Genomic DNA, 56,176 nt, shown 5'->3' with positions numbered 1-56,176 from the left:
TCTATACTAATAACGAAAGCCATCATCCCTAAAAAGATGAACATATAAGGCATAATTTCTCTATTACTAGTAAAGAAACTATAGATTGCTATACATAAAGCAATAAGTGATAAAGTAATCCGTACTCCTTTTAGCATGCATGTACCTCCTTTTATTTTATATAGCTAATGATGAGAACAATCCAAATGAAAGCACCGGAAATAATACAAATAAGCCCAGTTGCTGCCTCCTTTTTCTTTATTTGTTCAAATGCGATGAGAAACATTAAAGCCCCTAATAGAAATTGTGAAAGAGGTAGAAAATTATTTTGACCTGTATATAATCCAATTGCCGACATAACGAACACAGTGAGTGCGATTGTGATGCGGAGTATACGAAGCATATTAGGAATTTTCCTTATTCTTTTTTGTATAAGGATTATCTTCTAGTTTATCGACGGAATGTTTATAAGCATAGCCTTTATTAATTGTCATGATGGAGAGTACGAGGATGATTAGGACGATGATAATACCGATAATTAATATTTTGAACATAAAACCCCTCCTTTTCTTTATTTTACATAATTTTGTAATTGATGAAAACAATAGAAAATAAAAGGATGAAAGAAGGGTGTTACATGGAAACGAAAAAAACATATTATATATCAATAGGAAATGGTCAAATTTCACAAGTGAAGACGGCGGATACGTATAATTTTGAAATTTATGCAAATGATGAGGAAATTACGGAATTAAGAGAGCACTTCGATCAAGCATATGTAGAAGATTTAGGTTCATTTGTACGCTCCCACGTTCCATTTGTTGAGTATCATCACGATTCAAATAATGACCGATATGATGAACAACTACAAAAAGCATATAGAATGATTTACGATTTAGGAAATCATGAGACGAAAGAATTAGTCGCGCAAATGGGAATAATCAATGGATTGTAATTGGATAATATTATGCAGAAAAGCGAGAATATGCTACAATTTGTGGTAGGAAAAACTTGTAACCATCAATAGGGGAGTAATGGCATGTACAAATTTAAAGATTATTACCACAACACTGTACAATTATCGTTTGAACGTTATCCATTTTCTCCTGAGCCAAAGCATGTTTGGGTTGTATGCCGGTACGGGGATCAATGGTTATTAACGCATCATTTACGTCGCGGTCTTGAATTTCCAGGTGGTAAAGTAGAACTAGGGGAAACACCGGAAGAAGCGGCAGTTCGAGAGGTTCATGAAGAAACCGGCGGCATAGTTTCTGATTTAACTTACTTAGGACAATACAAAGTATCTGGAAAAGACAAAATAATCATTAAAAACATTTATTTTGCAACAATTAGTGCGGTAGAAGAACATACGCATTACGAAGAAACGAAAGGGTCTGTTTTATTAAAAGACATTCCTGACAACATTAAAACGAATAGAAAATTTAGCTTTATAATGCGCGATGACGTATTAGCGCGTACGATGAAACATATAGAAGAAATCGGCTGTTTTACGAAGTAAAGTAGCCGGTTTCTTTTTTTGTATGTAAGAATAAATGTAAATATATCTTTACATTTTAGGAGGGGGAAGATGGATAAAAGAAAAGAAACGACTGTTACTGTTTCGATGGTTAAATTAAACTTTTCTTTATTTTTTATAATAATTGCTTTGGCGTTTGGAATTGGTTATTTACATATATTTCTTTCAGGTGGGGTTCAAGTTGAAGTTACATTATTAACGATGTTTCTTTTTATTATCGCAATAATTGTTCTCGTTTGTATTCATGAAGCGATACATTTAATTGGCTTTCGCTATATCGGAGGTGTTCCGTGGAGTGAACTAAAATGGGGCGTTAATTGGAAATTAGGTGTTGCATATGCTCATTCTAAACAGGCGGTTACAGTAAAGCAAATGAAGAAAGTGTTAATGCTTCCATTTTTACCAACTGGAATTTTGCCAATTGTATTGGGATTAGTTATGAATCTGGAGCTACTCTCATTTTTAGGAATTCTACTAACAGCAGGTTGTATCGGTGACATTGCCTTATATCAAAAAGTTTCAAAGTTTCCAGATGATGCGCTAGTAAAAGATCATCCGAGTAAACCACAGTTTACAGTGTATGAATAATAATAGAAGGCGTTTTTGAACAACACCTCCTATTATTATTTTTATTTTTTTTCAGTAAATCGATATGTTGTGAAAATCATTGATATAATTTAATTACTATTATTGTGTTTTTATCCCGTTATTTGTCCGTAAAAGCCCGATTGGTGAGGGCTGATTAAAGTTTCACTTTATCTCCACTTCTAAAAACGAAAGCACCTCCAACAAATCATCTACGATACGTGAATGCTTAAAATCACCCCAAAACGAATCTTTTTTCCAAACACCAAGAATCCCTACTTGTTCAGAACCAAGCACATCGTTTTCTGGATGATCTCCAACATAAAGACATTCTTCTGCCTTAACATCTAGTCTTTGCAAAGCACGTTCGAAAATTTCAGGATGAGGTTTTTTAATTCCTTCAGCTTCTGAAACGAGAATGGTGTTTGCATACGTATGTATATGTAGTGCTCGAAGGTTGCTCATCTGAAAATCAGTAAAACCGTTTGTAATAATACCAATTTTAATGTCTCGCTGTTTTAACTGTTGAAGTAGTTCATGCGTGTTTTTGAAAGGAATACAATGATGTTGGAAGTTTGTAATGTAGTCGTGCAGCAGTTGCTCGTGCGTTAAAGTAGTAATGTTATATTCGGAAAGGAGAGTAGCATATACTTTATCTTTCCACGTATAGCCATTATTATCGAGTTCGAGAAATCTAGAACAATACTTTGATTTCTCTATACTCATCAAATGTGAGGAGAAGCGATTATATTGCTCACAAATAAATTGTTCTAAAGATTGGCGCCGATCTAATAGTGTTCCATCTAAGTCGAATAAGATTGCACGAATCATGAGAAGCCTCCTTGCAGTTTTTATAATTAATTATCGCATATTCGCAAAAAAATGATTATGATATTTTGTAGAATGGAGTAATGGGGGATTGTATGAAGGAACTATATGGCAAGTTAGTATGTTGTATTATAGCAAGCAGTTTAGTTGCAGGATGCGATAGTGCTCTCGAGGTTACGAAAGAAAAAGAAATTTGTAAAACAGAAGAAGAGTGCACGCAAATAGGAGATAAAACATTACAAAAAGTGTATAAAAAGATAGAGGGACTTTCAGAACTTGAAAAAGTAGAGGATTATGACATAGAAGAGTATGAAAGTATGAATATGAAAGAGGCGGAACAGAAAAAAGAAGAGGATGATAATTACTTTTTTTTAGCTTCTTATTATATCGATGATGATGAAATTGTAGATCCTTATTTTGAGAAATTAGATCGTAAAAGATTGAATAAAGCTTTTGCAGATGACGAAGAAGCAAAAGATGATTTGTTAAGCCAGCGGCAAGATAGAGAGTATCATGAAACTTTATGGGACATGTATCGCACTCTCATTCCAGTGAAATATCGTGAGAATATAACAGGGTTTGATCTAATAACGGATGGTTATGACGGCGTTGTTGCTCATGTCATGCCAAGTATGGATGACCCGAGAGATTGGGTGCTTAGTTTAGACGTGCTTGATTCTGGGGTGAATATAGATGAAGTGATGAAAACATTAATTCATGAAACGGCTCACGTATTAACGATTGGAAATAAACAAGTACCAGTGGATAGAAAGTATTTAGAGGCGTTTGATGAAGAGAAAGACATTTCATCATATCGAAATAAATGTAAAACGCTGTTCGTGAAAAATGGATGTGTGAGAAAAAGTTCGTATATTAACCAATTTTATAATGAATTTTGGAAACCAATTGAGCAAGAGTGGACAGAAAAGAAAGTAGAAGAAAGTGAAGAGGCACAAGTTGAATTTTATAAAGAAAAGCATGATGATTTTGTATCGCTGTATGGAACAACAAATGTAACGGAAGATATCGCAGATACATTTACAGCGTTCATTTTACAAGATTCAAAAAAGGTGAAAGAAGGTACAGAGTTAAAATATAAGAAAATTGCTTTCTTCTATCAGTTTCCTGAACTTGTAAAAATGAGAGCGGAAGTGCTGTCAGGATTAGATGATGTTTCGAAAACGATAGAACAACAAAGTGCAGATTAATGTGAGTTATGTGTTCGATATAGTTTCGTTAAAGCAAAACGCAAAGAATTAAAAATTCTTTGCGTTTTTTCTTATGTTGATAAAATTGAAAATTATGTATTTTTATTTAAAAGAAGAAGGAACTGGCGGTATAAAATAGAATTAGTATAAAAATGTCACAATTTAGACACAATTATAATGCGCGTGTTGTAGGGACTATAAGTTTACTCTCGAGGAGGTAATGAAACGTATGAAAACGATTCTTGCTGTTGCTGGTCTCATTTGGGTAATGTCTCACGGTTTTCCGATTTTTGAAGGGGAGCAAATTCGTAGTGCTTTGAATGAAAAGTTTAATGATTATCATGTGATAGATCGAAAAGATAATGTCGTTACAGTACGTGTGAAAGACTGTTTTCATACAGTTACGGTTGCGGATGGAAACATTACAAATGAAACGAAAATGTGTGATAAAAGGTAAAAGAAAGAAGCTGACTATAGCGCACTGTTTTGAGTCAGCTTCTTTTTCTTGTTCCAATTAGAATTTTTTCAAATGCCTCGACAAATACATACATAAGAGTTGCGAGAACACATGTGAGTAGTACGCTAAGTAAAACGAGTGTGAAGTTAAAGACTTGGAATCCGTAGCTAATTAAGTAGCCAAGTCCTTGTTTGGAAACGAGAAGTTCACCGAAAATAACACCGACCCAGGATAGACCAACATTTACTTTTAACGTTGAGATAATTGCTGGAAAGGAGGCAGGGAGGACGACTTGCTTATAACATTGCCATTTATTTGCGCCAAATGTGTTCATTACTTTTATATAGTTAGAATCGACTTCTTGAAATGCACTGTAAATAACGAGAATGGTAATGATGATGGAAATGATTACTCCCATTGCGATAGAAGATGAAATGTTTGGACCGAAAATAACGATGATGATTGGACCGAGTGCAACTTTTGGCATTGCATTTAGGACGACGAGGTAAGGATCAAGTACGCGGGCTAGAAGTGGCATCCACCAAAGAAACGTGGCAATAATAGCACCGAGTACCGTTCCAAGAATGAAGCCTAATCCTGTTTCCAGCAATGTCGTCCATATGTGGACCCAAAGTGAACCGTCGATCCATTTCGTTAAGAAGAGATCCCAAATACTCGAAGGAGAGCTAAAGAGTAAAGGATCGATCCATTCTTTTTTGCTAGCTATTTCCCATAGTGCAAAGAAAAGAATAAGTAGTAAAAGCTGTAGTGAGCGAGCAATCCAAGCACGCCTGCGTTCTTTCTTTCGAAATTTTTCATGTAGTTGTTTTATATTATCCAAGTCGTTCCAGCTCCTTCCATATATCTTGAAAGAGGGCTGGGAAATCGTAGTGATGGCGTGCTTCTAATGGTGATAAAGAACGAATACTTTCCGGGACGATAAAGGTTTTCGCGATTTTTCCAGGATTCGCTTGCAGTAAATAAATACGATCACTCATCGCAATCGCTTCTTCAATATCGTGAGTAACAAGTAATGATGTTTTCTTATATTTATTTAGTAAATTGAAAACGAGTTCTTCTAGTTTTAACTTCGTTTGATAATCGAGTGCGGAGAATGGTTCATCTAGTAATAAAATTTTCGGATTAGTCGCTAACGTTCGAACGAGAGCGGCACGTTGACGCATACCGCCGGATAATTCACGAGGATATTGTCCTTCTACCCCATGTAGACCGACTTGTTTTAAAAGATTTAAAGTATGTTTTTTCATCTGTTCATCATAAATCTTTCGAATATGAAGTCCAAGCATAATATTTTCTTCAATAGTTTTCCACGGGAATAAGTAATCTTGCTGCAACATATATCCCATAGATGAAGTTTTCGTTGTAATCGGTTCACCATCTAAAAAGACGATACCGTCAATTGGATCAAGTAGTCCAGCAATGATTGAGAGGAGCGTTGTTTTACCGCAACCACTTGGGCCGAGTATAGAAATAAATTCGCCTTCTTCCACTTGTAAGCTCATATCTTCGAGAATAAGTTTGGCATTCTCTTTTGCAAAAAAGCAGTGAGAAACGTTACGTATTTGTAAAAAACTCATACAATTCGCCTCTATTTCTTAATAACGCTTTCGGCAATTTTTGTATTGACGAGCGCTTCATGTGGGACTTCTTTTTGTAATTCACCAGCGTCTTTCATAATCGTTTGGAGCTGTTTCCATTCTTCCGCATCTAATAGTGGATTTGTCGCATAAGAATGTTGCTTTTTATATCGTTCAATTACTTTTACTGTAATGTCTTTTGAAGTGTCTTTAAATAGCGGGGAAACAACATTAGCAATCTCTTCTGGGCTATGTGTATCAACCCATTGCTGTGCTTTATAGAGCGCACGTGTGAACTTTTCAGCAGCAGCTTTATCTTTCTTTAAGAAACTTTCTTTCGCCATGAACGTTGTATAAGGAACAGTACCAGATTCATTTCCGAATGAAGCGACGATATAACCTTTACCTTCTTTCTCAAGTATACTTGCAGTCGGTTCAAAGAGCTGTACAAACTCTCCAGTACCAGATGCAAAGGCATTTGCAATATTAGCAAATTCGATGTTTTGAATTAAGTTTGTGTCTTTGTGAGGATCAATGCCATTTTTCTTTAAAACGTATTCTCCAACCATTTGTGGCATGCCGCCTTTACGCTGTCCTAAAAACGTAACACCTTTTACGTCATTCCAATTAAAAGAGTCTAATTTTTTACGCGAAACTAAAAATGTTCCATCTGTTTGTGTAAGTTGTGCGAAGTTAATAATCGGGTCTTTTGCGCCTTGTTGATGAACGTAAATAGATGTTTCAGAACCGACGAGAGCAATATCAATCCCGCCAGATAATAGGGCCGTCATCGTTTTATCTCCGCCCGCTGTTGTTTGGAGGTCAACATTTAATCCTTCATCTTTAAAAAATCCTTTTTCAATCCCGACATATAACGGGGCATAGAAGAGAGAGTGGGTAACTTCGCCGACTCGAACATTTTGAGTTTGTTCTTTTGTACCTTCTTTTTTACTACTGCAAGCAGTAAATGTGAAAACAGCTAGTAACGTGATACAAAAAACAGCTATTAATTTTTTCACTATATAACACCTCCTAGAAGTCACTCTACAAGCATGATATGTAGGTAAGTGCCCATATGTGAGTGTAGACAGAAGGAATTTTTCTGGTGATAAAGAAGTACAAATATAAGGGGTGATAAAATGGAGTACGAATATGAGGATAGCGTACATTTACATCTTGATTATTTCGGAACAGAATGTGATATGGAATCGATTGCTTATAAGAGGAAGAATGAAGACGTATGGGATGTGTATTTTAATTTTGGAGTATACGGTATTCAGAAAGACGATGTAGAGTTAGGTAGGTTTATGGATGAATATGCTGGTCATTACGTTTTTTCTGTACATGCTCACGATCTTAGCTGGGAATTTGGAAGTGCCCAGTTTGAAGAGTGGGTTTTGAAAAATCGGATAGTAGAAAAAACGCTACAAAAATAGGAAGAATTTTGTGATTGGATTTCTCATCGTATTATTTATTTTTGTAGCCGGATTTTTTATCATGCAAATACTTATTTACCGATTTGCAAAGAAAAACATTCATAAATATACAAAAATAAAATGGTTTCATATGTGTTTACATATGAATATGAAAAAAGGTCCAAGATTAGATTTTTTTGATTTTGTAATTATAGTACTCGTATGTATCGTATGGAAAATATGGCTGCTTCCTTTTATATAATATACATGCTAATCATTTTCTCTTTTCGTTATAGTAATAGTTATCAAAAACTTGCATTTATAAGTAAAACAGTATCTGGTGTTGTGAAAGAGATTTTGACAAATACAGAAACACATACATACGGAATTAAAGTACGATTACAGAATGTACAAATTGGCCGTGTGCAAAGTGTTGGATAATAAGAAAGAGGTCGGCCATCTGTGGCCGACCTCTTTCTTATTATGCTTGGTTAGTGCGGAAGAATGGAAGCTTCTGCACAATGTGAATTAATCCGTATGCAAGAATTAAGCACATAAGAGGATTAATGAAAAATCCGTAGCGGTTAATTGCTAAGAATAAGTTTGAGAAGATAATGTAAATAATAGAACTTGCTACTAGCATCATAACGCGTTTATGTTTAAATGAATTTAGCATGAGGCAGAAGCTGCTCAAGAATGTACCGATGATAAACACTCTATGACATAGTTGCATAAAGTTATGAATACGGTATTGGTCTACAGCAGGAGCTGTTTTGAATAACTCAATTGTTTTACCGACAGTGAACCAAGAGAACCAATAAGTGAAGTCCGTCTTAAATCCATTCTTGATTAATTCTTTAGCGTATGCACCTTTGTCATCTAAGCCTTTAGCTCTCATTTCATTTACTATATTTTCATAGCCAATTTTATTAAATGGATCTGCACCGGCAATCAGTGGATCTGCACCTTGGGTTGAGAATAAAATAAATTGGTTGAGCGCTAAATAGTTACGAACAACCCATGCGCCAATAATCAAGAACGGTCCGATAAACCATAACAATCCGATTCGAATGGAGTCTTTAAATCCATATGTAAATAACACAACAAGAACAGGAATGAGCATCATTGGAGCTGGATTTGGACGGAACATAAGTAAAATTGAAACGACAATTCCAAACCATATATGGAATTTCGTTTTATTGTATTTCCATGCGAGAACAAATACATATACACATAACGCCAATAAGAATATGGATGGAACTTCTGTTAGTAATGTACGGAAGTATGTATAGTTACTTGGATAAATAGCATATAAAATACTTGCAACAATTCCATAAATGTTTTTTTCGAACAATTCTTTTCCTATTAAGAATACTAATAGTACTGTACAAAGGTTCATGATCATGTTAATAACAGTTGCTACGTAATAGTAAGGAATGGATGTAATATCAGAAATAATCATAGCGCCAGCTAATAGTAATGGCTGACCTGGTGTGATATATGCATTTTTCCCTGGAACCTCACTAGGTTCTAAATACACATAACCAAATACACCATGTTTTAATAGTTGTTCAGCTGTTAACGAATAGTTAAATGCATCATTTGCACCATATGTTACTTTGACTAACTCTCCATCTAGTCCTGGCTGTTTTACTAAACAAAAAACGTGCAACAGGAAAGAAAGCGCCAAAATTGCATATACCGCTTTAGGCAAACTCTTAAACTTAGTAAGCAAAAATGAGCAACTCCTTTTTTATTAATTCTTTCGTATTTTCATGTGAAATCTTTAATAGTATTAAGGATTTCCAAAACATAGTTATTATATCATAAAGTAGAATATTGAAATTAGGTTTTTCAATAATGAGTAATTTGTATGCCAAAATTTAACTATTTATTAAGGGAATATTAAGAAAATACATCCATGATAGAAGCAAGTATGCAGACGAAATATGTAATATATGTTATTTTAATAGAAATAGTTTTTTCGATGCGGGGTGAAATTAATACATAGAAACGAGGGAATGAATTGAAGTATGGTTCTACACTTTTTCATCTTCCAAAAAGAAATATATTAATTTCTAGCATTATAAGTAGTATGGTGACTTTATTAGTAATAACTATGCTGTTTATAATTTTAAAGGTTTTTAATTTAGACATGATGAAAGATCATTTAAATCAAAAGCTTGTTTTAAGTGTTATGATGATTTTCATATGGGGCATAACGTTTTATATTACGCATTTCAATAAAAAAGAGATGTCTATACTTAGAGCATCCCTGCGAGTGCATTTTATATTATTTTTGCTAGCTCATACAGTAGCGTTATTTTATATTGTCATGCAAGTTAATATGAGTTTCATAGAGGCAATGAATTGGATTTACTTTTATAATATGCAGTTTATATTAAGTTTTGTAGTAATTTATGTAATATATATTCTTGTATATAATTTAATAGGTAAGGTTTTTCTAAGTATGGTTTTAACGAGCTGTACGTTAGTCATTTTATGTATTGTGAATTATTTGAAGCTTATTTTCAGAGGTGATCCGTTATATCCTTCTGATTTCACACAAATTACGCATATGCAATCAGTTATACCGATGGTGATGGACTATTTTAGCTGGAGTTATATGTTTATCATTATCGTAAGTGTCGTAGTTTGTATTGTAGCAGGGATATATATGAGAAGGTATATTCAAAATGTAAAGATTCATCTAGGAATAAGAGCCTTATTAGTAGTAGGATCTATTTTTGTTCTATATGCGTATGGTAATTTTACGAATACATTTATGAATAAAGTATTTCAAAAATCAGGTGTAGATTTTGTTTTGTGGAATCAAAATGAAAACTATGCTTCAAATGGTTTTGTACTTGGGTTTATTAGCAATTTAGATACAACAGTTATGGAAAAACCAAAAAATTATTCTAATGAAAATATGCTTCAAATAGCAAACGATATAAAAAAACAATATAGTGGAAATATAGGGAATCAAAAGAAAAAAGAGAAACCGAATATTATTTTTGTAATGAGTGAATCGTTTTGGGATCCCACGAAAATAACCAACCTTTCTTTTAGTGAAGATCCTGTACCAAATTTACATCATTATATAGAAAACTTTCCTGGTGGACAAACTATTTCTCCTACATTTGGGGGAAATACGGCGAACGTTGAATTTGAGGCATTAACAAGTTATTCAATGAGTTTGTTAAAGCCAGGTTCTATACCATATCAGCAAGTTATTACAAATAAGAAAGAAATTCCATCAATCCCTACGGCGTTGAAAAAAGAAGGTTATTACACAAGTGCAATTCATTCATTTGGTCGCACATTCTTTAAACGTGATGATGTATATAAGGTGTTAGGATTTGATAAGTTCAATGCAGAGGATACGATGGAAAATGTGGATATTGATGGAGATTATATTAGTGATTTAGCGATGAGTAAAGAGATAATTGCTGAGTTAGAGAAACAAAAACAACCTACATTTATTCATGCTGTTACGATGCAAAATCATTTTCCGTTTACAGAAGGCCGATTTGGTGAAAACCTAATAGAAATTAGCGGCCTAGAAAATGAAGAATCAAAGGGAGAATTAGAGACGTATACAGAAGGATTAAGACGTTCAGATGAGGCACTTCAATATTTAATTGAGCAACTAGATAATTTAGATAGACCTACATTATTAGTATTCTTTGGAGATCATCTTCCATCATTAGGAACCAATAAATCTTTTTATAAAGAAAATGGGTATATAACGAATGAAAAAACACCAAGTGAACGTTTAGCGATGGCGCAAACGCCGCTATTAATGTATGCAAACTTTGATATGCCAAATGATAATTTAGGTTTAGTAAGTCCAATTCATTTTTCTAATCTTATTTTTGATTATGCAGGATTAAATAAATCCTCATTTTATCAATTTTTATCGGAACTTTACAAGGAAATACCAGTGCTTAGAGATGAATTAAAAGTTGATAAAAATGGAGAAGTAATCAATGATTTAACAAAGAAACAAAAAGAAATGTTAGAGCAATATAAAATGCTCCAATATGATTTACTCGTCGGAAATCAATATAGTAAAGATATCCTCTTTAAATAAAAGAAACAAAAAGAACTTGTATAACGATACAAGTTCTTTTTTCATAGTATTTAACGGGGTAACCAGACAAGCTGGGTTTAGGGAGTATTACTTGTACATTTAGTATATATGAAAATGTAATCGTTTTATTTGTATATTTGTGAGAAATTTGTGAATTTTATGTTTTGTAAAAAATCGATCATATTAACTTTCATTCTTGTATTGCAGTTGTTATGCATGTAAAAATTTTATCAGTTCTTTATTTAATTCATTCGCTTGATCGATTGGTGAACCATGACCACTATTTGTAAGAGCATGTAACTGAGAATTTTTAATTCGTTGTTGCGTAAGCTCAGCGCTTTTGTAAGGAATTAGTTGGTCGTGAACGCCGTGGAAGATTTTTGTTGGAACGTTAATTTTATTTAAATCTTTCGTTACATCTTCATTTGCAGCTGCTTGTAAAATTTTGATAAGGGCATAAGAAGCGGACTGCATACCGAGATAAGAAAACCATTCAAGGGTTGCGGCTCCTAAGTTTCTATTGAAAAAGGACAAAGATACATCATTTAAAAATTTTGGTAAATTAGCATACATTTGATTAATAAGGGCATCTGCTTGTTCTTTCGGTACACCGTAAGGGGACTCTTGATTTTTAACGAAAGAGGGGGAGACAGCGTCAATTAATGCGAGCTTAGAAATGCGGCGCCCATTATAGCGAGACATATAGCGAATAGAAAGAGCACCACCAACTGAGAAACCGACTAACGTAGCGTTCTCTACTTGGAGTGCTTCTAGAACAATTGCGATATCATCGGCTAATCGATCATACGTGTAACCAGTCCATGGCTTATCAGATTGCCCATTTCCTCGTATATCCATGGCGATACAGCGAAAGCCATGCTCTGGTAAAACATTGAGTTGATATTGATACATTTGATGATTTAAAGGCCATCCGTGAACGAAGAAAACAGTCTTACTACCTGGACCAGGATTAACGTCTTGCACAAAAATATGCACATCTTTCTCGACCGTAACAAACATAAAACTCCCCCTGTTCTATCAATAGGTTCCATTCTAAAAGCTTTGTTTTACTTTTTGGGCCGTCTATATAAAACATCCTCCATAATATACGTATTAATGATCATAGATTTTATGCTCTGTATATAGTCTAAATATATTGCGTTTTTGGTACGATTTTCCTCAAATGTTCGATTTATCTTTGTTTGTCTGTGAAAATCATTTATTATAATAAATGGTATTCTTTGAGATGTTATTTTGAAGGGGTGTTGAAGTGAAAGAAAGTTTTCTATCATATAAAGAAGAAGAAAGGAATGCAAAAATCCTTTTATGGGTGTTATATGTCATTGTTATTGCATATCAAATTTTTTATGCAATCGTATTAGAAGATAAATCAATAATGGATAAGGGATACAACATAATATGGCAAGTTATTTGCGGAGTAGCAATACTGTGCGTGAATATATATTTACTAAAAAAAGAAAAGGCAAACCTTGTTAAATATGCATGGATATTTGCATACATAGGGATAGAAATCGCTAATATAATTTCGTATATTTTTTATAATAAGGCGGCGTTTGATGCGACGAATATAATAGAGATTATTCTCATTTTCTTTGTACCCATATTTTTAAATAAAAAATTTTATGTGTTTTTGCTTTCCTCTATTGTAGGAAAATATTTAATTTATTTATTTGTATTAGAGGAAATAAAAGCATTTATGTTCCTTATTATGTATACCCTTATGTTAATAGTTGCATATATCATTTTAAACCGATTTTTACAATATCTTTCAGCTGTAAAGGAAAGTATTGCGATTGCTAGTGAATCACAAAAATTAGCAGTAATCGGAAAAATGGCAGCGACGGTTGGACATGAAATTAAAAATCCACTCGCTTCATTAAAAGGATTTACGCAATTACAAAGAGAGAAGCATGAAGAGGATCCTGTTTATAAACGTATGATTTTTGAAATAGAAAATATGAATAATATGATAAGCGAGTTGATGGAAGTTGCTACATGCAAGCCTTCTATTTATAAGAAACATGATCTAGGAAAGATTGTATTACAAGCAACAACAACTCTTCGCGAAAAAATGAATGAATTAAATGTGCAGCTTATTTCTAATGTGGAAGAAAAAACAATAGAAGTTGAATGCGATGAACGAAAAATAAGAGGAGTCTTTTTATATACAATAAAAAACGCTTTAGAAGCAATGGAGCAAGGTGGCATATTACATTTACGATTAGAGAATAAAGGAAAAGAGTATGTAATGATCAGCTTAATTGATAATGGTCATGGTATTAAGCAAGAAAACTTAGCCCGTGTTACAGAGGCCTTTTATACAACGAAACAAGATAAAATTGGTCTGGGTCTTACAGTAGCGAATCGAATTGTCACCGAGCACCTTGGTGAGCTACATATTTCAAGTGAAAGAAATACTGGAACGAGAATAGACATTATTTTGCCAAGGAAGTGTGGAAATACTGAAATCCAAGTGGAAGAAAAGCTAGGAGTTACCATATGAATAAAGGCTATATATTTAAAAATGAAGAAATAAAGGCGTTGAAAGTATTTTTAAGTTTATTTTTTATTATATTTTTTGTGTATGATCTTGCCTATGAATTTATCGTACCTTTAATCGCGGGAGAGCAAGAAGGCGTAGGAAAGTTTGAAGATGGTTTAGGTTTATGGCTTTACTTTTTGATGGTAGTATTGTTTTGCATTGGGATATACTTTATGAAATGGAAGAATGTTTTTCCGGTAAAGTATATTATTCTAATTGGCTATAATGTATTAGATTGTATCCATAACATTATGATTTATTATGGTAGCGATGCGGAATTTGACGGTGGAAATATAGTAGAAGTATTTTTTATTTTGTTCGCACCAATCTTTGTGAATAAAAGATATTTCTGGTTAGTTCCAGCGATACTTGTTGGGAAGTACGCTCTTACAGGAATCATTATTCAATCTTCTCTCGTTTTAATCCCAATGGCATTATATAGTGTATTTACTATCATATGTTGGATTATATTTTTGAGGGTTCAGTCTTACGTTCGAACGCTTGAAATGATGGACAAAGAAATAAAACAGACAGAAAAACTAGCAGCTGTTGGAAAGATGGCAACGGTTATTGGTTATAAGATTAGAAGACCTTTAGCAAACTTAAAAAAACTTGTGAATAAACAAGCAGACAAGCATCCGGAAGATAAAATTTATAGTGATATTATGAAACAAGAAGTAGATCGGATCCATATAATTGCTACAGAACTTAGTGGATTTGAGAAATCTAAATCACTAGAATCAGAAACTCATAACATACAAGAAATTATCTCTTATGTTATTCGAGTTATGGAAAAGCCTGCTTTAAAACAAGGAGTTCACATACAAGGTATTTACAGTAAAGACTTACCGTCAATTACATGTGATGAAAAACGATTAAAACAAGTCTTTTTTAATTTAATCAAAAATGCAATTGAAGCAATGTCAGTTGGCGGAACAATTACGATTAAAGTTACTGTAAAAGATGGAATCATCATTCAAGTGAAAGATGAGGGATGTGGTATTCCGAAAGATAAAATTCCAAAGTTAAATGAAGCCTTTTATACAACGAAAGAAACAGGAACTGGTCTAGGTTTAGTAGTTACAGAAAAAATTATTAAAGATCACAATGGTAAAATGAGTTTTGAAAGTGAAGTTGGGGTTGGAACGACGGTTGAGGTTATGTTACCACTGCATTAACTACAAAAAACATCACTTATTTGGAAGTGATGTTTTTTGTGTTCTTCTTAGGTAGACGTTCTAAAAAAGAGGACGATAACGAAAAATAATATATTGATAGTGAAAAAAGAAAATAATGGATGTTTTACTATGAAAAATATATAATGGCTTTGTCTGTTATTTGTTGTAGTTCATTTATATTTCTATTTGTTGACCCGAATCTCGGGTCTTTTTTTATGAAATGAATTGCTATATATCAGTAATTAGAAAAATAGAACATACAGCACTTGCGGCATGAATATAAAGAGAGGTTGTATTCTCCCTCAAAAATAGGTTTCCAGCTATAATACTGGTAGGTTCGTTTTCTGGCACAACGAAAGCATTTACGTTGGTACATGTGCGTTCTCATTTATTCAGCTATTTGCCGGGCAGTCCGATTGGTGAGGGATGATAATCAGTGGGGGATGAAGACCCCCCACTGATTAAGGTTTCACTTTATCTATTTTTCTGTGGTCGATTGTATTGTGTATATAAATTAAAAAAATGATAGTGTTAGAGCCACCATTTTTCCTGTGGAAGCAAAATAACATCCACATCAAAATTCTCTTTAAACCAATCATACATCAATGTCTCTTTCACTAAATATTCAGAGGCAGAGTGTGACACACCAATTAGAGACATATTCGTTTCTTTTACATAATCCATAATGAGTGAGTATTTATATCGGCCGTAATCATTGTCGATATGGCAATGGATTTCTCCTGTAATATATGCTTCAGCACCTTTTTCTTCTGCTTCCTTCATTAAAGATACAACATCGCCACATCCAGCGATAATTGCGATTTTTTTGATGGAATCATGTCGTTTACCTTCGAAGTCTGTGTAAGGAATCTGGAAGAGTTTTTTTAGATGTTTTTGGAGTGCTTCTGTTGATGTTTCATCTATTTCACAAATAAGGCCAACTGGTTCTTGTTCTGGACCTCCATATGCAAAGTCGTCCACTACAGTAGCGTTTAATGCTTTTGCAATTGAAATACTCGTTCCATGCGTTTGATGAAAATCCATTGGTACGTGACATGTATATATAGAAAGTTGTTTTTCTTTTATTTCTTGCAAATATTTTTCAGGAATTGGTATGAAACCTCGACCGGATCTTCCAATTGGATCACCGCACTCCATTACAAGGGGATGGTGCATAAAGAGTAAATCACCGGGTGTGGATTGTGAAATGAATGTTTCAAGAACGTCATCTGTAGGGAATACAGCTAAAAATACTTTGGTTACATGTTCAGATCCGTGCATCATAAGGCCGTTAAATAAATCTACAAAATTTGCTTCAAAAAATTGTTGCCAAGGAAATTTGATAGGATCATATACGGCTGGTATAAATCGACTAAAGGCACTATCTTTTCCGTATTTTTCAATTTGAAATAAGTGATCGAGTGATTGCTCTATTTTTTTTAAGGCTGGCATGTTTAATAATCCTCCTTAAGATGATTCTTGCTTTATGAGTTGTTTATATTCTTCGTAGCAAAATAAGAAGCGGATAGGAAACAAATAAAACCTAGAATCCAGCTAATAGAAGGAGAATAGGGAAGTACATGCTGTAATAGCCTTCCGCTAGAAATGAAGAAAATACTAAATAGACCTAATAACATAGGATAGCGTTGTAGTTTGAAAACAGATAGTAAACATCCTTTCTCCTGCATGAACTACTCATAAAAGCTCGATTGCTGAAACTTTATCACATACATTGTATATTAGTCTTAATTTTCTGTATATAACTTTTAAGAAAAATGGTGATACAATATATGAATGATAAGAGAAGAGAGGATGAAGATTAACATATGTACGTTACTGTAACAGAAGCAGCATATAAAAAGATTATGGATACGATTCCAAGTGAAGCGAAATATATAAAGTTATTTTACGATAATGAGGGTTGCGGTTGTGTCATGAGCGGAATCATCGATTTAGTAGCTGTAGCAGAGAAAGATGAGCGCGATGTGGATATTGAATCAAGCACAATGAATTTTATCGCTGATCGTACAAAGCTTGTATTTATGGACGATAAGTTAACGGTTGATTGGCATGAAGGTGGAGGAACTTTTCAGCTGAAGAGTCCGAGCCAATTTTATAATCCGAATATGAAGTTACATGTTCGAGTGTAGTAAAGGAAAGGTGGTCCAAAATGTATGTTGGAACCACCTTTTTTTATTGTATAAGTTGCTATTATTGTCGTTTTTTGTTGATAAGTCGATATATTTAAAAAATCGCTGATATAATTCGAGTTGCGCCGATATATTCGAAAAATCGCCGATATAAATTCATACACCAAATAACGTACACCTCTCCTGACAATACGAAGATTTTTTCACATAATGAAATGTACATGTGATTGAATTTTCTGTATAATCTTCTTTGCGGAGGGGATACGCATGAGAAGATGGGGAATTGAGTTATTAATTTTAAGTGTTGTTATTATTTGGGGGATTAACTATACAATTGCGAAGTATGGACTTTTAGAATTTACAGCAATTGAGTTTACTGCACTTCGTATGATGGCGGCGGCACCGCTTCTGTTACTCCTTACCTTTTTTATTGAAAAGTCGGTTTATATGGAGCGAAAGGATATACCTAGATTAATCATCGTTAGCGTTGTAGGTATTGTACTGTATCAAACGCTATTTATGGAAACTGTCAAATATACATCCGCTACAAATGCCTCTTTACTCATTTCTATATCACCTATTTTTACAACTGTATTTGCGATTTTTCTGAAACAAGAAAATTTTTCTTCTCGAAAGTTAATCGGTTCTATGATTGCTTTTGTTGGTGCAGAATTAGTTTTAGTAGCAGGGCATTCACTTACTAGTTCTTTTTATGGCAATGGAATTGGACTTATTACATCAATATGCTGGGGGCTTTATCCTGTTTTAGCAGGACCATTAATTAAAAAATATTCAGCATTACGTGTTACAGCATGGTCTGCGCTAGTGGGTGCGATTCCGCTATTATTGTTAAGTGGTCCGCATGTGTTTGTCATGCCATTTCACATTATTCACGGAATGACACTATTTGCTTTACTATATTCTATTTTCTTTGTAACAGTATTTGGTCTAGTAATGTGGTATGTTGGTGTTCAAAAAATTGGAGCGTCACATACGATGGTATATATGTATATAACGCCGCTTGTAGCTGTTTTATTTGCAGCTGTCTGGGCAAATGAATATGTATCGTTTCAACAGATCATCGGTGGAATTATCATTTTTGTCGGTCTATGGTTTGTGAAATCCCAGAAAGGAAAAGTTCATTCTATTGCAGGGGAACCTATATCAAAATAGGAAAACAGATCACCTATGATCTGCTTTCCTATTTTTTTATTTTTGGTAAGAAGATGAGAAATAAGATAGCAGTAATAAGTGGAATTAAGTTTAAAAATGGAATACGGAAGAGTGTAATAAGAATAATACCTGGAAGAAGAACACCGAGGACAGCGTAAAAAATGCTATGATTTTTCGTGTACCAATACAATGAAAGTCCAATAAGTGCAGGGATAATGAGGTGAATGAGAGCCATTAAAAAATAAATCATTAGACGCCCCCTTTATTTGTGTGCTTATTACATCATATCCGTATGTTCATAGATTGATATCATTTTTTTCATAAATGGACGAAAAAAGTTTGAAAAACCGTCACAAAATATGAGAATATGATGTTTGAAATCTTGTATAATATTATTTTCTAAAAACATTTAAACAACATAAACATACTGTTTATGTTGTTTTTAATTTAAATGAAATGGATTTAAGGAATATGAATTTGAAAGAAATTTTTTGTTGGATAGATAAGAACGAATGAAGAGAGGTACAGCATGATTAGTATGTCACTAAGATCATTTAAAATCCAATCGTATTATATACTAGGTATTTTGTTACTAGGATGGATGTTAACACCGTTTTCAGCACACTTTTTAGGCGCTGGAATTGGGCTTATTGTAAGTATGTATTGCGTTTGGCTTTTAGGGAGAAGAATTGAGAAGCTTGGAGATAGTATTGTAAAGAAGACGAAAGCACCGACACTCGGTATGTTTAACCGTTTTGCAGCTGCCATTTTGGGTGCTATTATTATGTACGAAATTGAGCACCACATGGTTATGTGGGCGTTTGCAGTAGGGATTATGGGTGGTTATTTCTTAATCGTTGTGAATTTAGGTTACTATAGCATGAAAGATGAGAAAGAACTAACAAAGAGCTAAAAAAGATAAAAAGATAAAAGAATTCTTTTTAGATGGAATAGATGATCCAGCCACGGATAGAAGCGGTCAGGGCCTTTTTTAGCCCCATGTGATGTGAAACCCGAGAGATGTAGTGAGTAGGGATATTATTTATATGTTCGAAGCCATGACTTGTCTCTGTTGAAATGGGTTTACTCTGGGATAAGTGATTCAGTGATGGATAGTACAGCAGGAAGCATAACTTTACATAAAATACAGGTTTCTGCTTCCAATAAGTTAACATGAAATTACGTATTAGTATGACTCTTAGCTTCTTTAAAAAAGTTGGATATAAGACAGCAAACTATTCCGGTAATTAGAATAATATATTTTATCGTTTCACTTGTATGCTCAAATAAATTAACGTTAAGCATTACAAGTCCCCAAAAAACTTGAATCGCTCCATAACTGAATAAAATTTTTCCTGTACGAGAAAAATTTTTCATAGGTCTCACCCTTTCCTGTATATGTAAATTGTATCATAAAAAAACTAAAAACGAATAAATATAAAGTGAATTTTCTGTAAAATTATAGATGTTGGCATGCCATTTTATGATTTAAGTCACAGATCAAGAGATTAACGTTTCACTTTATATAAGATATAGAAAGAAGCTTACGTTTTCACGTAAGCTTCTTTTTTATGTAAGTGTGTGTAACCGTTAAGCCGCATTGGGTTTTGTCGGTGAGTACGCGAAACTTTACGTTTACACGACACTTATTCATATGAGTAAAGGGTTATTCCAACAGAAATTTTTAATTTAAGCGATTGGGCCGCCTAAGTTAATAATATCTTCAGAAACGCTTTCGAACTTTTTGAAGTTCTCTTTGAATTCATTTGCAAGCTCGATTGCTTTTGATTTGTAAGCAGCTTTATCAGCCCAAGTTTGTTCAGGCATTAACACTTCGTCAGGTACACCTGGTACGTGAAGTGGAACTTCAAGACCGAAGATGTCATGTTTAGCTGTTTCAGTTTTTGCAAGTTCGCCGCTTAATGCTGCTTGAATCATTGCACGAGTGTAACCTAAGTTCATACGTTTACCAACGCCGTATTCGCCACCAGTCCAGCCAGTGTTTACTAAGAATACTTTCGCATCGTGTTTCTCGATTTTTTCACCAAGCATTTCAGCGTAGCGAGATGCATCAAGTGGTAAGAATGGTGAACCGAAGCAAGTTGAGAATGTAGCTTGCGGAGATGTAACACCGCGCTCTGTTCCTGCTAGTTTACTAGTGTAACCACTTAAGAAATGATACATAGCTTGTTCTTTTGATAACTTACTGATTGGAGGCAATACGCCAGATGCATCAGCAGTTAAGAAAATGATGGTATTTGGGTGTCCAGCAACACTTGGCAGTACGATATTGTCGATCGCATGCATAGGGTATGCAGCACGAGTATTTTCTGTTAAAGTAGTATCGTTGTAGTCTGCGATACGCGTTTGGTCATTAATGATAACGTTTTCTAAAACAGATCCAAATTTGATTGCATCGAAAATTTGTGGTTCTTTCTCGTGAGAAAGGTTTACACATTTTGCGTAGCAACCGCCTTCAATATTGAATACACCGTTATCAGACCAACCGTGCTCATCATCACCAATTAATTTACGGTTTGGATCAGCAGATAAAGTTGTTTTACCTGTTCCAGATAAACCGAAAAATAGTGCTACGTCACCTTCTTCACCTACGTTTGCAGAGCAATGCATAGAAAGAATATCTTGTTCAGGTAGTAAGAAATTCATAATAGAGAAGATTGATTTTTTCATTTCTCCAGCGTATTCTGTACCACCAATTAGTACAATACGTTTTTCGAATGAAACCATAATGAATGCTTCAGAGTTTGTACCGTCAACAGCTGGATCAGCTTTGAAGTTCGGTGCAGAAACAATTGTGAACCCTGACTCATGAGTTGTTAATTCTTCTTCAGTTGGACGAATGAATAATTGATGTACAAATAAATTGTGCCATGCATATTCATTAATAACTTGAATTGGTAGGCGGTAATTGCGGTCAGCGCCTGCAAATCCTTTGAAGACGAATAACTCTTCTTTTTCTTTTAAGTATTCTAAAACTTTAGTATATAATTTATTAAAATGTTCTTCAGAAATCGGTTGGTTTACAGCTCCCCAAGCAATTTTGTCAGCAACCGATGCTTCTTTCACAATAAATTTATCTTTAGGAGAACGTCCTGTATATTTTCCTGTTGAAGCAGAAACGGCACCAGTAGAAGTTAATTTCCCTTCATTTCGCATTAATACTTTTTCCACTAATTGCGGAACACTTAGTTGAATCTGTGCATTGCTTCCGTTCAATAATTCATGTAAACCAATTTGGACATTCACAGTACTCATATTTATATACCATCCTTTTCATTTAATGAAATATTTCTCGTAATCCCCAACAATAGTATAACACAATTATATAAATAATGTATACTATTTATTTCTTTTTGTTTGTGTGAATACATTATTTCCTTATTAATATTTCATTTTAGGCGCATTGAGAAAAACTTTCACGAAAATGTGAATATTAATTGACAAATGAATATCATTTCTTTAGTATAGGTTGGGACGGATACTCTCTTATCCCGAGCTGGCGGAGGGACAGGCCCGATGAAGCCCAGCAACCTCACTTGTATTGATAAATGCAGGTGAATAGGTGCTAAAACCTGTGCGAGGCTACAGGTCTCGAACGATAAGAGCGAAGGGCAAAAAGCAGTATGCAAGTAGCAAATTAAACCTTTCCTCTATATAAAGTAGGAAAGGTTTTTCTGTATGCTTGTGTGGGAGAATAAATGTATGTCGCAATCTGTGGCAAATTAAGGATGAGTTCCGTACAATATATACAATTACTGTAGGGAGGTTTACCACATGACAAAAAAACGTCATCTGTTCACATCTGAGTCTGTAACTGAAGGACATCCAGATAAAATTTGTGACCAAATTTCTGATTCAATTTTAGATGCGATCTTATCAAAAGACGCAAATGCACGTGTAGCTTGTGAAACAACTGTAACAACTGGTTTAGTATTGGTAGCGGGGGAAATTACGACTTCTACTTACGTAGATATTCCAAAAATCGTTCGTGAAACAATTCAAGGCATTGGTTACACACGCGCAAAATACGGATTCGATGCAGAAACTTGTGCAGTTTTAACATCTATCGATGAGCAATCTGCTGACATCGCTATGGGTGTTGACCAAGCGCTAGAAGCACGCGAAGGTCAAATGACTGACGCTGAGATTGAGGCAATTGGTGCAGGAGACCAAGGTTTAATGTTTGGTTTCGCATGTAATGAAACACAAGAGTTAATGCCACTTCCAATCTCGCTTGCTCACAAATTAGCTCGCCGTTTAACTGAAGTACGTAAAGATGATACGTTATCATACCTACGTCCGGATGGAAAAACGCAAGTTACAGTTGAGTATGATGAAAATGGTAAACCAGTACGTGTTGATACTATCGTAATTTCTACACAACATCACCCAGATGTTACATGGGAAGAAATCGATCGCGACTTAAAAGAGCACGTAATTAAAGCTGTAGTACCAGCAGAATTAATCGATGGAGAAACGAAATTCTTCATTAACCCAACTGGCCGCTTCGTAATTGGTGGACCACAAGGTGATGCTGGTTTAACAGGACGTAAAATCATCGTTGATACTTACGGTGGATACGCTCGTCACGGTGGCGGTGCATTCTCTGGTAAAGATGCAACGAAAGTTGACCGTTCTGCAGCATATGCAGCTCGTTATGTTGCGAAAAACATCGTAGCAGCTGGTCTTGCTGAAAAAGCAGAAGTACAACTTGCATACGCAATTGGTGTAGCACAACCAGTATCAATTTCAGTTGATACATTCGGCACTGGTAAAGTATCTGAAGACGTATTAGTAGAACTAGTTCGTAACAACTTCGATCTTCGCCCAGCTGGTATTATTAAAATGCTAGACTTACGTCGCCCAATTTACAAACAAACAGCAGCTTACGGCCACTTCGGACGTACTGATGTAGATCTATCATGGGAACGTACAGACAAAGCTGCAGCTTTAAAAGAGCAAGCTGGTCTATAATATATGAAAAAAAGCTTTGCGCAGTGAGCGCAAAGCTTTTTTTATTTATAATTACGTTGAAATAAAGCGAAGAGTTCAATGTCATGCCAAGTGCCGTTGCGGAATATAGCTTCTTTACAAGTTCCTTCATGTTGAAAACCGAGTGATTTATATAATTTAATTGCTCTCTCGTTGAAAGAAAATACTCGTAAAGAAAGGCGATGTAAATTTAATTCTAAAAATGCATAATTCAATAATAAAGTGAAAGCTTCCTTCCCATAACCTTGCCCCCAGTAATCCTTTTTACCAATATCAATAATGCATTCAGCGTTTCGATTATACGAATCAATATGAATTAAAGAAGTAATACCAATTGGAAGATGCGTAGCTTTTTCTTCAATGATATAGCTTTTAGAGTTTGAAGAATGAATAAATTGCTGGCAAAGTTTTTCTGTATCTTGTAAGGAATATTTATCAAGGTTAAGGGTAGTTGAACTCATAACGTCTATATCATTATGCCATTTATAATACGTTAGAATATCATCTTCGGAAAACTTTCGTAACTGGATACGGTTTGATTCAAACAATATAAGCCCACCTTTTGTATTTACTAGTTTTTGTTCATTATTTCAATACACGAGCTACAATAAATGTGTCCTTCTAGTTCAATATACTTTCTTATATTAGTCATACCATTTGCCGGAAATGGCATATGAATCCACGCTTTTTCATACGTTTGTATTTCTTTTTCACATGATTTACAAAGGATTGGTTTCTTCTTGAACATATGTAATCAACCTTTCATTTGACGTGCTTTACTTGCGCAAAAGGCACTACTTAGTAAAAATAGTGTCGCGAATATAATGCTTACTAATGTAGCGTATGGAATTGCGCCTTTTAAGGAAAAGCCGACAGTGATGGAAGCGACGAATAAGAGGATGAATGTTGTTGTTAATTTTTTATAAAGTTCCATACTATGTAGACCTCCAATCTATTTTTTAGTACAAGTTTTAAAATTGAATTCTATTATGTAGAAAATATAAAGAGTAGCTAAAGATGTGTAGTCTAGGAGTATAAGAAATTGCACTTTCCTTTTTGTGGGTTAGTATACTTATATTGTATCATGGCGCATGATTGGCTTCATACATAATTGTGTAAAGGTATGTATGATAAAATGAAGAAAAGTCTTTAAGAAAGGAAAGATAAAAAATGAGTGTAACTGAACATAAAAAACAAGCTCCAAAAGAAGTGCGTTGCAAGATTGTTACGATTTCCGATACACGTACGGAAGAAACAGATAAGAGCGGACAACTATTACATGAATTGTTAAAAGAAGCGGGACATAAAGTAACTTCTTATGAAATTGTAAAAGATGATAAAGAAAGTATTCAGCAAGCAGTGTTAGCTGGTTATCATAAGGAAGATGTAGATGTTGTATTAACAAATGGCGGTACTGGTATTACGAAACGCGATGTCACAATTGAAGCAGTATCAGCGTTATTAGATAAAGAAATTGTTGGATTTGGTGAGCTGTTCCGTATGATTAGTTATTTAGAAGATATCGGAAGCAGCGCAATGTTAAGTAGAGCGATTGGTGGTACAATTGGGCGCAAAGTAGTTTTCTCGATGCCGGGGTCTAGCGGAGCGGTTCGACTTGCGATGAATAAATTAATTTTACCGGAATTAGGCCATATTACATTTGAGCTGCATCGCCAATGAGTAAGTGTGCTGGAATTGTATTAGCGGGCGGTATGTCGAGTAGATTTGGTGAGCCGAAAGCGTTAGCAATTTGGAAGGGAACTACTTTTGTTGAGCATATTGTGAAAGTGATGGGAAATACTTTGCAAGACATTGTAGTAATTAGCCATACTGATATAAAAGAGCGAGTAGAGCAATTCGTACAAGTTCCTGTTATAGAAGATATCCCGCATTATAAAGGGAATGGACCGCTGGCCGGCATTGTATCAGGTATGGAATACATAGAAGCAGATTGGTACGCTATTATGCCTTGCGATGCGCCAAATGTTTCGCATGAGTGGTTTACCATTTTATTAGAGCAAACGAGCAATGAATATGATGCGGTTGTACCTATTATTAATGGAAGGAAACAACCGTTACTTGCAGCGTATCATAATCGAGTGAAAGAAAAGATTTATGCTTTGCTTCAGGAAGAAAAAAGAAGTATGGGCCAGCTTTTATCACAATGTAATGTGAAGTATATTGTTGGTGAAGATGTACAAGCGAATGCGGATTGGTTTATAAATGTGAATACGAAAGAAGAATATGTGCAGGCTCAAAAAAACCTTTCAAATGAATGAAAGGTTTTTTTGTATACAGAAATTGGGGAACAATTACTGTATAAAGGTATGTGAGTAAGTTGATTTTAAGGGGAATTTCTTAAAATCACTATACAGTTAAAATAGTGTATAACTATATATTAATTTTTATGGGTTTTTATTACAAGTCTGTTTAGTTATGTTTATTTTTGATATAATGAATATAGAAATAAAACAATGTTTAACCTTATGTATCATTTATGAAACTAAAATTTATAACTGTGTAATAAACTCCCTTCGTCTAGTTGAAGGGAGTTCTTCTGTTTAAGCGAGTAATTCTGATGCGGTGTGCTGAAGGACTTCTTCATATTGGTCAAGTAACCCACGGAAAATCTCATCCCAGCTTTTTGTTTTAGCATAAGACGAAGCAGCTATGCCCATTTGTATAAGCTGCTCTTCATTTCGCAATAAAGAATGGATGGATGATAGAAATGAATCCGCATGTTTGGGCGGGCAAAGAATTCCTGTTTTTCCATCTGCAATAATATTTTTAACCCCACCACTATTTGCACCGATGACAGGTGTACCGCATGCAAGTGATTCGAGTACGACATTTCCGAACGTTTCAGTAGCAGATGGAAATATCATGATGTTAGAACAAGCATATACTTCAGCTAAATCTTTACCTTGTAAATATCCAGTAAAAGTGACATTTGCTTTCGGAACAGCTTCACGTAAATTTGTTGCTAGAGGACCGTCTCCTGCGATGAGCCAATGAATGTCATTTCGAGTATGGGCTGTTTTGACGATAAGGTGTTGCAACGTATCAATATCTTTTTCAGGGGCAATCCGTCCAACGTAGGAAAGGACATACTTCGCTGTAATATTATATTTTTTTCGGAATAGGTCTGTATTGTAAGATGGATGAAAGAGTGTGCAATCTACACCACGTCCCCAAATGGATAGGGCCTGAAAGCCTTTATTTTTTAGTTGGTGTAACGTTTCAAAAGAAGGAACGAAATTTTTTTGCATATGGCTATGAAACCATTTTAAATAGTTCCAAAGCATATTAGAGAGAAATTCGATTTTGTAATAGCGTAAATAAGCATCGAAATCAGTATGATAAGAACCGACAACTGGGATGTTTAACTTTTTTGCATAATATAATCCACAAAGTCCCATGTTGAAAGGTGTAGCAATGTGAATAATGTCAGGCTTAAAGGAAAGAAGTTCTCGTTTAATGCGCGGAGTAGGAAAAGAAAAGCGACATTCTGGATATAATATTGTTAACGGGATACTTCTCATCTTGTTCACATTGGCCACGAAATTATCTTCAGCTGTATGCTGAGGGGCGAAAACAGAATAGGCGATCTGTTCTTTCTGAAAATATTGTGTTATTCGCTCTAACGTTTTCGCAACCCCGTTAACTTGTGGCGTAAAAGTATCGGTAAAAATGGCGACTCTCATCATATCACTCCTTTATGTGAAAAGTGGGATGAATTGATAAAAAGAGATGATGCCAGAGCAAGTGCCAAGGCACATACCGACGAATACATCTGACGGATAGTGAAGTCCTAAATAAATGCGAGAAATACCGACGCATAATGCTAACGGTAATAAAAAAACAAATAAACTTGGATTATAACAAATAAATGGAATAAGGACAGAGAAAACGGCTGTTGTATGACCAGACGGGAAAGAGTGGTCTTTTAATGGGTGGACTGGATATTTCGCATCCTGAATTGTTAAATAAGGACGTTTTCGTGGATAACATCTTTTTAATATTTGTACAGGAATATGGCTAATTGTTAAAGAAATAGCAGATGCGATTGCAGTTTGATGCAAAGTCCCTTTTGCAAAAAATAAAAAGAACAGTGTGAGTGCGATTGAGAAAGTAGCACCACCTATATGAGTAATATTGCTGAAAAAGATATTTAATGTTTTTTGATCAAAGTATCGGTTAATTCCTTTGAAAATGTAACATTCTATTTTATACAGTCCACTGGCCTTCATGAAAATTCTCCTCCCTTGCTTACATATATATGGAGATATTAGCTTTTATTTTAATAAGATTTTATTGAGGGAGTAATAATGTTTTGTAAAGAAAAAGTTAGTTTTTATAAAAAAAGCTGCCACTTTAATGGCAGCTGGAAAAGTTACTTCTGTAATGATTTATAATACTGACCTTTTTCAACATATTGTGTGCGAATTCGCTCCATGTCTTTACGGTCTTCCTCCGTTAACTCACGAATGACTTTCGCTGGGCGACCGAAAGCTAACGTGTTTGGCGGGATTTTCTTTCCTTGTGAAACGAGGCTTCCAGCACCGATGAAGGCTCCTTCGCCAATTTCAGCACCATCTAATATAATAGATCCCATTCCAATTAAAGCATCTTGTTTAATATGACAGCTATGTAAAATAACTTGATGCCCAACGGTAACATCGTCTTCTAAAATAAGAGGATACTGCGGGCTTTGGTGAAGTGTACATTGGTCTTGTACATTTACTCGGTCTCCAATGATTGTTGGTGACACATCACCGCGTATGACTGTATTAAACCAGATACTTGATTCTTCACCAATGGAAACATCGCCTGTAATGGTAACATAATCAGCGATAAAAGCACTACTCGCAATTTTCGGATTTTTTTCTTTGTAAGGATATATCATGTAAAGCCTTCCTTTCCTAGAGACTAGTTTCAGTGTATCAAATTATGAAAAAGAGTGAAATGGAGGAGGTCCGTATGTGGAATTATGAAGCGGAGGAAGCAAAGGCTGTAATCATTATTGTGCACGGCGCGATGGAATATCACGGACGTTACGAGGCTGTTGCAGAAATGTGGAATCATATCGGCTACCACGTCGTGATGGGGGACCTTCCGTCACATGGAACGACTTCAAGAAATAGAGGACATATTGATTCGTTTGATGAATACATAGAGGAAGTTAAATTGTGGGTGAAAGAGGCAAGAAAGTATCGGTTACCTATTTTTCTATTCGGTCATAGTATGGGCGGTCTTATCGTCATTCGTATGATGCAAGAAACGAAGAGAGAAGATGTAGACGGCATTATTTTAAGTTCGCCATGTTTAGGGGTAGTGACTGGACCTTCAGCACCGCTTCAAGCTGCCTCAAAAATATTAAATATTATCGCTCCAAAATTGCAATTTGCAACGAATCTTACAGTGGAAATGTCAACTCGTAATCATGAAGTGAGAGACGCGATGGAGAATGATTCATTGTTCTTGCGCAAAGTATCAGTACGTTGGTATAGTGAATTGATTAAGTCTATCGAAATTGCTCATAAAAAAATAGATGATTTTCCAGATGTTCCGCTCTTGCTAATGCAAGCTTGTGAGGATAAACTTGTAGATAAAACACGTGTCCGCACTTGGTTTGATAATGTTAAAATAAGTGATAAGGCTTTTAAAGAATGGCCGAATTGTTATCACGAGCTATTAAATGAGTATGAGCGTGATGAAATTTTGAGTTATATTCAGTCATTTACTGAAATGCATGTCAATAATATAGTAAAAACAAACAAATAAATCATTATTTGTACATTTAATAGAGGAGATGAAGGAAGAAGTGAACGTACCGAGTAATCCCATAACGCTCATGGCGAAAGTATACCGTGATGTGTTTCCGGTTGTACACCATGAGCTAGCGATGTGGAAAGAGCGTGCCTACCATATTCCGAATGATGAGCTTCATAGTCAGGCAATCGCAAGTATTGAGCATAAAACGTTTCATTGTGAGGGCGGTGGCATTTTAGCTCTGCTAGCAAATGAACACCGAGAAGAATGTATTCGTTTTATCGTAGCGTATCAAACGATCAGCGACTATTTAGATAATTTATGTGATCGCAGTACATCACTTGATCCAAATGATTTTGCCGCACTGCATGAATCGATGTTAATGGCATTATCACCTGAAGTAGAAGGCGGCGGTAATTATTATCGTTATCGTGATGATCAAGATGATGGTGGTTATTTAGATGAACTTGTTGAAACATGCCAAGATGTTTTAAAGAAAACGAAGCACTATGACAAAATTGCTTCTGTTCTTCATGAACTTGCTTGTTATTATTGTGATTTGCAAATTCATAAACACGTGAAATTAGAAGAAAGAGAGCCGCGCCTGAAAAACTGGTTTGAAGCACATAAAGAAAACTTACCTGAGATGAGTTGGTTTGAATTTTCAGCATGTGCCGGTTCTACACTTGGAATTTTCTGTCTTGTCGCATATGCATTTCATGATGAATTACATGATGAAGATATTGCGAAAATTAGACAAGGATACTTCCCTTACGTACAAGGACTTCATATTTTGCTTGATTATTTCATTGATCAAGAAGAAGACCGTATAGGCGGAGATTTAAATTTCTGTAGTTATTACGAAAACGAGCAAGTGATATTAGATCGTATGAAACATTTTGTAGAAGAAGCAGAGAAGAGCATTGGTGATTTGCCTCATGCGAAGTTTCATCGTCTCATAAGCCGAGGATTACTTGGTATTTATTTATCAGACCAAAAAGTATCAGCACAAAAGAATATGCACAAAATGGCACGGCGCATTGTAAAATACGGAGGTCTCACTTCACGATTCTTCTATTGGAACGGGAAGATGTACCGAAAGAAAACGGCGCAGTGATGAAGAAAACCACTCATGTAGAGTGGTTTTCTTTGTTATAATATGGTAAAGGTGGTGGCGGAAATGAAGAGATTGTTTCAAAAGCTATATGACCATATTGAGGTTACATTACTCGTGCTACTTTCCATTTCATTTGTAACTGGAATATATATGATGATGAATAGGCCAAGTGGTCCTACTATGATGGATTATGTGCCCCAGGTAATAATTGGCGTAATTATTATAGTAGATATCGTCTTTTTAATAAGTGGTAGAAAAAAAGAAAATAGTAAATAAAAAAGCATTTGTACAAGGGAGTACAAATGCTTTTTTACTATGAGCGTATTTTTGAAAATACATATATAAGAAGTTCAATCGCAAAAATAACTAAAACAGATAGTCCGAATAAAGGCATGACAGCGCCTAGTATAACCATCATGATAAAGAAAACGAATATGCTTTTCTTATCTCTTTGCTTTGGCGGTGCTGCTAATTTTCCTTTCGGCTTTCTTGCTAACCACATTTTTACTCCGTAATAAATGAGAAGTAATAAAGATAATGTCGTTAGTAAGCATAATATTTTATTTGGCCATCCGAATAAATGTCCTTCGTGAAGCGGGATACCGTAAGTGAACCATTGTGCAAGTAATCCATAATCACGATAGTCTGTTTTCGAAATGAGTTCCCCGCTATATTGATTAAAGTAAGCTGTTATTTCTTCATTTGGTGCAACATGCATACCTGTAATACCAGAACCGCTTGATTTCGAAACTGTGAATACGCCTTTCGGATCAGCTGGTAGTGAGATAACGTATGGCTTCTTTATTTCAATTCCTTTTTGTAATTCATCGACAGAAATAGCTTTCGGTTCATTTGAATCCGATTCAGGAGGGGCTGCTTTTCTTGTTGCCCATGGCAATTCTTTTACCTTTGATTCAGGCGGCGCCATATACAATTTCGGATATCCGAGCGATTCATTCGACGATGCGATTTTATAAATTTGGTTACCCATAAATCCTGACCATGGCAATCCAGATGCGACTAGCAGAACGAGTGGAATTGTAAATATAATACCGATAATAGAATGACGTCGTTTTGCTTTTTCTCGCTTATTGGATACCGGTGTATTTTTGAATTGGCGTATACTCATGTACAACCCAGTCACAATTAAGAATATTGTCCAGCATGCCGCAAGTTCTACAGTATAGTTGATGACAGTGCCACCAACTAAAAGAGAACTATGTAATTCCCGCATTATATTGGCAAACGTTTCACTTGCGTTTTGATCTCCGACAATTTGATTATTGCTATCTAAATACACATATTTTTGTTGTCCCGTATACTCATTTGCAATCGTAAGTCTCGTATTATAATCCCCATTAAACTCGCTAATTTTTGCCACGCTATAATGTGGATATTTTTTCTCTGTTAAGGAAATAGAATCAGCCATCGAAATAGATTCTGTTTGGGCGCTCTTCCCAAAATATAAATCTTTATAGATTAAATCTTCAACCTCTTCCCGAAATAAATACCCAATGCCACTCAGTGACAACGTAATAAGAAGCGGCGTAATAAAAAGCCCAGCATAAAAATGCCAACGCCAAAAAATGTAGTGAAGCGAACGATTTACTTTCATACTTTCAGTTCCCCTAACCTTCCCTATATGAATAAATTCCTCATTTTAATATAGCGAGATTAAGTGTGATTACTTTGAAAGAATTGTGAAGAAAGTTAAAAGTTTGTGGGATTTTTATTAAACATAAAACACATTTTAGAAGGAGTGTTTTCTATGTTTATGAAGATCTCTTTATATTTGATAAGTACATCCTAACAACCGCTTTCGCAAGACATTGAGAAGAATCAACAAAATCCTCACTAGCCACAACATTCAAATCAGTACATGCGATAATTGCGGTAGCTACTTCATCCTTCAACTGCACAACGAGTGCGCTCCATAATTTGCGAGCTTCTTCAACTTCTCCGCTTTTAATATACGTAATAATTTGATTAATCATCGTTTGCCATTTTTCATAATAAATGTACTCTATATTACGTTTTGCAATCCCGTCTTGATAAATACCAGCCTGGATTGTCGCTTCTGTTGCGAGAAGAGCGACTCTTTTTGTATTTTTAGGAATTGCTTGTAATGTCTCATCGACTATATTTAAAATTGGAATGGACAGAGAATGCTGTAATTCCTCGAAATAAAGATGCGCCGTATTGCACGGCATAGCGATAAAGCTTGCGCCAGTACTTTCAAGCTTTTGTGCTCCTTCAATAATTGCTTTTTTCATCGCTTCGTGATCAATAGGGCGATCCATGTAAAACGGTGTTGGACATGAATAAATCATCATATGAGGAAAGTCCATATCATGCTTTGCTCCGTATATTGTTTGGCAATTTGCTACAACTGTATCGACGAATGGCCCAGTCGATTTTGGTCCCATTCCTGCTAGTATTCCAATCATTGTTTCGTCTCCTTTAAGAATTTTTATATCCATTATATAGGAAAATAATAAAAAGACGTGCAGTGAATGCACGTCTTTTTTGTTACGTTTTGTCGAACAATCGATATATCCGAGAAATCGTTGATATATTGTAAGTTATGATAGATATATATCGAAAAAATCGTTGATATATTACCCCGCATTAACGGGCAGTAAAACTCCCACCTTAAAATTCGGCTGGAGCAAAGAAATTAGTTGGGAGATAAACTGCCCATAAATGCCCGATTGGTTCAACTAATAATCAGTGGGGGATTCCCCCCACTGATTAAAGTTTCACTTTATCGTTTCTCAATCGCCACAATAAATGGTGGGTTATTTTGCTGGTTAATGAAGCCATATCGCAGTACGTGAGCTTGTTTTTGGTCTAGTTCTTCGGCGAATTTGAGAACAGCGTCGCGTTCTACTTGTCCTTCTGGATGTCCGTGGTAAATGACAAGGACGATGATACCTTGAGGCGTCATTACTTCTAGTAATTGTTCAATTGCTGAAATTGTTGAGTTCGGTTTTGTGACGATATGTTTGTCTCCGCCAGGAAGGTAACCTAAGTTGAAAATTGCGCCTGTTACTTTTCCTTTTGCACCTTCTGGTAATACGGATAGGAGTGTATCGTGACTATCATGAACTAAAACAGTACGTTCGAAAAGTTCTTTTTCTTTTAGACGAGTTGTTGAGCTTTCAATCGCCTCTTTTTGAATATCAAATCCAAATACTTTTCCGTTATCGCCAACGATTTCAGCTAGGAAGCAAGTGTCATGGCCGTTTCCTAAAGTTGCATCTACAGCGTAATCGCCTTCTTTTACTGCCGTTTGCAAGAGAGTGCGAGCAAACGGTAATACACGTTCTAATTTCATTTTTGTTTCTCCTCATTTGCATATTTTCCTTGCCAGCTTCCGCGGCGTACAAATTCTGCATCGATGGAATTTAATACTTCCCATTTATTTAAGCTCCACATTGGACCAATCATTAAATCAGGTGGACCGTCACCTGTGATACGGTGCACAATTACGTCTTCTGGAATAATTTCAAGTTGGTCAACAACGAGATTTACGTAATCCTCAAGAGAAAGGAATTCTAGTTGTCCTTTTTCATATTGTTTCACCATTGGTGTTCCTTTTAATAAGTGAAGTAAGTGGATTTTAATTCCTTGTACATCAAGCTTCGCAACTTCACGAGCTGTTTCCATCATCATGTCGTAATCTTCAAGTGGAAGGCCGTTAATAATATGAGAGCAAACTCGAATACCATGCTTGCGTAATTTATTTACACCTTCCACATAAGACGGATAATCGTGAGCGCGGTTAATAAGGTTTGCAGTTCGTTCATGAACAGTTTGTAGTCCGAGTTCAACCCAAAGGTATGTGCGTTTATTTAAGTCCGCTAAATATGCAACAACATCGTCTGGTAAACAATCTGGACGAGTTGCGATAGAAAGACCGACAACGTCTTTTTCTGCTAGAAGCGGTTCGAATTTTTCTTTTAACACTTCAAGTGGTGCATGTGTATTTGTGTACGCCTGGAAATAAGCGATACATTTTCCGTCTTTCCACTTTGAGCGCATTTTTTCTTTCATTTCATGATATTGCGTTATAACATCATCGCGGCGATTGCCAGCGAAGTCACCAGATCCAGCAGCACTGCAAAATGTACAACCGCCATAAGCAACTGTACCATCACGGTTCGGGCAATCGAAGCCAGCATCTAATGAAACTTTAAAGATTTTTTCACCAAATTCATTTCGTAAATGGTAATTCCATGTATGATAACGTTTATTGTCGTTTGTATATGGAAAAGGGTTTTGAACCTTCATTATTTTCCCTCCTAAGCCGAGTCAAAATGAAACAAAATACATTATAACATACTCATAAGGTTTAGATGGAAGGGACACACTAAAGGGGAATTGAAGCAAGGAGGGACAATTATGGCAGAGCGTCAATCACTTGAATCGTATATTACACAAGCGGAACAAGCGGTGGAATATGCGAAAGAACAATTAGACCAAGGCATGAGACAAGAGCATTACAATACGATGGAGTATTCGGATGCGCAGTTACAATTAGAACAAGCATATAACGATTTACAAACGATGCAACAACATGCGAATGATGAGCAACGTGAGCAGTTAAATAGAGCACGTATGGCAATTCGCCAATTGCAACATCAAATGATTATTACACCCCACTAATAAGGAGTGAATGTAATGGCGAAACGTTCAGATCAAAATAACCCAGAGCAAAAAACGCAAAATGGACATAACGCAGAGTTTTCAAATGAACTTGATCCGATTGTTCAAGTAAAACAGCGTAACAGTAAAAAAGGACAACCGCAAAAATCGAAACAATCAGAGTAAACCAGGTCGAAATATGACCTGGTTTTATTTTGTTATATGACAATAATGTAAGATTGCTGTAAGGTTTGCCGATAGTTGTAAAATCACATTTCCAGTAGAGTAAGGGAGGATTACATTTTAGACAAGGAGTTGCTTTATGGGGAACAATATTACAAATAAACGAATTGATGAGTTAGATTACATTCGTGGCTTCGCACTACTGGGGATTATTTTAGTAAATATTCTTGCACTACTTAACATTAAAATTCCAGATCCTAATACAGTAGATGCCAGCTATCAAAGGTTTCTATACTTATTTGTAGAAGGTCGTTTCTTCTCAATTTTCTCATTCTTATTTGGAGTAGGATTCTATATCTTTATCTCTAGAGCAATTGCGAAGGGGAAGAATGGATACATTCTATTTCTACGCCGCTTAGTGGCACTATTTATTTTCGGTTTGATTCATTACATGTTTCAGCCTGGAGAAGCATTAACGTTATATGCAATTTGCGGGTTAATCGTTTTGCCATTTTATAAAGCGAAAAAACAAGTGAACTTAGTTATTGGTCTTATTTTAACAATTGTTTTTAGTGTAATGGGTGTTAAAGAACTATTACCACTTGGCTTAATTTTATTAGGACTTGCTGCAGGACAATATCGTGTATTTGAAAATCTCACGCAGAACATAAAGAAAGTAGCTATTTTTACAGGTGTTATGTTTGTTTTAAGTGTCGTAGCTGTATGGTATCAATACGGGCACGTGCCTGCTGATCCATTTGTAAATATGATACTAATGAATGAAGATGGAACAATGGACGCTGCAAGCCAATTTTTAAAAATTGGTGTTACAGTGGGACCAATCATTTCAGCTTTCTATGTTGGAGCGTTAATTTTATTACTTCAATTAAAACCAGTTCAAAGATTGTTAGCACCACTGAAATATTATGGACGTATGGCGTTAACAAATTATATTGGACAAACTGCAATGATTTTAATTGCCGGTAGTGTATTTAACTTTGCAGGAAACTTAACATACATGCAGACGTTATATGTGTGTATCGCAATTTATGCAATTCAAATTGTATTTAGTATGATTTGGATGAAAATCTTTAAGATGGGTCCACTAGAATGGATTTGGCGTGTTATTACGTATTGGACGGTAACACCTTTAAAGAAATAAAGTGAAACTTTAATCAGTGGGGGTCTTACTGCCCATTAAAGAGGGATAAAGAAAGAAGTGGGCTGTTCCTTTTGCGGAACAGCCTATTTGTATTGTCAGTTTTTGTCGGTAAGTCGATATATTTTGAAAATCGCTGATAAAAGTGAGGGAATCGCCGATATAATTTCATTTATCGATTTACTGTGTCAAAAAACGAACTAGTAGTAAAAGCCAAGCTTACAAGCACACCTTTTTTATATTACAAAAGTGTAAGGTAAATGTAATGTTAACAAATAGCAGTTCATCGCCAAAAGGCGCAAAATAGGTAATGGAAAAACAAGCGTAGGAGGATATATATGACGAAACCAGTTGTAGACGTGAAAAACGTTCAAAAAGTGTACGGTAAAAAAGGTGAGAATCAATCACACGCGTTAAAAGGTGTTTCATTCTCAATTCAAGAGGGTGAGTTTGTAGGGGTTATGGGACCATCTGGTTCTGGTAAAACGACATTATTAAATGTAATTTCAACGCTGGATAAAGCAACGGGCGGCGTTGTTGAAATTGCAGGTACGGATATTACAAAAATGAAACAAGGTGAGCTTTCAGATTTCCGTTCACAAAAGTTAGGATTCATCTTCCAAGATTTTAATTTATTAGAAAACTTATCTATTTATGAAAACATCGCACTTCCACTTTCCTTGCAAGGTGTTCCATCACGTAACATTGGACCAAAAGTCGAGAAAGTAGCGGATATGTTAGGAATTACAGAAATACTTCAAAAGTACCCATCTGAAGTATCTGGTGGGCAAAAGCAACGTTCGGCAGCAGCGCGTGCTTTAGTGCATGAGCCTGCAATTATTTTAGGGGACGAGCCAACAGGAGCGCTTGATTCTAAAAATGCAGCGAGTTTACTTGATGCGATGACAAACTTAAATAAAGATCAAGGCGTATCTATTATGATGGTTACACATGATCCGTATAGTGCAAGTTACTGCCAGCGTATTTTATTCATTCAAGATGGTGAGCTATATAAAGAAATTCATCGAGGCGGTACACGTGAAGAGTTTTATAAAGAAATTTTAGACGTGCTTGCAGACTTAGGCACACAAAAAGCATAAGAAGGGAGGTTCTAGAGCATGTTATTTAAACTTTCCATGTCAGGGCTAAAAAGTAAGCTGAAAGATTATATCGTCTTACTTGTTGGTCTTGTCATGTCCATTTCAATTTTTTATATGTTCCAAACATTAGCGTTAAATGAGGCCTTCCTTAAGGAAAATTCTACTATTGGTCAAATTGGATTTGTATTCCAAGCAGGTTCATTTTTACTAGCTATTATAACGTTCTTCTATATTTTATATGCGAACTCTTTCTTACTATCTCTTCGTCAAAAAGAGTTTGGTATGTATATGATGTTAGGAGCAAAAAAGCATAAAGTTACATTACTTATGTTTATCGAAACAATCGTACTAGGTGCTGCGTCTCTTGCGATTGGTATTATAGTTGGAGTAGGCCTTGCAGAAGGTATCGGACAGCTATTAATGAAACAATTAGAATTTGCTGGTAAAGGCTATAAAGCATTTTATTTACCATCAATGACTGTTACTTGCATCTTCTTCTTTGCACTATTTGTATTATCCGCAATTATGAACAGTATTAAATTATCACGTATTTCTGTACTGCAACTTGTACATGCAGATGCACAAACAGAACGTGTTGCGGTAAAAGGAAAAATGACAGGTGTAGTTGCATTCCTTGCGGTTATTTTATTAGGAATGGGCTATGCATCAATGATTTACATGGAAAAACTAAGAGAAATGGGAATCATTATTGCATTAATTACAACAACAGCTGGTACTTACATGCTGTTTGGATCACTTCTCCCAGTCTTTATTAAAAAGTTAAAGGGTAATAAAAAGCGTAGTGAAAAAGGACTTAACGCTTTTACATTTGCACAATTAAATTTCCGTATTAATAGCCTAACAAAGGTACTTGCAACAGTAGCGATGTTAGTTGCTCTTGGAGCCGGTGCAATTTCAGGTGGTATGGCGTTTAAAAATAACGTTATAAAAATGGTTGATGGTTTAGTAATTTACGATTCAGTTGTTCATAATCCAACAGCTGAAGAAAAGAAAGTTTTAGACGGTATTACATTTAAAGAGAAAAATGAATATCGTTACAAAGTTGATAATAAATATGTTTACTATGTAAAAGAAGATTTAGAGAAAAATCGTCCTTTAGTAAGAGATATGGCAAAGATGAAATCGATGAAGGATTTAGTGAACACGAAGAAAGTTTCAGCAGAACTGCCAGTAGGTGCAGTTTCTAGAGAAATGAATGAAAAAGATGCGAATGCTAAAGCACTTCCAGAAGAATGGGATGAGGCTTTTAGAACAATCCAGCCATTCTATGTACATGAAGATCATGCAATTAAAATTGTAGATCAAAAAATGTACGATACTGTAAATGGTAAAGAAGGAATTGTATTTACTGGAAAAACAGATGATTTTGAAGCACACATAAAAGAATGGAAAAAACTTGACGAGTTGCAACTAGATAAATATAAAAATATAGCAATTGAAAGATTAGATAGTAAATATCGAGCTTACGACATGTTCTATGGCGTTGCGAGCGGAACAGTATTTATGGGCTTCTTCCTTGGAATTGCTTTCTTAGCAATGATGGCAAGTTGTCTTATGTTTAAAATTCTCTCTGGTGCATCAAAAGATATTACGCGTTATCAAATGCTTCGTAAAATCGGGGTGCGCCGTGAATTATTAACAAAATCAATTTATAAAGAGTTATTCTTAGTATTCCTATTCCCAGCAATTGTAGGTATTGCACACGTATTAGTTGGTATGAATATTTTCGGATTTATTTTAATCGATCCGTACTTCCGTATTTGGGTGCCAATTGTAATTTTCGTAGTTATTTACACGATTTATTACTTCATTACAGTTCAATTGTATAAAGGAATTGTTCTTCCTAAGGAAGATTAATAAAAAAAACCGAGCGAAACTGCTCGGTTTTTTTATTTTCAGAAAAAATACTTTGACGTTACTGAAATATATAATATAATGTAAATAAGTAACGTAATATAAAAGTAGAAGTAGCTGGATAGGGAAAGGAGGAATCCAATCTGTAGAAAGAAATTGAACTTTTATCCCCACATTTTTTACCGCAACGTATTTATACAATCGTAAGTTTCCACATTGAAAATTTTCAGAACCACCTGAGTATATTGTGAAAATAATGGATAACACATGGAAATCTCATAGCATGATAAGGTAAAATGAACAACATAATGAAAAAATTACCGTTCATAAGATGAGGAGAATACATGTATGGAAGTTGTAGAGCCATTAAAAGATATAAGCCAAATTGAGGCTATGAAAAAATATTTAAAAGAGCACTCCCAGCGAGATTATCTTTTATTTGTTATGGGAATTAACACAGGATTAAAAATTACAGAACTACTTAGTATGAAATTTGAAGATGTATTAAATGAAGATGGGACTGTTAAAGAGTTTTATACTCTTCCTGTGAAAGATGAAAAATTTAAACAAGATATTTATTTAAATACAAAAGTAAAAAAAGCGCTTTTAGATTACGTACAATCTATTGGCGTTAAAAGAGAAAATTACGTATTTCAATCTAATAAAACGCCAAATTCAATTACGCGCCAACAAGCGTATCGTGTAATTCATAATGCTGCAGAAGCAGTTGGAGTTGTTGGTAAGATTGGAACAAATTCAATGCGAAAAACGTTTGGATTTCATGCGTACAAAAGAGGGATAGCGATTGCGTTATTGCAAAAACATTTCCATCACGCGACTCCATCAGAGACGCTAAAGTATTTAGGTATCTCAAAGGATGAGCCCTTTAAAACGGAGATTGATGTCGATTTATAAAAGCCGTAACTAAAAAAATTAGGAGGCGGAAAATATGAATATTAGAGAGAGTGAACTGCCGGGTATTGGATGTAAGTTTGAAGTGATTACAAAAGGTAATGAAAAGATGGTTATCGTTATTCATGATGATGGCCGAAGAGAAATGTACCATTTTGATGCTGATCATGAGGAGAGTATTTCAAGCGTCTCTCTTCGTGATTCCGAAGCGAGACAAATTGCAGCTATATTGGGCGGAATGGTATATAGACCACAAGCTTTAGATACAATTGAAATGGCTTTTGAAGGATTATCAATTGAGTGGTTTAAGGTGGAAAATAATGCACCAGTCGTACAAAAAACAATTGGTAGTTTACATGTCCGAAACACATATAACGTAACGATTATTGCCATTTTGAAAAAAAATATGAAGAAGTTCTTTAATCCAGGTCCAGATTCTATCATTGAAGCTGGTGATATGCTCGTATTATCAGGCGAGAGACATGAAGTAAAAAGAATTATTAATGAGTTGCTTTCAGTAGGAGGGGATTCATAATCGATGGATACTTTAATCTTTGAAGTTGGAACTGCGTTAGTATTAGTCGCTTTTGCAGCTATTCTCGCTGCAAAGTTAAAGTTCTCGATTATTCCGTTTCTCATAATACTCGGCATGCTAGTGGGTCCCCATGCCCCGGATTTAGGGCTTATCGATTTAAGATTTATTGAAAGCGGAGAAGTTATTTCCTTCCTCGGCCGTGTTGGCGTTATATTCCTCTTATTCTATTTAGGCTTAGAATTCTCAATTAAAAAATTAATTAAATCAGGAAAATCAATCGCTTTTGGAGGAACTGTTCATATATCGCTTAATTTTATATTAGGTTTACTTTACGGATATATAATGGGTTTCCCCTTATTAGAAACATTAATTATTGCTGGGATCATAACAATTTCATCGAGTGCAATTGTTGCGAAAGTAATTGTTGATTTAAGAAGATCTGGTAATAAAGAGACGGAGCTAATTTTAGGAATCATTATGTTTGATGATATCTTTTTAGCGGTATATTTATCAGTGGTTTCAGGGTTAGTACTCGGAGGGGCAACGTCATTTGTAGGTGCTCTTACATCTATTTTAATCGCAGTAGGGTATATGTTATTATTCTTTATAGTTGCTAGAAAAGCTACACGATTTTTAAATAAAATGTTAGATATTTCGTCCAATGAAATTTTTATTATTGTAATATTCGCTATTTTGTTCTTTGTAGCAGGATTTTCAGAAACGATTCATGTTGCAGAGGCAATTGGAGCATTATTACTAGGACTCGTTTTTTCTGAAACAGAGCATAGTGATCGAATTGAACAGCTCGTTGTTCCGTTTCGTGATTTCTTTGGAGCTATATTCTTTTTCAGCTTCGGTTTAAGTATAGATCCATTTTCACTTGGCGGAGCAGTGTGGTTGGCATTAGGAGCAGTTTTCATTACTCTTATCGGTAATTTTACCGCTGGAATGGTTGCGGGGCGTAAAGCGGGATTATCGCATAAGGCTTCTACGAATATTGGTTTAACACTTGTATCACGCGGAGAGTTTTCCATTATCGTCGCGAATATTGGAATTGCGGGTGGCTTAATGGCAACGATTAAACCATTCTCAGCCTTGTATGTTTTAATATTGGCATCGTTAGGACCTTTGTTAACGAAAGAATCTGGGAGAATATATTCTTTACTAGATAAAATATTTAAATGGAGCGCTAAAGAACGTGCGAAGCGAGAAAAAGAAGCTGGATAGTACAAATAAGGGTGGACTGCATGAAAATTTCATGCAGTCCACCCTTTTATATATTGTTACTGTTGTCATTTTTTGTCGGTAAGTCGATATATTTTAATAATAGCTGATATATTTGTAGTTGCGCCGATATATTCTAATAATCGCTGATATAATCCAAGTAGCAATCAGTATAATTTCATTTACCGATGAACCGTTATCTGAATTTCATCAACTATTAATCAGTTGCCTTCCTATTTAAAAACGACTACAATTTTACTGTTATATATATGAACGAAAAAAATAGAATAGGAGGGGAAACTATGCCAAGGAAAGTATGGCTATTAGTAGCTGGGATGATTATTAATGTCACGGGTGCTTCTTTTTTATGGCCTTTTAATACAATTTATTTGCATGATCACTTAGGAAAATCTTTATCTGTGGCCGGAATGGTATTAATGATTAACTCGCTTACTGGTGTAATCGGAAACTTGCTCGGCGGTGTTTTATTTGATAAATGGGGCGGTTATAAATCAACTTTAGTAGGGATTGTGATTACACTTGTATCAATTTTAGGTCTAGTGTTCTTCCACGGTTGGCCTTTATACGTTGTGTGGCTAGCGTTAATCGGCTTCGGTTCTGGAATGGTCTTCCCATCGATGTATGCGATGGTCGGTACAGTTTGGCCAGAGGGCGGAAGACGAGCATTTAATGCGATGTATGTTGGACAAAACGTTGGTATTGCGATTGGAACAGCGTGTGGTGGATTAGTTGCTTCGTATCGTTTTGATTATATTTTCTTAGCGAACTTTATTTTATACTTTGTTTTCTTCTTAATTGCTTTTATTGGATTCCGTGGTATGGAAGACAAGAAGGAGCCAGGAGTACAAAAAGAAGTCGAAACGAAAAAAGGTTGGTCACTTACACCTGGATTTAAAGCACTTCTTATCGTGTGTGTAGCATATGCTTTATGCTGGGTTACATACGTACAGTGGCAAGGTGCAATTGCAACACATATGCAAGAATTAAACATTAGTCTTCGTCATTATAGTTTATTATGGACGATAAACGGAGCAATGATCGTTTGTGCGCAACCACTTGTTAGTATGCTAATTCGCTGGATGAAGCGTTCTTTAAAACAGCAAATTATGATTGGTATTTTCATTTTTGCGGCGTCATTCATTGTGTTAAGCCAAGCGCAGCAATTTACGATGTTCCTCGTTGCGATGGTAACATTAACAATTGGTGAGTTATTTGTATGGCCTGCGGTTCCAACGATTGCAAATATACTTGCACCAAAAGATAAATTAGGTTTTTATCAAGGGGTTGTAAATAGTGCGGCGACTGTAGGGAAAATGTTCGGGCCGGTCGTTGGCGGAGCAATTGTGGATTTATACAATATGGAAGTATTGTTTATAGCAATCATGGTAATGCTTGTAATAGCGCTTATAGCAACGAGCATTTATGATAAACGAGTAAAAGTAGAAGAAACAGTTGAAGAAAAAATTGCAGTTTAGTTTGACGGAACATGTAACATGTTTTAGAATATATTTAAATAAAACAACCTTTAGAACAAGGGAGATAGCTCGGCTGTCTTAAGATGAATTCGTTAGTTATTAAGAGTAACGATTAACCGAGAAGTCCTCGCTTTAAGTAAGCTCTTAAGAGATACTAGGTGAAGGATAGTTCACTTAACTTATATGTGTAATAACAGTGAGAAGGAGTAGTAGTAATAGAAGCTGGTTTAGAGAGTTGACGGTCGGTGCAAGTCAATCCACGTTTCGTTATGAACTCGCCTTTGAGTTGCAGTTGTGAAACTAATAGTAGCAATTGCCGTTAATCCACGTTACGGATCTAAGCGAATGTATATTTGTACATTAATTTAGGGTGGTACCGCGGGAATCTATAACCTCTCGTCCCTTTCTAGGGATGAGAGGTTTTTTGTATTTTGGGCGGTGAAAATAAATAGAATTTCAAGGAGGGTATCTCATGAGCTTTAATCATCAAGAAATTGAGAAGAAGTGGCAAGGGTACTGGGAAGAGAATAAAACATTCCGTACGCCAGATGAGACAGAAAAACCAAAATTTTATGCACTAGATATGTTCCCATATCCATCAGGTGCAGGCCTACACGTAGGACATCCAGAAGGTTATACAGCGACAGATATTTTATCTCGTATGAAGCGTATGCAAGGATATAATGTTCTTCATCCAATGGGATGGGATGCATTCGGTCTTCCAGCAGAGCAATATGCACTTGATACTGGAAACAGCCCAGCTGAATTTACAGAGCATAATATTAATACGTTCCGTAACCAAATTAAATCATTAGGTTTCTCTTACGATTGGGACCGTGAAGTAAATACAACAGATCCAAACTATTACAAGTGGACACAATGGATTTTCCTAAAACTATTTGAAAAAGGCTTAGCTTACGTTGATGAAGTACCTGTAAACTGGTGCCCAGCACTTGGTACAGTACTTGCAAACGAAGAGATCATTGACGGTAAGAGTGAGCGCGGTGGACATCCAGTTGAGCGTCGTCCGATGAGACAGTGGATGTTAAAAATTACAGCTTACGGAGATCGTCTATTAGAAGATCTAGATGAGCTTGATTGGCCTGAAAGCTTAAAAGATATGCAACGTAACTGGATCGGTCGCTCTGAAGGTGCAGAAGTACATTTCAACATCGACGGTACAGATGAGAAGTTCACAGTTTTCACAACACGCCCTGATACACTATTTGGAGCAACATACTGTGTACTTGCTCCGGAACATGCACTTGTTGCAGAAATTACAACAGCAGAACAAAAAGAAGCGGTAGAAGCTTACATTAACGCTGTAAAAATGAAGAGTGACCTAGAGCGTACAGAACTTGCGAAAGAGAAAACTGGTGTATTCACTGGTGCTTACGCAGTTAACCCAGTAAACGGTGAGAAATTACCAATCTGGATCGCTGACTACGTTCTTGCAACTTACGGAACAGGTGCTGTAATGGCAGTTCCAGCTCATGATGAGCGTGACTATGAATTCGCATCAGTATTCAATCTTCCAATGAAGGAAGTTGTAAAAGGCGGAGACATTACGAAAGAAGTGTACACAGGTGATGGTGCACACGTAAACTCAGCATTCCTTGATGGTTTAAATAAAGAAGAAGCAATCGCAAAAATGATTGAATGGCTTGAAGTAACAAGCGCAGGAAATCAAAAAGTAACGTACCGTCTACGTGACTGGTTATTCAGTCGTCAACGTTACTGGGGTGAGCCAATTCCAGTAATTCACTGGGAAGATGGCACAATGACAGCTGTGAAAGAAGAAGAATTACCATTAGTTCTTCCAAAAACAGAAAACATCCGTCCTTCAGGTACAGGTGAATCACCACTTGCTAACATTGATGAGTGGGTAAATGTTGTTGACCCTGAGACTGGTAAAAAAGGTCGCCGTGAAACAAATACAATGCCACAATGGGCTGGTAGCTGCTGGTATTACTTACGTTACATCGATCCAAACAATAGTGAAGCACTTGTAGATCCTGAAAAAGTAAAACAATGGCTTCCAGTTGATATTTATATCGGCGGAGCAGAACACGCTGTACTTCACTTACTATATGCTCGTTTCTGGCACAAAGTATTATACGACATCGGTGTAGTTCCAACGAAAGAGCCGTTCCAACAATTATTCAACCAAGGTATGATTCTAGGTGAAAACAACGAGAAAATGAGTAAATCAAAAGGTAACGTTGTAAACCCTGATGATATCGTAGCAAGCCACGGTGCAGATACACTTCGTCTATACGAAATGTTCATGGGACCATTAGATGCTTCAATCGCTTGGTCTGAAAATGGCCTTGATGGAGCTCGTCGTTTCCTAGACCGTGTATGGCGTTTATTCGTTCAAGAGAACGGTGAATTAAGTGAGAAAATTACGGATGCACCAAATAAAGAGCTTGAAAAAGCTTACCACCAAACAGTGAAGAAAGTAACAGAAGACTATGCAGAGCTTCGCTTTAACACAGCGATTTCTCAAATGATGGTATTCATCAACGATGCATACAAAGCTGAAACACTTCCGAAAGAATATGTAGAAGGTTTCGTAAAAATGATTGCACCAGTTGCACCTCACATCGGGGAAGAGCTATGGAGCAGACTTGGATACAATGAAACAATCACATATGCAAGCTGGCCAACATTTGATGAGTCTAAACTTGTAGAAGATGAAGTTGAAATCGTTGTTCAAGTCATGGGCAAAGTTCGCGCGAAACTAACAATGAGTAAAGACGCATCAAAAGAAGAAATGGAACAACTTGCACTTGAAGCAATTCAAGACCAAATTGAAGGGAAAACAGTTCGTAAAGTAATTGTTGTTCCTGGAAAACTTGTTAACGTTGTTGCAAACTAATTAACGCTAAATAAAAGCTCAGAGCATTTAGGCTCTGAGCTTTTTTGTGTAGAAAATCATCTCTGGATTAGATTAGTCTAAGTTTTTAATTATTCCATTACGTACAAATAAAAGAGCGGAATTCCCATACAGACAAACACCTATTTTTCTATAGGAAATATGATAAAAAAGGTAGGCTAAATTGAGTAGAAGAGGTGAAAGGAATGAAAGGGATGGACAATAATGCACCACATGGCTTCTTCGGAGGTGGATCGGGTAGTTATGAACAAATGATGTTAATGGGAGGAGCTGACCAACAAGGATACGGTGGAATTCCGAGCTGGATGGGTGGAGGCTCGGGCGGATTTCCAACATCGGTAGCTGGCATGCAAACTGGAATGCCTACATCAATGGGAGGCTTTTCGACAGCAGGGGTTGGAATGCCTACAGTAACAGGAAGCTTCCCAACATCAGTAGCTGGCGTACAGACAGGATTTCCGGTACCAGGAATAGGTGTTGTAGCTGGAGGAATAGGTGGGTATCCGCAAGTTGTTCACGGTCATCATGGACATCACCACCATCAAGGCCATCATGGACACCATCATCACCAAGGTCAACACGGTCATCATGGACACCATCATCACCAAGGTCAACACGGCCATCATGGACACCATCATCACCAAGGTCAACACGGCCATCATGGACACCATCATCACCAAGGTCAACACGGCCATCATGGACACCATCATCACCAAGATCAACACGGTCATCATGGACATCATCATCAAGGCCAACACGGTCACCATGGACACCACCATCATCAAGGTCAACACGGCCACCATGGTCAGCACGGCCATCAAGGTCAGCACGGCCATCAAGGTCAGCACGGTCATCAAGGTCAGCACGGCCAACACGGTCAACAGCACCAACAATACCAACAGTATCAACAACAATCTTCTCCTTGGACAGGAGGAATTGGAGCAGGAGGAGCAGGGGCAGCGGCAGGAGCGGCTAGCATTAGTGGAGCAGCAGGGCACGCTGGACACGTGGGTCATTAATGAATTCCAGAAAAAAAGACATAATAAAAAACTGCTAGGAAATTCTAGCAGTTTTTTTCAGCTTCTTGGCGCTGACGTTCGATTTCAGCACGAAGTTGTGGTTCTGGTGCTTGCCAGCCTTCTGGTTTTAGAATTTTGCCGTCGCCTTCACGGAATCGAGGTTTTCCATCAGGGAATAGTTTTGCCATGTTTGCGTTATTTACAATTTCGAATCCTTTATCAGGACGTACACCCATTTCGGCAAACGTTCCGAATGCAAAGTAAATAAGGTCAATTAGTGCATCATATTGATCTTCAACAGTCGTTGCTTCCAGAAATTCTTCTAGCTCTTCTTGCATAAAACTTGCACGGATTTTTGCACGTTCTTCTGTTAGTTTTGTTGGAGTATTTGTCACAGGGTGTCCGAACTCTTTATGCATTTTTGCAACAAGTTCGTATCCTTTATCTAGACCTTTTTCGTTTGTCATGTTGTTTCATCCTTTCTCGCTTTGTCCGAATTTCATTGTAACATAGGGTGATTATGAAATGAAAAGGGACTGTTCAAAAGTTTCATCTTTTAGTTAAGATAGGGAAAGATTATATTGACTAAACGACAAAACATAAACCAATTAATAAAAGAAAGCCATCCCGGAATACTTTTGGGACGGCCCTGCTCGTTATTTTTCTTCTTTTATTAAAATGGATAAAATAAGGTCGATGCCAAACATACCGACGAGCAACATTGGTATAACGACAAGTAAATAACGTGTGAAGGAAACATTTTTTAAATATGTATGAGCAAATAAAAAGACGGTGAGAAATAAAATACCATTTAAAATAGGCTTTACTAATTTTTTAGACATAAGCTCCCCCATAAATATCTTCTCTCTATTTGATAATAAAAAACTCCTCTCTCCGTTGTATCATGCTGGAGAGAGGAGTTCAATCATTTCTCATTCAATTACACCAGAATTTGTAATATCTACGGTGTATTTTATAGTAACTGGAACATCTTTGTACATTTGTTTCCACTTTTCTAATTTAAATGGGCGATAATGTTGCTTATATTTAGCTCCTAGCCCGAGAGGATCGACATCTAAAGATTTAAACTGCTTAATTAATTTCTTACCTTGTGTCTCCAATTGTTTTTGAACGACCTTCTCAATCTTTTTTGTGTTCTTAGCATTCTCTAAGTTAATTTGTTTCGATACTTCTTGAATACGGGCATCAAGCTTCACATGAATGGAAAAGGAGGGCTTTCCGTTTTTTATTTTTATATCGTATGTTGGAACAGAACGAATATTGTTAATCATTACGTACCCAGGATCTGCTTTAAATTCATGTGAATCTAACTTATGCTCTTCTAACAGTCCTTTAAATATAAACATATCTGTTTCCGCGATTTTACCAACGTATTTATCCTTTTTAAAAAGACCAATTCCCGTGATTTTTATTTTATCACCATGTTTCTTTAAAATTGGAATATAGTAGTCTTGCCCTACTTGATAATAACGGAATGCTCCTACATGCAGATTATCTGTTGGTAAAGGACCGGTCTCCATATTATGTTCTAGCATTTTTTTTATATAAATCGCAACGTTGGATGAAGTCGTGTATTTTCCTTTTAAAAGTTCAGTACCATTACCTTCAAGTAAAGCAACATATAAGGCATTACCAATGTTTACATCGCGAATTAATGTATCGAAGGAAGCAACCATTCCTTTCTTAGCGATTCGGGTGGTAAATAGAGCAACCCGCATTTGCCCACTAGCAAATGGTTGAGAAGACTCTAAAGATGTGTCAGCTTTTACTTGTTTTACCGCATTTGCTGTTCCTTCAAAAACTTGAACTTTGTTCCCTTTTTGCTGAATAGGACAAACAAATGTTACCTTTATTTTATTATCTTTTGCTACATCGAAGACAGTTCCTTGGATAAGGTGTACGTCATCAATAATATTTTTTTGTAAACATCCAGTTAGACTAAAGAGTGTTATACAAGAGATAAGTATTAATTTATTTTTGATTTTTTCCATTTTCTTTTCACCCACACAATAATAAATAGAATTGGGATGTATACATAAATGAGCCAAAAGCTTCCTTTTGATGCATTACTAATAAAATTATTAATATCGTGTCTGTTTGTTAAAAGTTGTGAAACAATGAGGGTGATAATGATAAAAGCGATTAAAACACCTCTTTGTTTTACACGGAATATTTCGTGAGTTGCTCTCATTGACGCCCATAAAGGGAGGATAAAACTTGAAATAATAACGAGTGCATAGCCTGAGATTGCAATATATTCTAATCTTTCTATAAATGGTAATTGAATAACTTGGGTCATAGAAAGTTGGGCCCATATCGTTTTTAATAATTGTTTTTCACTAAAAAACGAAAAGGCTAAAAGGGTGCTAAATAAATATAGAAGGTTTGAGAATAGTGCCCCATATTGAGCAAATTTATGAGATTGTTTAGGGTTTTTCACAAATGGATAAACCATGAGGTAAATCTCAAAACCAGTCATACTGTAGATTGACAGTTGAGCGGATTTTAAAATATCTGAAAAAGAATGTGTGAAAATGGGTAATAAATTCTCCCAATGTGAGTATTTCAAAACGAATAAGCTTAGAAATAAATACCCTAGTGTACCACCAACAGAGATGACGCAAATGCCAGTAATGACACGAAATCCAGAAGAAATGATGTAATAGCTAACTAGGCACAAAAAAAGTGTTAACATAAAGGTGGAGGCAGTTGGGAACATCCATACTTGAATAATTTCAACATACGTTCGAATAACCGAAATACTGACGATTAAAAAATAAGCTGCAAAGATGATATTAAAGACGTTCCCTATCCACTTTCCAAAGGTTTGTCGTTGTAAATCAATTAAATTTCCGTTTGTTTCTTTTAATAAAAAATACATCATCCATATAAGAATCTGGATACAGATTCCTGTGATTAGAACGCCTATCCATCCGTCGTATCCAGCGGCTTTTGCGGTGATTCGAGCGAATCCGAGAACGCCAGCACCAAACTGTGCACCGTGAATTAAGAAGAAAACAAAGATAGGAGATATTTGATATTTTTCTTGAACTTTACTCATCAATGCACCTCATTCCTTAATCATCAAAGTCTGATCTATGTTTTGTTGAAATTCCTTTTGCTGATTTTTTTACATGTTGTGGCCTCGCTTGTACATCCCTTGTATCAATCATTGTTAAGGGAAAACGAATCCAAGAATCTTTAACAGATTGTTGTCTTGTTGGATAAAACAAAGCGTATGGCTTACGTAAGGAAGTAAGTCTAAATAGATGAGTAAATAAAAAGATAAATCCAAGAGAAATCCCGAAAAGTCCTCCTATTTCTGCAAATATGAGAAACGGAAAGCGTAGTAACCGAACAGCGTTCCCCATTTTATAAATAGGTGTAATAAAGGAAGCAAGTGCTGATAAGGCAACGATAATTAATAAAATATTACTCGTTAAACCAGCTTGTACAGATGCTTGCCCAATTACGATACCGCCTACAATACCAAGTGTTTGACCGACCTTCATTGGTAACCTTGCACCAGCTTCTCTTAACAAATCGATAACTAATTCCAAAAAAAGTGCTTCAATTAGAGGTGGGAATGGGACTTGTGCTCTAGATAAAATTAATGTTTCCAGCAAATCACTTGGAATGAGTTCATAATGATAATTTAAAACAGCAACATATAATGGAGCTGCACAAATTGAGAAAAGAACAGCGATAAGGCGTAAAACTCTTGAAAATGTTGCATATAGCCAAGAGACATTATAATCTTCTGGTGAAATAAAGAAATCGAAATATGATACAGGAGTTAATAGAACGTTCGGTGAACCGTCGACAAAGATAGCGATTTTTCCATCAATTAGTGCTTTTGTAACTCTATCATTGCGTTCTGTATTGATATAGAGTGGGAAAATTGATTTTTCACCCGTTAATTCTTGTAAGTAAGCACTATCATTAATTTGATCATATTCAAGAGCACGTAATGATTCCTCTAGAAACTCTACATTCTCTTTTTCAGCAAGATTATCTAAATACATCATGACAACCTTTGTTTTTGAAAATTCGCCGACAATTATTTCTTTTGTTTGTAAATCTAAAACAGGAAGACGTTTTCGAACTAAATTAATATTTGTATCAATATCCTCTACAAAACCTTCTTGAGGACCGATAACAGTCGATTCGTTTAAAGGAGGGCTTGGTGCCCGATACGTATCAATTGCAATGTTTGCAAGCAGACACTTTTGATTTTGCTGATTCAATTGAATAATTGCATGCCCCTTTAAAACCATATCCTCAATTTTTTGTAGGTCATTCGTAATTGTAATCCCGCTCATCGGAATATGTTCTTTTAGTTCTTCTAGTGAAGCGTTAGGTCGTTCTAAAAGAGTAGGCATTAAGTACTTTTGTAATTTCTCTCCATCAAGCGAAGGTCGATAGTAAGAAATCCAATAAGGCATCGTTTCATCGTCAGATGTATGGTAATTAACAAAATCACTAGACTTTTTGAGCTTTTCTATTAAATCTTGTAGAGAATGAATACGGTCTTCTTCTGGTTTTGTAAAGTCATAAATACTATTACTTCCAGAGCTTTGCTGTTTATCTTGATTCGAATCATCTTGTTTAGAGCGTTGCTGTTTATCCTGAGCTGAGTCGTTTTGCTTAGAATCTTGCTGTTTATCCTGGTTGGATTCATCTTGTTTCAAACTTTGTTGTTTATCCTGAATTGATTCGTCTTGTTTAGAGCTTTGTTGTTTATCTTGATTCGAGTCATCTTGTTTAGAGCTTTGTTGTTTATCCTGATTCGATTCGTCTTGTTTAGAGTTTTGTTGTTTATCTTGATTCGAGTCATCTTGTTTAGAGCTTTGTTGTTTATCCTGATTCGATTCGTCTTGTTTAGAGCTTTGTTGCTTACCCTGAATTGATTCGTCTTGTTTAGAGCTTTGTTGTTTATCCTGAATTGATTCGTCTTGTTTAGAGCTTTGTTGCTTACCCTGAATTGATTCGTCTTGTTTAGAGCTTTGTTGTTTATCTTGATTCGAGTCATCTTGTTTAGAGCTTTGTTGCTTATCCTGAGCAGAGTCGCCCAGTTTAGAATTTTGCTGTTTGTCTTGAGAAGATTCCTTATGTTCCTCTTTTTTTTGTTCTCCATTGTTATCTTTATTATGTTTCATACTTCTAGTCTGTTCTTTGTTATCATCATCTTGATTGTTAGGTTGTTGCTCCGAATTATCTGTTTCGTTTTTTTCTGTCGTATTTGATTTTTTTTTCTTACGTAACCAATTCCAAATCATATGTACGCCCTCTTTAATCTTGTAATATAGTGCTATTTTGTGGCTAATTTTGTATATTATTCATTTATTTATGAAAAGAAGAAGGAGATTAGTTTGCATGGAAAAAAATCTTTAGTAAGCAGTTCATACTATAACGGAGAGAGGAAGAGTCTGTGCAAATTGTAAAAAAGGAGAAGTTTGTGTTAAAAGAGTTTACGTTTGAAAATGGCAGAGAAATTCCTATTCAAATGGGATACGAGACATATGGCACTTTAAATAGAGAAAGGTCAAATGTGATTTTGGTTTGTCATTATTTTAGTGCAACAAGTCATGCGGCAGGAAAATATACAGTGCATGATGAGGAGTCTGGTTGGTGGGATGGGCTCATTGGACCTGGAAAAGCAATTGATACAAATAAATATTTTGTTATATGTGCAGATAATCTTTGTAATGTGCAGGTGAGAAATCCATATGTGATTACAACAGGACCGAAATCAATTAATCCAGAAACTGGAGAAGAATATGCTATGGATTTTCCGGTTTTTACATTTCTTGATGTAGCTCGTATGCAATATGAGTTAATAAAAGGTATGGGAATTTCAAGGATACACGCTGTAATTGGACCGTCGGCGGGGGGAATGATTGCACAACAATGGGCGGTTCACTATCCACATATGGTAGAGCGGATGATTGGCGTTATTACGAACCCACAAAATCCAATTATTACGTCAGTAAACGTAGCGCAAAATGCGATTGAAGCAATTCGGCTGGATCCAAGTTGGAAAGATGGAAAATATGGAGAAGAGCAGCCGATAAAGGGGCTTCATTTAGCAAATAGAATGATGTTTATGAACGCGTTTGATGAGCATTTTTATGAAATGGCATTTCCTCGTAACAGTATAGAGGTAGAACCTTATGAAAAGTTTTCTACATTAACATCATTTGAAAAAGAGATAAATAAAGCGACATATACAAGTATAGAGTTAGTAGATGCAAATTCATGGATGTATACTGCGAAGGCAGTTTTATTGCATGATATTGCACATGGGTTTTCTTCACTAGAAGAATCTCTTTCTAACATAGAAGCGAATGTACTTATGATTCCGTGTAAACAAGATTTGCTTCAGCCCTCTCGTTACAACTATAAAATGGTAGATATTTTGCAAAAACAAGGGAAGTATGCGGAAGTGTATGAGATAGAAAGTATAAATGGGCATATGGCGGGAGCATTTGATATTCATTTATTTGAAAAGAAAGTTTATGAATTTTTAAATCGGAGAGTATCTAGTTTTGCTTAGAAGACAAATGATGGGGAAAAGGTGCAATGTTTGTAGTAGGCACCTTTTTTTACATGATTTGTAGACGGAAAATATATGTAGCGATTGCTATACCGAAAAACGCTATGCTAAGCAATAGAAATAAGAATGACATTTCTTGTGTTGATTTTATTTTTTTATTATTTTTCATACTAAGAGTAATAATTGCAGCGATTAAGAAAATGATGCCCATTATGAAAAGGGAAAGTGTCATTTTCATTGGCTCCTTTCATAAAACAAGTATATTGAGGATACAATGCAAGAGTTATGTTTGTAAAGAATAAGTTTTGCGAGAAAATTGAGAAATAGTTTTTCGATTCTTTGCGTTCTTTCTTTTGCGTGCTAAAATTGGTAGAGAATGTTTGTGAAAAAGAAACTAAAGGTTTTATTGTATATAAGGAGGAACTACATATGACAGAAGTTAAAACAATTACTACAGAAGAGGTACAAGAGCGTTTAGAAAATGGAGAAACGTTATTTTTAGTAGACGTAAGAGAAGATGAAGAAGTAGCGGCAGGAAAGATTCCAGAAGCTGTACATATTAAAATGGGCGATATCCCACATAAAGTAGATTTCTTTAATAAAGAGAATGAATATATCTTTATTTGTCGTTCAGGAATGCGCAGTGAAAATGTATGTCATTATTTAAATGAGCAAGGATTTAAAACAGTGAACATGGTTGGCGGTATGCTTCAATATGAAGGTGAAACGAAATAGTTAATAGCTAAAAACTTGAAACGAGTCTGTTTCAAGTTTTTTTCTTTTGCATACAGTATAAAAAAGGAGGAGGGGGAAATGGGGATTAATTTGCGTAAAGTAAAAATTATTAATAATACAGGAGCTGTTAATGTCGGCGACTGTTATGATATCTCGCCTTTAGCTGTAGCAAAAGTATATGCAGGTGCTGGAGGGTCGAGTGCGGCTATTTTTTTAAATGGGAAAAGACAGCCAGAAGCGGTCATTAGAACATCAGTGTTTCTTCCGCCATTAGCAACGAGTACACGTACATTAGGTTCATAGATGAAAGGTAGAGTGTAATTATGCCTGCTCATATAAAAGAGTTTGTTATTGTGAATAATACTGGAAATATATTTACCGGTGATAATTTGAGTGATACTTCATTTACTGCTTCGAAATCATACAGTGGTTCAATGGGGTGCACTTGGATTGATGTTGTTACAGTAATAGGGACGGAGACGAAGCTTTGTTTACAGCCGGGTGATTCGGTGACGACAACATATACAAGAGGCACTCCTGCTGGTACTGTAACAGGAACAAACATGGGGCAAAGTGCAAATGTTTCGAGTATAGCACAAGCTGTCCCTAATACAGATAATTTTGATTCGACTGCTGGACTCCCCTAAAATCATAGGGGGAGTTTTTGTTTATAAGAAGAGTTTATATAGCATAAAAATAGGAGTAATTGTTTGAAAAGTAGTATTGGAGGCCTTTTTGAAAAATACAATTCAAATAGAAGGTGGGTTTTTATCCCGCATTAACGGGCAGTAAGACCCTCCTACAAAATATGTTTCACCTTATATGAAACATATTTTGTAGTTGTATTTTTTGGGAGGTGGTGGGAGTAGTGGAAGGAAATGATGAAAATCAAAAAATACAGAGGTTGATAAATTCTAATTTTAAGTTATCCTCAGATCTTGTCGGCCCTACTTTCCCTCCAGTACCGACTGGAATGACAGGGACAACGGGAAGTACCGGGGCAACCGGAGAAACAGGTCCAACGGGAGTAACGGGTTCAACCGGAAGCACAGGACCAACAGGAAATACGGGTTCAACGGGAAGTACAGGAGCCACGGGAGATACAGGTCCAACGGGAAATACAGGAGTCACGGGAAGTACCGGAGC

General features: G+C 35.8%; 63 protein-coding genes, 2 pseudogenes, 1 riboswitch and 1 other annotated feature (1 of these 67 cut by a window edge). Of the genes and pseudogenes, 36 read left to right on the top strand and 29 right to left on the bottom strand.

Features of this window, described 5'->3' with window-relative positions; all coding sequences use genetic code 11:
- The 3 genes in view from ACTFRH_RS25965 to ytzI are tightly spaced (at most 14 nt apart) and all read right to left on the bottom strand, a layout consistent with a single transcriptional unit that may run on beyond the window.
- Window positions 1-137, bottom strand: the 5' portion of a protein-coding gene (locus ACTFRH_RS25965) for a DUF3953 domain-containing protein (protein ID WP_000912056.1). Its footprint begins 94 nt before the window's first position; the window shows 137 of its 231 coding nt (coding positions 1-137); its start codon is at window positions 135-137; its stop codon lies off the left edge, out of view.
- A gap of 14 nt (window positions 138-151) precedes the next feature.
- Window positions 152-382 (bottom strand): DUF3953 domain-containing protein, encoded by a 231-nt coding sequence (locus ACTFRH_RS25960; RefSeq protein WP_000944462.1) that lies wholly within the window; start codon window positions 380-382, stop codon window positions 152-154.
- A 1-nt stretch (window position 383) separates the two neighbouring features.
- Window positions 384-533, bottom strand: coding sequence for a YtzI protein (ytzI, locus tag ACTFRH_RS25955; protein WP_000472791.1), 150 nt, complete (start codon window positions 531-533; stop codon window positions 384-386).
- An 83-nt stretch (window positions 534-616) separates the two neighbouring features.
- On the opposite strand from ytzI, the gene ACTFRH_RS25950 reads away from it, so the two are divergent.
- From ACTFRH_RS25950 to ACTFRH_RS25940, 3 genes are all read left to right on the top strand, one after another.
- Entirely contained in the window at window positions 617-934 is a 318-nt protein-coding gene (locus ACTFRH_RS25950; protein WP_000448412.1) for a hypothetical protein, read from the top strand.
- 84 nt (window positions 935-1,018) lie between these two features.
- Window positions 1,019-1,498, top strand: coding sequence for an antimutator 8-oxo-(dGTP/GTP)ase (gene mutTA / locus ACTFRH_RS25945; protein ID WP_000276385.1), 480 nt, complete (start codon window positions 1,019-1,021; stop codon window positions 1,496-1,498).
- A gap of 69 nt (window positions 1,499-1,567) precedes the next feature.
- Window positions 1,568-2,104 carry a DUF3267 domain-containing protein gene (locus ACTFRH_RS25940; protein WP_000361278.1) on the top strand — a complete coding sequence of 179 codons (537 nt, stop codon included), beginning with the start codon at window positions 1,568-1,570 and terminating at the stop codon, window positions 2,102-2,104.
- A gap of 162 nt (window positions 2,105-2,266) precedes the next feature.
- Here ACTFRH_RS25940 and ACTFRH_RS25935 read toward each other — a convergent pair whose 3' ends face one another.
- Window positions 2,267-2,932, bottom strand: coding sequence for an HAD family hydrolase (locus tag ACTFRH_RS25935; protein ID WP_000617260.1), 666 nt, complete (start codon window positions 2,930-2,932; stop codon window positions 2,267-2,269).
- Window positions 2,933-3,024: 92 nt separating this feature from the next.
- Between ACTFRH_RS25935 and ACTFRH_RS25930 the strand changes: the two genes are divergently transcribed.
- Window positions 3,025-4,137, top strand: coding sequence for a hypothetical protein (locus ACTFRH_RS25930; RefSeq protein ID WP_000661680.1), 1,113 nt, complete (start codon window positions 3,025-3,027; stop codon window positions 4,135-4,137).
- A gap of 229 nt (window positions 4,138-4,366) precedes the next feature.
- Window positions 4,367-4,594, top strand: coding sequence for a hypothetical protein (locus tag ACTFRH_RS25925; protein WP_000849112.1), 228 nt, complete (start codon window positions 4,367-4,369; stop codon window positions 4,592-4,594).
- A gap of 34 nt (window positions 4,595-4,628) precedes the next feature.
- On the opposite strand, the gene ACTFRH_RS25920 is transcribed toward ACTFRH_RS25925, so the two are convergent.
- The 3 genes from ACTFRH_RS25920 to ACTFRH_RS25910 are packed head-to-tail and all read right to left on the bottom strand — an operon-like array spanning window position 4,629 to window position 7,211.
- Window positions 4,629-5,435: an ABC transporter permease gene (locus ACTFRH_RS25920; RefSeq protein WP_000368762.1), complete on the bottom strand. Its 807-nt coding sequence runs from the start codon at window positions 5,433-5,435 to the stop codon at window positions 4,629-4,631.
- Complete coding sequence (locus ACTFRH_RS25915; RefSeq protein ID WP_000009031.1) at window positions 5,428-6,192, bottom strand: ABC transporter ATP-binding protein; 765 nt, start codon at window positions 6,190-6,192, stop codon at window positions 5,428-5,430. The genes ACTFRH_RS25920 and ACTFRH_RS25915 overlap by 8 nt, the downstream gene beginning before the upstream one ends.
- A gap of 11 nt (window positions 6,193-6,203) precedes the next feature.
- Complete coding sequence (locus ACTFRH_RS25910; protein WP_000733222.1) at window positions 6,204-7,211, bottom strand: ABC transporter substrate-binding protein; 1,008 nt, start codon at window positions 7,209-7,211, stop codon at window positions 6,204-6,206.
- A gap of 120 nt (window positions 7,212-7,331) precedes the next feature.
- Here ACTFRH_RS25910 and ACTFRH_RS25905 point away from each other — a divergent pair, with 120 nt between their 5' ends.
- The 3 genes and pseudogenes from ACTFRH_RS25905 to ACTFRH_RS25895 all read left to right on the top strand — a co-directional run.
- Window positions 7,332-7,628 (top strand): DUF3986 family protein, encoded by a 297-nt coding sequence (locus tag ACTFRH_RS25905; protein WP_000455583.1) that lies wholly within the window; start codon window positions 7,332-7,334, stop codon window positions 7,626-7,628.
- Window positions 7,629-7,638: 10 nt separating this feature from the next.
- Window positions 7,639-7,869, top strand: a complete 231-nt coding sequence (locus ACTFRH_RS25900) for a hypothetical protein (protein WP_000578989.1) — start codon at window positions 7,639-7,641, stop codon at window positions 7,867-7,869.
- 62 nt (window positions 7,870-7,931) lie between these two features.
- Window positions 7,932-8,048: pseudogene (locus ACTFRH_RS25895) on the top strand (DUF2196 domain-containing protein); the annotation flags it as partial.
- Window positions 8,049-8,088: 40 nt separating this feature from the next.
- Here the strand turns inward: ACTFRH_RS25895 and ACTFRH_RS25890 are convergent.
- The gene (locus ACTFRH_RS25890; protein ID WP_000956216.1) at window positions 8,089-9,342 is read right to left on the bottom strand and encodes a glycosyltransferase family 39 protein; all 1,254 of its coding nucleotides are present in this window, start codon (window positions 9,340-9,342) and stop codon (window positions 8,089-8,091) included.
- A gap of 291 nt (window positions 9,343-9,633) precedes the next feature.
- Between ACTFRH_RS25890 and ACTFRH_RS25885 the strand changes: the two genes are divergently transcribed.
- A complete protein-coding gene (locus ACTFRH_RS25885) occupies window positions 9,634-11,703 on the top strand; it encodes an LTA synthase family protein (RefSeq protein ID WP_000873620.1) in 2,070 nt (689 codons plus the stop codon).
- Window positions 11,704-11,913: 210 nt separating this feature from the next.
- On the opposite strand, the gene ACTFRH_RS25880 is transcribed toward ACTFRH_RS25885, so the two are convergent.
- Window positions 11,914-12,723: an alpha/beta fold hydrolase gene (locus tag ACTFRH_RS25880; RefSeq protein WP_000498280.1), complete on the bottom strand. Its 810-nt coding sequence runs from the start codon at window positions 12,721-12,723 to the stop codon at window positions 11,914-11,916.
- A 250-nt stretch (window positions 12,724-12,973) separates the two neighbouring features.
- Between ACTFRH_RS25880 and ACTFRH_RS25875 the strand changes: the two genes are divergently transcribed.
- Together ACTFRH_RS25875 and ACTFRH_RS25870 are read left to right on the top strand one after the other, a co-directional pair.
- Entirely contained in the window at window positions 12,974-14,227 is a 1,254-nt protein-coding gene (locus ACTFRH_RS25875) for an ATP-binding protein (protein WP_000664880.1), read from the top strand.
- Entirely contained in the window at window positions 14,224-15,444 is a 1,221-nt protein-coding gene (locus ACTFRH_RS25870; RefSeq protein ID WP_001032633.1) for an ATP-binding protein, read from the top strand. The genes ACTFRH_RS25875 and ACTFRH_RS25870 overlap by 4 nt, the downstream gene beginning before the upstream one ends.
- Window positions 15,445-15,975: 531 nt before the next feature.
- On the opposite strand, the gene ACTFRH_RS25865 is transcribed toward ACTFRH_RS25870, so the two are convergent.
- Window positions 15,976-16,896 (bottom strand): Nif3-like dinuclear metal center hexameric protein, encoded by a 921-nt coding sequence (locus ACTFRH_RS25865; protein ID WP_001111116.1) that lies wholly within the window; start codon window positions 16,894-16,896, stop codon window positions 15,976-15,978.
- Between the two features lie 374 nt (window positions 16,897-17,270).
- Between ACTFRH_RS25865 and ACTFRH_RS25860 the strand changes: the two genes are divergently transcribed.
- Window positions 17,271-17,594 (top strand): iron-sulfur cluster biosynthesis family protein, encoded by a 324-nt coding sequence (locus ACTFRH_RS25860; protein WP_000289570.1) that lies wholly within the window; start codon window positions 17,271-17,273, stop codon window positions 17,592-17,594.
- A gap of 267 nt (window positions 17,595-17,861) precedes the next feature.
- The gene (locus ACTFRH_RS25855; RefSeq protein ID WP_001255417.1) at window positions 17,862-18,767 is read left to right on the top strand and encodes a DMT family transporter; all 906 of its coding nucleotides are present in this window, start codon (window positions 17,862-17,864) and stop codon (window positions 18,765-18,767) included.
- A gap of 28 nt (window positions 18,768-18,795) precedes the next feature.
- On the opposite strand, the gene ACTFRH_RS25850 is transcribed toward ACTFRH_RS25855, so the two are convergent.
- Window positions 18,796-19,017: a hypothetical protein gene (locus ACTFRH_RS25850; protein ID WP_000639042.1), complete on the bottom strand. Its 222-nt coding sequence runs from the start codon at window positions 19,015-19,017 to the stop codon at window positions 18,796-18,798.
- A gap of 279 nt (window positions 19,018-19,296) precedes the next feature.
- Between ACTFRH_RS25850 and ACTFRH_RS25845 the strand changes: the two genes are divergently transcribed.
- Window positions 19,297-19,680 (top strand): ATP synthase subunit I, encoded by a 384-nt coding sequence (locus tag ACTFRH_RS25845; protein WP_000624926.1) that lies wholly within the window; start codon window positions 19,297-19,299, stop codon window positions 19,678-19,680.
- A 266-nt stretch (window positions 19,681-19,946) separates the two neighbouring features.
- On the opposite strand, the gene ACTFRH_RS25840 is transcribed toward ACTFRH_RS25845, so the two are convergent.
- Window positions 19,947-20,144 (bottom strand): hypothetical protein, encoded by a 198-nt coding sequence (locus ACTFRH_RS25840; protein ID WP_000788123.1) that lies wholly within the window; start codon window positions 20,142-20,144, stop codon window positions 19,947-19,949.
- Between the two features lie 312 nt (window positions 20,145-20,456).
- Window positions 20,457-22,043, bottom strand: coding sequence for a phosphoenolpyruvate carboxykinase (ATP) (gene pckA, locus ACTFRH_RS25835; protein WP_000108811.1), 1,587 nt, complete (start codon window positions 22,041-22,043; stop codon window positions 20,457-20,459).
- A 228-nt stretch (window positions 22,044-22,271) separates the two neighbouring features.
- A riboswitch (SAM riboswitch) is annotated at window positions 22,272-22,393 on the top strand.
- 169 nt (window positions 22,394-22,562) lie between these two features.
- Between pckA and metK the strand changes: the two genes are divergently transcribed.
- Window positions 22,563-23,762 (top strand): methionine adenosyltransferase, encoded by a 1,200-nt coding sequence (gene metK / locus ACTFRH_RS25830; protein WP_000163115.1) that lies wholly within the window; start codon window positions 22,563-22,565, stop codon window positions 23,760-23,762.
- 41 nt (window positions 23,763-23,803) lie between these two features.
- On the opposite strand, the gene ACTFRH_RS25825 is transcribed toward metK, so the two are convergent.
- The 3 genes from ACTFRH_RS25825 to ACTFRH_RS25815 are packed head-to-tail and all read right to left on the bottom strand — an operon-like array spanning window position 23,804 to window position 24,714.
- A complete protein-coding gene (locus ACTFRH_RS25825; protein WP_000464117.1) occupies window positions 23,804-24,328 on the bottom strand; it encodes a GNAT family N-acetyltransferase in 525 nt (174 codons plus the stop codon).
- Between the two features lie 23 nt (window positions 24,329-24,351).
- The gene (locus ACTFRH_RS25820; RefSeq protein WP_000473607.1) at window positions 24,352-24,528 is read right to left on the bottom strand and encodes a hypothetical protein; all 177 of its coding nucleotides are present in this window, start codon (window positions 24,526-24,528) and stop codon (window positions 24,352-24,354) included.
- A 6-nt stretch (window positions 24,529-24,534) separates the two neighbouring features.
- A complete protein-coding gene (locus tag ACTFRH_RS25815) occupies window positions 24,535-24,714 on the bottom strand; it encodes a hypothetical protein (protein WP_000424808.1) in 180 nt (59 codons plus the stop codon).
- A 236-nt stretch (window positions 24,715-24,950) separates the two neighbouring features.
- On the opposite strand from ACTFRH_RS25815, the gene ACTFRH_RS25810 reads away from it, so the two are divergent.
- Together ACTFRH_RS25810 and ACTFRH_RS25805 are read left to right on the top strand one after the other, a co-directional pair.
- Complete coding sequence (locus tag ACTFRH_RS25810; protein WP_000117124.1) at window positions 24,951-25,460, top strand: MogA/MoaB family molybdenum cofactor biosynthesis protein; 510 nt, start codon at window positions 24,951-24,953, stop codon at window positions 25,458-25,460.
- Window positions 25,457-26,059 (top strand): molybdenum cofactor guanylyltransferase, encoded by a 603-nt coding sequence (locus tag ACTFRH_RS25805; RefSeq protein WP_000030831.1) that lies wholly within the window; start codon window positions 25,457-25,459, stop codon window positions 26,057-26,059. The genes ACTFRH_RS25810 and ACTFRH_RS25805 overlap by 4 nt, the downstream gene beginning before the upstream one ends.
- 282 nt (window positions 26,060-26,341) lie before the next feature.
- Here the strand turns inward: ACTFRH_RS25805 and ACTFRH_RS25800 are convergent, their stop codons facing one another.
- The 3 genes from ACTFRH_RS25800 to ACTFRH_RS25790 form a co-directional block, all read right to left on the bottom strand.
- The gene (locus ACTFRH_RS25800) at window positions 26,342-27,484 is read right to left on the bottom strand and encodes a glycosyltransferase family 4 protein (protein ID WP_001261598.1); all 1,143 of its coding nucleotides are present in this window, start codon (window positions 27,482-27,484) and stop codon (window positions 26,342-26,344) included.
- Between the two features lie 12 nt (window positions 27,485-27,496).
- Window positions 27,497-28,030 (bottom strand): phosphatase PAP2 family protein, encoded by a 534-nt coding sequence (locus ACTFRH_RS25795; RefSeq protein ID WP_000647632.1) that lies wholly within the window; start codon window positions 28,028-28,030, stop codon window positions 27,497-27,499.
- A gap of 143 nt (window positions 28,031-28,173) precedes the next feature.
- Window positions 28,174-28,686 carry a gamma carbonic anhydrase gene (locus tag ACTFRH_RS25790; RefSeq protein ID WP_000640201.1) on the bottom strand — a complete coding sequence of 171 codons (513 nt, stop codon included), beginning with the start codon at window positions 28,684-28,686 and terminating at the stop codon, window positions 28,174-28,176.
- A 74-nt stretch (window positions 28,687-28,760) separates the two neighbouring features.
- On the opposite strand from ACTFRH_RS25790, the gene ACTFRH_RS25785 reads away from it, so the two are divergent.
- From ACTFRH_RS25785 to ACTFRH_RS25775, 3 genes are all read left to right on the top strand, one after another.
- A complete protein-coding gene (locus ACTFRH_RS25785) occupies window positions 28,761-29,564 on the top strand; it encodes an alpha/beta hydrolase (RefSeq protein WP_000267406.1) in 804 nt (267 codons plus the stop codon).
- Between the two features lie 40 nt (window positions 29,565-29,604).
- Entirely contained in the window at window positions 29,605-30,669 is a 1,065-nt protein-coding gene (locus tag ACTFRH_RS25780) for a tetraprenyl-beta-curcumene synthase family protein (RefSeq protein ID WP_001102469.1), read from the top strand.
- A 63-nt stretch (window positions 30,670-30,732) separates the two neighbouring features.
- Window positions 30,733-30,945 (top strand): hypothetical protein, encoded by a 213-nt coding sequence (locus ACTFRH_RS25775; protein WP_000825350.1) that lies wholly within the window; start codon window positions 30,733-30,735, stop codon window positions 30,943-30,945.
- 37 nt (window positions 30,946-30,982) lie between these two features.
- On the opposite strand, the gene ACTFRH_RS25770 is transcribed toward ACTFRH_RS25775, so the two are convergent.
- The 4 genes from ACTFRH_RS25770 to ACTFRH_RS25755 all read right to left on the bottom strand — a co-directional run bounded on the left by ACTFRH_RS25770 (window position 30,983) and on the right by ACTFRH_RS25755 (window position 34,962).
- The gene (locus ACTFRH_RS25770) at window positions 30,983-32,284 is read right to left on the bottom strand and encodes a PepSY-associated TM helix domain-containing protein (protein WP_000867843.1); all 1,302 of its coding nucleotides are present in this window, start codon (window positions 32,282-32,284) and stop codon (window positions 30,983-30,985) included.
- Between the two features lie 157 nt (window positions 32,285-32,441).
- Entirely contained in the window at window positions 32,442-33,116 is a 675-nt protein-coding gene (locus tag ACTFRH_RS25765; RefSeq protein WP_000579340.1) for an aspartate/glutamate racemase family protein, read from the bottom strand.
- Window positions 33,117-33,433: 317 nt separating this feature from the next.
- Window positions 33,434-34,006, bottom strand: coding sequence for a class I SAM-dependent methyltransferase (locus tag ACTFRH_RS25760; RefSeq protein ID WP_000764494.1), 573 nt, complete (start codon window positions 34,004-34,006; stop codon window positions 33,434-33,436).
- Complete coding sequence (locus ACTFRH_RS25755) at window positions 34,003-34,962, bottom strand: TIGR01212 family radical SAM protein (RefSeq protein ID WP_000868042.1); 960 nt, start codon at window positions 34,960-34,962, stop codon at window positions 34,003-34,005. Before ACTFRH_RS25755 ends, ACTFRH_RS25760 begins: the two co-directional genes overlap by 4 nt.
- Window positions 34,963-35,073: 111 nt before the next feature.
- On the opposite strand from ACTFRH_RS25755, the gene ACTFRH_RS25750 reads away from it, so the two are divergent.
- From ACTFRH_RS25750 to ACTFRH_RS25700, 11 genes are all read left to right on the top strand, one after another.
- The gene (locus tag ACTFRH_RS25750) at window positions 35,074-35,337 is read left to right on the top strand and encodes a YtzC family protein (protein WP_000840869.1); all 264 of its coding nucleotides are present in this window, start codon (window positions 35,074-35,076) and stop codon (window positions 35,335-35,337) included.
- Between the two features lie 15 nt (window positions 35,338-35,352).
- Window positions 35,353-35,502 (top strand): hypothetical protein, encoded by a 150-nt coding sequence (locus ACTFRH_RS25745; RefSeq protein WP_001129340.1) that lies wholly within the window; start codon window positions 35,353-35,355, stop codon window positions 35,500-35,502.
- Window positions 35,503-35,638: 136 nt separating this feature from the next.
- A complete protein-coding gene (locus ACTFRH_RS25740; RefSeq protein ID WP_000527704.1) occupies window positions 35,639-36,661 on the top strand; it encodes a DUF418 domain-containing protein in 1,023 nt (340 codons plus the stop codon).
- 335 nt (window positions 36,662-36,996) lie between these two features.
- Entirely contained in the window at window positions 36,997-37,758 is a 762-nt protein-coding gene (locus ACTFRH_RS25735; protein ID WP_000165861.1) for an ABC transporter ATP-binding protein, read from the top strand.
- A gap of 18 nt (window positions 37,759-37,776) precedes the next feature.
- On the top strand, window positions 37,777-39,636 hold the full coding sequence (locus ACTFRH_RS25730; protein ID WP_000897755.1) for an FtsX-like permease family protein: 1,860 nt from the start codon (window positions 37,777-37,779) through the stop codon (window positions 39,634-39,636).
- A gap of 345 nt (window positions 39,637-39,981) precedes the next feature.
- A complete protein-coding gene (locus ACTFRH_RS25725) occupies window positions 39,982-40,548 on the top strand; it encodes a tyrosine-type recombinase/integrase (protein ID WP_000454232.1) in 567 nt (188 codons plus the stop codon).
- Between the two features lie 34 nt (window positions 40,549-40,582).
- Window positions 40,583-41,080, top strand: coding sequence for a cation:proton antiporter regulatory subunit (locus ACTFRH_RS25720; RefSeq protein ID WP_001026053.1), 498 nt, complete (start codon window positions 40,583-40,585; stop codon window positions 41,078-41,080).
- A 3-nt stretch (window positions 41,081-41,083) separates the two neighbouring features.
- A complete protein-coding gene (locus ACTFRH_RS25715; protein ID WP_000380170.1) occupies window positions 41,084-42,307 on the top strand; it encodes a cation:proton antiporter in 1,224 nt (407 codons plus the stop codon).
- A gap of 299 nt (window positions 42,308-42,606) precedes the next feature.
- Complete coding sequence (locus ACTFRH_RS25710) at window positions 42,607-43,800, top strand: MDR family MFS transporter (RefSeq protein ID WP_001137560.1); 1,194 nt, start codon at window positions 42,607-42,609, stop codon at window positions 43,798-43,800.
- Between the two features lie 187 nt (window positions 43,801-43,987).
- Window positions 43,988-44,207 (top strand) — a binding site (T-box leader).
- A 65-nt stretch (window positions 44,208-44,272) separates the two neighbouring features.
- The gene (gene leuS, locus ACTFRH_RS25705) at window positions 44,273-46,681 is read left to right on the top strand and encodes a leucine--tRNA ligase (protein WP_000009467.1); all 2,409 of its coding nucleotides are present in this window, start codon (window positions 44,273-44,275) and stop codon (window positions 46,679-46,681) included.
- 203 nt (window positions 46,682-46,884) lie between these two features.
- On the top strand, window positions 46,885-47,718 hold the full coding sequence (locus ACTFRH_RS25700; RefSeq protein ID WP_440048828.1) for a hypothetical protein: 834 nt from the start codon (window positions 46,885-46,887) through the stop codon (window positions 47,716-47,718).
- A gap of 44 nt (window positions 47,719-47,762) precedes the next feature.
- Here ACTFRH_RS25700 and ACTFRH_RS25695 read toward each other — a convergent pair whose 3' ends face one another.
- The 5 genes from ACTFRH_RS25695 to ACTFRH_RS25675 form a co-directional block, all read right to left on the bottom strand.
- Complete coding sequence (locus ACTFRH_RS25695) at window positions 47,763-48,185, bottom strand: hypothetical protein (RefSeq protein ID WP_000180559.1); 423 nt, start codon at window positions 48,183-48,185, stop codon at window positions 47,763-47,765.
- 189 nt (window positions 48,186-48,374) lie between these two features.
- Window positions 48,375-48,560, bottom strand: coding sequence for a hypothetical protein (locus ACTFRH_RS25690; protein WP_000038786.1), 186 nt, complete (start codon window positions 48,558-48,560; stop codon window positions 48,375-48,377).
- 90 nt (window positions 48,561-48,650) lie between these two features.
- Window positions 48,651-49,730, bottom strand: coding sequence for a Ger(x)C family spore germination protein (locus ACTFRH_RS25685; RefSeq protein WP_000411351.1), 1,080 nt, complete (start codon window positions 49,728-49,730; stop codon window positions 48,651-48,653).
- Window positions 49,706-50,800 carry a spore germination protein gene (locus tag ACTFRH_RS25680; RefSeq protein ID WP_000049066.1) on the bottom strand — a complete coding sequence of 365 codons (1,095 nt, stop codon included), beginning with the start codon at window positions 50,798-50,800 and terminating at the stop codon, window positions 49,706-49,708. Before ACTFRH_RS25680 ends, ACTFRH_RS25685 begins: the two co-directional genes overlap by 25 nt.
- Before the next feature lie 16 nt (window positions 50,801-50,816).
- A complete protein-coding gene (locus tag ACTFRH_RS25675) occupies window positions 50,817-53,018 on the bottom strand; it encodes a spore germination protein (protein WP_440049329.1) in 2,202 nt (733 codons plus the stop codon).
- Window positions 53,019-53,170: 152 nt separating this feature from the next.
- Here ACTFRH_RS25675 and ACTFRH_RS25670 point away from each other — a divergent pair, with 152 nt between their 5' ends.
- Window positions 53,171-54,295 carry an alpha/beta fold hydrolase gene (locus ACTFRH_RS25670; protein WP_001167617.1) on the top strand — a complete coding sequence of 375 codons (1,125 nt, stop codon included), beginning with the start codon at window positions 53,171-53,173 and terminating at the stop codon, window positions 54,293-54,295.
- Between the two features lie 49 nt (window positions 54,296-54,344).
- Here ACTFRH_RS25670 and ACTFRH_RS25665 read toward each other — a convergent pair whose 3' ends face one another.
- Window positions 54,345-54,527: a hypothetical protein gene (locus ACTFRH_RS25665; RefSeq protein WP_000175904.1), complete on the bottom strand. Its 183-nt coding sequence runs from the start codon at window positions 54,525-54,527 to the stop codon at window positions 54,345-54,347.
- A gap of 197 nt (window positions 54,528-54,724) precedes the next feature.
- Here ACTFRH_RS25665 and ACTFRH_RS25660 point away from each other — a divergent pair, with 197 nt between their 5' ends.
- The 4 genes and pseudogenes from ACTFRH_RS25660 to ACTFRH_RS25645 all read left to right on the top strand — a co-directional run.
- The gene (locus tag ACTFRH_RS25660; RefSeq protein WP_000141207.1) at window positions 54,725-55,030 is read left to right on the top strand and encodes a rhodanese-like domain-containing protein; all 306 of its coding nucleotides are present in this window, start codon (window positions 54,725-54,727) and stop codon (window positions 55,028-55,030) included.
- 78 nt (window positions 55,031-55,108) lie between these two features.
- Window positions 55,109-55,333: a spore germination protein gene (locus tag ACTFRH_RS25655; protein WP_000512463.1), complete on the top strand. Its 225-nt coding sequence runs from the start codon at window positions 55,109-55,111 to the stop codon at window positions 55,331-55,333.
- 20 nt (window positions 55,334-55,353) lie between these two features.
- Window positions 55,354-55,677, top strand: coding sequence for a hypothetical protein (locus ACTFRH_RS25650; protein WP_001110851.1), 324 nt, complete (start codon window positions 55,354-55,356; stop codon window positions 55,675-55,677).
- A 221-nt stretch (window positions 55,678-55,898) separates the two neighbouring features.
- Window positions 55,899-56,176: pseudogene (locus tag ACTFRH_RS25645) on the top strand (BclA C-terminal domain-containing protein); the annotation flags it as partial.

This window comes from Bacillus cereus group sp. MYBK216-1 (assembly GCF_051916495.1).
Lineage (GTDB): Bacteria > Bacillota > Bacilli > Bacillales > Bacillaceae_G > Bacillus_A > Bacillus_A thuringiensis_K.
The sequence above is the reverse complement of the archived record's forward strand: the minus strand, read 5'-3'. Positions and strand labels throughout refer to the sequence as shown.

Excerpts from the sequence above, each read along its gene's own strand:
- ACTFRH_RS25960 (WP_000944462.1), bottom strand. The coding sequence starts at position 382 with ATGCTTCGTATACTCCGCATCACAATCGCACTCACTGTGTTCGTTATG.
- ytzI (WP_000472791.1), bottom strand. The coding sequence starts at position 533 with ATGTTCAAAATATTAATTATCGGTATTATCATCGTCCTAATCATCCTC.
- ACTFRH_RS25950 (WP_000448412.1), top strand. The coding sequence starts at position 617 with ATGGAAACGAAAAAAACATATTATATATCAATAGGAAATGGTCAAATT.
- mutTA (WP_000276385.1), top strand. The coding sequence starts at position 1,019 with ATGTACAAATTTAAAGATTATTACCACAACACTGTACAATTATCGTTT.
- ACTFRH_RS25940 (WP_000361278.1), top strand. The coding sequence starts at position 1,568 with ATGGATAAAAGAAAAGAAACGACTGTTACTGTTTCGATGGTTAAATTA.
- ACTFRH_RS25935 (WP_000617260.1), bottom strand. The coding sequence starts at position 2,932 with ATGATTCGTGCAATCTTATTCGACTTAGATGGAACACTATTAGATCGG.
- ACTFRH_RS25930 (WP_000661680.1), top strand. The coding sequence starts at position 3,025 with ATGAAGGAACTATATGGCAAGTTAGTATGTTGTATTATAGCAAGCAGT.
- ACTFRH_RS25925 (WP_000849112.1), top strand. The coding sequence starts at position 4,367 with ATGAAAACGATTCTTGCTGTTGCTGGTCTCATTTGGGTAATGTCTCAC.
- ACTFRH_RS25915 (WP_000009031.1), bottom strand. The coding sequence starts at position 6,192 with ATGAGTTTTTTACAAATACGTAACGTTTCTCACTGCTTTTTTGCAAAA.
- ACTFRH_RS25905 (WP_000455583.1), top strand. The coding sequence starts at position 7,332 with ATGGAGTACGAATATGAGGATAGCGTACATTTACATCTTGATTATTTC.
- ACTFRH_RS25880 (WP_000498280.1), bottom strand. The coding sequence starts at position 12,723 with ATGTTTGTTACGGTCGAGAAAGATGTGCATATTTTTGTGCAAGACGTT.
- ACTFRH_RS25870 (WP_001032633.1), top strand. The coding sequence starts at position 14,224 with ATGAATAAAGGCTATATATTTAAAAATGAAGAAATAAAGGCGTTGAAA.
- ACTFRH_RS25865 (WP_001111116.1), bottom strand. The coding sequence starts at position 16,896 with ATGCCAGCCTTAAAAAAAATAGAGCAATCACTCGATCACTTATTTCAA.
- ACTFRH_RS25860 (WP_000289570.1), top strand. The coding sequence starts at position 17,271 with ATGTACGTTACTGTAACAGAAGCAGCATATAAAAAGATTATGGATACG.
- ACTFRH_RS25855 (WP_001255417.1), top strand. The coding sequence starts at position 17,862 with ATGAGAAGATGGGGAATTGAGTTATTAATTTTAAGTGTTGTTATTATT.
- ACTFRH_RS25850 (WP_000639042.1), bottom strand. The coding sequence starts at position 19,017 with ATGATTTATTTTTTAATGGCTCTCATTCACCTCATTATCCCTGCACTT.
- ACTFRH_RS25845 (WP_000624926.1), top strand. The coding sequence starts at position 19,297 with ATGATTAGTATGTCACTAAGATCATTTAAAATCCAATCGTATTATATA.
- ACTFRH_RS25840 (WP_000788123.1), bottom strand. The coding sequence starts at position 20,144 with ATGAAAAATTTTTCTCGTACAGGAAAAATTTTATTCAGTTATGGAGCG.
- pckA (WP_000108811.1), bottom strand. The coding sequence starts at position 22,043 with ATGAGTACTGTGAATGTCCAAATTGGTTTACATGAATTATTGAACGGA.
- metK (WP_000163115.1), top strand. The coding sequence starts at position 22,563 with ATGACAAAAAAACGTCATCTGTTCACATCTGAGTCTGTAACTGAAGGA.
- ACTFRH_RS25820 (WP_000473607.1), bottom strand. The coding sequence starts at position 24,528 with ATGTTCAAGAAGAAACCAATCCTTTGTAAATCATGTGAAAAAGAAATA.
- ACTFRH_RS25815 (WP_000424808.1), bottom strand. The coding sequence starts at position 24,714 with ATGGAACTTTATAAAAAATTAACAACAACATTCATCCTCTTATTCGTC.
- ACTFRH_RS25810 (WP_000117124.1), top strand. The coding sequence starts at position 24,951 with ATGAGTGTAACTGAACATAAAAAACAAGCTCCAAAAGAAGTGCGTTGC.
- ACTFRH_RS25805 (WP_000030831.1), top strand. The coding sequence starts at position 25,457 with ATGAGTAAGTGTGCTGGAATTGTATTAGCGGGCGGTATGTCGAGTAGA.
- ACTFRH_RS25800 (WP_001261598.1), bottom strand. The coding sequence starts at position 27,484 with ATGAGAGTCGCCATTTTTACCGATACTTTTACGCCACAAGTTAACGGG.
- ACTFRH_RS25795 (WP_000647632.1), bottom strand. The coding sequence starts at position 28,030 with ATGAAGGCCAGTGGACTGTATAAAATAGAATGTTACATTTTCAAAGGA.
- ACTFRH_RS25790 (WP_000640201.1), bottom strand. The coding sequence starts at position 28,686 with ATGATATATCCTTACAAAGAAAAAAATCCGAAAATTGCGAGTAGTGCT.
- ACTFRH_RS25785 (WP_000267406.1), top strand. The coding sequence starts at position 28,761 with ATGTGGAATTATGAAGCGGAGGAAGCAAAGGCTGTAATCATTATTGTG.
- ACTFRH_RS25775 (WP_000825350.1), top strand. The coding sequence starts at position 30,733 with ATGAAGAGATTGTTTCAAAAGCTATATGACCATATTGAGGTTACATTA.
- ACTFRH_RS25770 (WP_000867843.1), bottom strand. The coding sequence starts at position 32,284 with ATGAAAGTAAATCGTTCGCTTCACTACATTTTTTGGCGTTGGCATTTT.
- ACTFRH_RS25765 (WP_000579340.1), bottom strand. The coding sequence starts at position 33,116 with ATGATTGGAATACTAGCAGGAATGGGACCAAAATCGACTGGGCCATTC.
- ACTFRH_RS25760 (WP_000764494.1), bottom strand. The coding sequence starts at position 34,006 with ATGAAATTAGAACGTGTATTACCGTTTGCTCGCACTCTCTTGCAAACG.
- ACTFRH_RS25755 (WP_000868042.1), bottom strand. The coding sequence starts at position 34,962 with ATGAAGGTTCAAAACCCTTTTCCATATACAAACGACAATAAACGTTAT.
- ACTFRH_RS25750 (WP_000840869.1), top strand. The coding sequence starts at position 35,074 with ATGGCAGAGCGTCAATCACTTGAATCGTATATTACACAAGCGGAACAA.
- ACTFRH_RS25745 (WP_001129340.1), top strand. The coding sequence starts at position 35,353 with ATGGCGAAACGTTCAGATCAAAATAACCCAGAGCAAAAAACGCAAAAT.
- ACTFRH_RS25740 (WP_000527704.1), top strand. The coding sequence starts at position 35,639 with ATGGGGAACAATATTACAAATAAACGAATTGATGAGTTAGATTACATT.
- ACTFRH_RS25735 (WP_000165861.1), top strand. The coding sequence starts at position 36,997 with ATGACGAAACCAGTTGTAGACGTGAAAAACGTTCAAAAAGTGTACGGT.
- ACTFRH_RS25730 (WP_000897755.1), top strand. The coding sequence starts at position 37,777 with ATGTTATTTAAACTTTCCATGTCAGGGCTAAAAAGTAAGCTGAAAGAT.
- ACTFRH_RS25725 (WP_000454232.1), top strand. The coding sequence starts at position 39,982 with ATGGAAGTTGTAGAGCCATTAAAAGATATAAGCCAAATTGAGGCTATG.
- ACTFRH_RS25720 (WP_001026053.1), top strand. The coding sequence starts at position 40,583 with ATGAATATTAGAGAGAGTGAACTGCCGGGTATTGGATGTAAGTTTGAA.
- ACTFRH_RS25715 (WP_000380170.1), top strand. The coding sequence starts at position 41,084 with ATGGATACTTTAATCTTTGAAGTTGGAACTGCGTTAGTATTAGTCGCT.
- ACTFRH_RS25710 (WP_001137560.1), top strand. The coding sequence starts at position 42,607 with ATGCCAAGGAAAGTATGGCTATTAGTAGCTGGGATGATTATTAATGTC.
- leuS (WP_000009467.1), top strand. The coding sequence starts at position 44,273 with ATGAGCTTTAATCATCAAGAAATTGAGAAGAAGTGGCAAGGGTACTGG.
- ACTFRH_RS25700 (WP_440048828.1), top strand. The coding sequence starts at position 46,885 with ATGAAAGGGATGGACAATAATGCACCACATGGCTTCTTCGGAGGTGGA.
- ACTFRH_RS25695 (WP_000180559.1), bottom strand. The coding sequence starts at position 48,185 with ATGACAAACGAAAAAGGTCTAGATAAAGGATACGAACTTGTTGCAAAA.
- ACTFRH_RS25690 (WP_000038786.1), bottom strand. The coding sequence starts at position 48,560 with ATGTCTAAAAAATTAGTAAAGCCTATTTTAAATGGTATTTTATTTCTC.
- ACTFRH_RS25685 (WP_000411351.1), bottom strand. The coding sequence starts at position 49,730 with ATGGAAAAAATCAAAAATAAATTAATACTTATCTCTTGTATAACACTC.
- ACTFRH_RS25680 (WP_000049066.1), bottom strand. The coding sequence starts at position 50,800 with ATGAGTAAAGTTCAAGAAAAATATCAAATATCTCCTATCTTTGTTTTC.
- ACTFRH_RS25675 (WP_440049329.1), bottom strand. The coding sequence starts at position 53,018 with ATGATTTGGAATTGGTTACGTAAGAAAAAAAAATCAAATACGACAGAA.
- ACTFRH_RS25665 (WP_000175904.1), bottom strand. The coding sequence starts at position 54,527 with ATGACACTTTCCCTTTTCATAATGGGCATCATTTTCTTAATCGCTGCA.
- ACTFRH_RS25660 (WP_000141207.1), top strand. The coding sequence starts at position 54,725 with ATGACAGAAGTTAAAACAATTACTACAGAAGAGGTACAAGAGCGTTTA.
- ACTFRH_RS25655 (WP_000512463.1), top strand. The coding sequence starts at position 55,109 with ATGGGGATTAATTTGCGTAAAGTAAAAATTATTAATAATACAGGAGCT.
- ACTFRH_RS25650 (WP_001110851.1), top strand. The coding sequence starts at position 55,354 with ATGCCTGCTCATATAAAAGAGTTTGTTATTGTGAATAATACTGGAAAT.